A 56,481-nucleotide genomic window follows, 5' to 3' on the forward strand; every position below is an offset into this window, starting at 1 on the left:
ACCGAACCCAGCAGGGCAGCGTCCACACCATCACCGGCTTCGAACTCACCTACCAGCGGAGGCCAGAAGCCGGCGCACTCGTCGTAACAGACACTTTCACCCTGCGCATCAGGAGTGAACAGATAGAGCACATTGCCGTCACCATCAACCAGGATGGACCCCAACGACGAATCAGCCAACTCCACCAGCCCGCCGGATGTCTCGGATTCGGTGGTGGTGGTCGTGGGTGCCTGAGTGGTGGTGGTCGAAGGAGCAGCCGTTGTCGGCGGATTGGTCGTTGCCTGTTCGTCGGCGCCACCGGCCGAGCACGCCGCCGTCACCATGGCCAGGATTGCGAGAGTGGTTCCCAGTCGCCGCATTGTCTCTCCTCATGTATGGGGTTTCCCGTCAGTACGTAAGCAAGGGTCATTCGGTTCTCGGTGGTGCCGATCCGCTGCCCTCGCGAGAACCAGGAGGCAGGTCTGACGGGTGACTTCATCGCGACTCATAAGACGACCTCGTGTCGGCCGTGCCATCGGGGGCGATTGGCTTGGCTACGAAGGGGTCGGACTGTCGAATCGAACAATTCTGGTGAGAAACCCCTGATGTCGACGACGTTCTAAGCCATTCCTTTGCCCGTTCAGGGACGAGTTCAGGCGACCTGGTCTGCCGAATCTATGCCGGGCCCGAAACCGGCACAATCCGTCACATGAAGAAGCCCCTGCAAATGCAAGGGCTTCTCTGGTCGGGCTGGCGGGATTTGAACCCGCGACCTCTTGACCCCCAGTCAAGCGCGCTGCCAAGCTGCGCCACAGCCCGTAGATCAGGGATCTTAGCCTTCGTGATGACCGTCGCAGGCGCCGTCGAGGTCGCCGGCGATCACCATGGACAAGTCCCAAGACCGAAGACCCAGTCACCAACGCACCTCACCCCTTCAACGAGGCGTATCGACAGGTAGAGGCCGACCACGGTCAGTGTGAGGATGTATCCAATTGGTGGGCGCTTGCGGTCGGCCTCAGGTGCCATCTTTGCGACCGCGCCGGCGGGCGACCACTTTGACCGGGGTGCCGATGAAGTCCTCGACACCACGGATGCGGTTCTCGAGGAAACGCAGGTAGTCCTCGCCCAGCACTCCCCCACCCACGAACACGACAATGGTCGGGGGCTCTACTCCTGCCTGGACGGCATACACGATGTGCGGGCGGCGGCCCTTTCTCACCGGTGGCGGGTGGGCCGCGTGCCACTCTCTGACCAGACGGTTCAGCCTGGGGGTCTGTATGCGCCGTGACCGATTATGGATAACCAGCTCCAGCGTCTTGTCGAGGCGGTGAAGTCGGGCACCCGTCTTGGCCGAGATGCGGAGAACCGGAGCCCACGAGATGAATCCGAGCCGTCTGGCGACCGCGGCTTCCGTCGCTTCCCGCTGTTCGAGGTCGGCGATGTCCCACTTGTTCAACATGACGATGAGTCCGGCGCCACCATCGGCGGCTTCTTCCGCGATCCGCTGGTCTTGCTGAGTCACCCCTTCTACCGAGTCGATGAGGAGGAGCGCAACGTCGGCGGCGGCCAGAGCCTCGCGCGCCCTGAGCACGGAGTAGAACTCGGTGTCCTCCTTGACCTTGGGGGCGCGCCTGATTCCTGCCGTGTCGACGATGTTGTACTGGACCCCGCCCAGCGCGACCACTGCATCGATGGGATCCCTGGTCGTGCCGGGCACCGGCGACACGAGGACCCGTTCATCCTTCAACAGCTGGTTCAAGAGTGTGGACTTGCCGACGTTGGGACGTCCGACGATTGCCAACCTGGGCAGCGGGTCCGTCTCAGGCACCCTGTCCAGGGCGGGAAGCCTCTCGACGAGGCGGTCGAGTAGATCACCCGTACCGCGACCGTGCAATGCGGAAATGGGAATCGGCTCACCGAGCCCAAGGCTCCACAGTTCGGCGATGTCCAACTCGCGTGCTGCGTCGTCCACCTTGTTGGCGACGACCACTACCCGATCAGGAGTGGACCGGAGCAACGCCGCCACGCCGAGATCGTCGTCTGCGATCGAAGTCGAAGCATCGAGCACGAAGAGGACGACATCGGCACTTGCGAGCGCCGCCTCCGCCTGCCCGGAGATATCCGTCGCCAGTTCATCACCCGCCACCTGCCATCCCCCGGTGTCTATCAAAAGGAACCGACGTCCGCTCCAGTCGGCTACGAACTCGCGCCTATCTCGCGTTACACCGGGGCGTTCCTCGACGACTGCAGAACGACGGCCGATGATCCGGTTGATGAGAGTCGATTTGCCGACATTGGGGCGCCCGACGACGGCGACAATTGGAAGACGGGACATAAGTGAGGTAGATGGTACTCCGACCGAACCCGCCCGCGGCTGCCCGGCCTCCCGGCGCGGCGACCCCGTCGGACGCATTTCGGCGAGGGACAGAACACACAGCTTCCGCGCATCGCCATGCCGCCTCTCGAGCCGTGCCACAGCTATAGACCGGAATCACCTAGCCTTTGCCCCATGCCCCCATCGATAGTGCTCCTTGCCGAACCGCGTGGCTTCTGTGCCGGTGTCGAGATGGCCATCAAAGCGCTCACCTGGATGGTGCGCGTGTTCGAAGCACCGGTCTATTGCTTCCACGAGATCGTGCACAATCGATGGGTGGTGAAAGCCTTCGAAGACGTCGGCGTTGTCTTCGTTGATGACATCGATGAGGTTCCCATCGGATCACCTGTCATGCTGTCGGCCCACGGTTCGGCCCCGGAGGTCGTTTCCGGGGCCGAGTCCCGAGCCGGCATAGTGGTCGATGCGGTCTGTCCCCTGGTCACCAAAGTCCATCACGAAGTCCGACGGATGGCAGAGCGCGGATTCGAAATCATCTACGTTGGCCACGAGGGCCACGACGAAGCGGTCGGAACCGTCGCCGAGGCCCCTGAAGCGATCACACTCGTGGAACCGGAGACCGGGTTGAGCACTTTCGATCCGGCAGATCCGGCGAAGGTTGCCCTGCTCGCGCAGACCACGCTCGGCGTTCACGAATGGCAAGCGGTACTCGATGATGCCCGCCGCAAGTTCCCTTCGATCTCAACAGCCAGGAAGAGCGACCTCTGCTACGCCACGACGAACAGACAGGATGCAGTGCGTTCGCTCACCGATGAGGCCGACCTCATTCTCGTCGTCGGGTCGGCGTCATCGTCCAACACTCGCGCGCTCGTGCGTGTCGCTCGGGAGGCCGGTGTGAATGCACACCGTATCGATGACGCCTCGGCGATCGATCCCGCCTGGCTGGACGCAGCGCAGGTCGTGGGAGTGACGGCCGGTGCGTCTGCTCCGGACCACCTCGTTCAAGAAGTGATAGACAGAGTCAACCCCAGCGAAGGGGTGCGTTTGCTTCAGATCACGGAGGAGGGTGAGTATTTTCCTCTTCCACCCCAGCTTCGAACTCTCCTACGGGTGCTTCAGCTCACTGTTGAAGCCGGATTCGGCGCTCAACGGCAGGCCGAGCCGGGACCGCTGGATCGAGACCCGGAATGGGATGCGACGGAGGCGCTCGCAGCTATAAGCCGCTGAACTGCGGTTCAACCCGTCTGCCGCTCTCTGGCGGTCACCACGATGCGGTCGACTACTTCTTCGATCGTCAGATCGGAGGTGTCGAGTATCACTGCGTCCGGTGCGGCGGTCAGCGGCGAATCCGCCCGCGTCGAGTCGATCGTGTCCCGACGGTGAAGATCGCTTGCGACCCGCTCCACATCCTCGTGACCCTGCTCAGAGGCGCGTCTGGTGGCTCGTACCTCCGGTCGTGCCGTCAGGAAGACCTTCAAGCCCGCTTCCGGGAAGACGACCGTTCCGATGTCCCGGCCTTCGACAACCGCACTGCCCCCCTGCCCGGCAACCCACTCATGCTGCTGTGCGACCATAAGTCGGCGGACCTCAGGGATGGCGGATACCGGGCTCGATGCTCTTGTCACGGCCTCCGTGCGAATCTCCGACCCCACATCACGCCCGTCGATCAGCATCCTGCCGCCCGCATACCCGAACCTGTGCCGGGAGACTTCTGCGATCACCGCAGATGTGTCGTCGAGATCAAGCGATGCTTCCAAGGCTACGAGTGTCGCCGCCCGATAGAAGGCACCGGTGTCGAGGTGTGGCAACTCGAGCCTCTCCCCCACTGCACGACTCACGGTCGTCTTGCCCGACCCGCCGGGTCCGTCGATCGCGACAATGATTCCCATATCGGGGCGGACCATAGCCGCCGGAACTGTGACCGATTCGAGTGCGTTGAAGAATCCCGGCCACGTCTTCGCAACACATTCCGGATCCACGATCCCGACGCCCGGGGTGGCCACGCCGGCGACTGCGAATGCCATGGCGATGCGGTGGTCGTCGTACGTGGCTATTTCCCCCCCATGTGGTGAACCCCCCTCCACCACGATCGAATCAGCCGTTGTGTGTGCTGTGATGCCGATCACCGCCAGTTGCTCCCGGAGGGCCGTCAACCGGTCGGATTCCTTGATGCGGAGGTTGCCGATGTTCGAAACCGTCGACACCCCGGCGGCAAACGCACAGACAACCGCCAGCATGAGGGCGGCGTCCGGGGCGGAGTTCATGTCTCGCGACACCGCAGCCAACCGCCCAGGTCCCGAGACACGCACCCCCGTTTTAGTCCACTCGACCGAACAACCCATATCGGCCAGGACCTCGAAGAACAACAGATCCGGTTGTCTAGAGCGAACGTCGACCCCCACGATCTCGATCGTTCCATTGCTCACTGCGGCTGCCGCGGCGGGATAAACCGCAGCCGAGACGTCCGGTTCGATCGAATAGCCCGTCCCTCGATAACCGGTAGATCCGCGAACGTGAATCATCGGTCCCGGCCGCATCTCGGCTGCGGCCCCGAATGCGGCCATGACGTCGAGCGTCATCTCAACATATGGTCGGGAGACGAGGACGTCGTTGAGGAAACGAATCTCCGTGTCGCCGTCGAGGAGAGGAGCGATCATGGCCACCGCTGAGACGTACTGACTCGACCTCGTGGCGTCGATCGTGATCGACCGTCCCACCGGGTTCTTGGCGCCGACGGCCAGGGGCGGACCTTCGCCATCACCGAGCATCTCGACTTGCGCTCCGAGGGCGCGCAGAGCAGCTACGAGATCGGTGATCGGCCGGAGGCGCATGCGGGCACTGCCGTCTATCACGACCCGACCGGGTACGAGCGTGCTCACTGCTGTGATGAATCGAGCCGTCGTGCCGGAGTTTCCGACTTCCAGAGGTGCGCCGGGAACCGAAAGGAGACCGGCCGAGCCTTCCACTATCCACGCCTCCGGGTCATCGTCCGCGATAGCTACCCCGAGGGCCCGCAGGCAGGAGCGCATAGCCTCCGTGTCCTCGGCCTCCAGCGGGTGCAGCAGCGAACTGGGTCCACTAGCCAGGGCGGCGATCACCAGTGCGCGGTTTGTGATACTGCGCGAGCCCGGTATCTCCAGGGATCCGGTCACCCGTCCGTGACGAACTTCGTAGGCGGTCACGGCGCGGTCGATCCGTACAGGGAACGAACTTCGTCGATCGTCAACGGACGCCACTCCCCGCTCTTCAGGTTCCCATCACGCAACGGGCCGATTGCGGAACGAAAGAGAGTGATGACGGGCGAACCGATCGCGCTGCACATGCGCCGAACTTCACGCTTGCGCCCTTCGCCCATCACGATTTCCAGCATCGTGTTCTCACCCTGTGCGTCCACGATCCTGGCGGACACGGCACGAGCCGGGCCGTCGTCGAGTTCGACACCGTCGGTCAACCTGCGGACGTCTGCCGGCTTGGGAGTCCCGTGAACGAGGGCGGTGTAGGTCTTGGTGACGCGGTTGCTGGGATGCGTTATGTGTTGTGCAAGGTCACCGTCGTTGGTCAACAGGATGAGACCTTCGGAGTCCAGGTCCAGACGTCCAACCGGAAACACCCTCGAGCCCTCCGGAACCAGGTCGACGACCGTCTTGCGACCGTGTGTGTCCTCGGCGGTGCTGACCACGCCCGCCGGTTTGTTCAACAGGTAGTACACGAGACCGGGGGCAACCGGGAGCGCTACTTCATCGACTTCCACACGCTCGACTTCGGGATCGATCTTCTGCCCCAGGTGGGCGACCGACCCGTCGACCTTGATGCGGCCGGCCCTGATCAGCTCCTCGGCAGCGCGCCGGGAGCACAGTCCGGACCGGGCTACCACCTTCTGCAACCGTTCGTTCAAGGCTTGAAGGTTTCTTCGAGCGACTCGACCACCGAAGCCGCCGGCACATGGTCGGCAAGGGGAGGCAGCTCAGAGAGTGATCGGAGTCCCATCTTCTCGAGGAAGAGGTCGGTGGTTCCGTAGACCGCCGGAGTACCCGGCAGCGCCAGGCGGCCGGTCTCTACTATCAGGCCGCGCCGTTCCAGCGTCCGCAGCGCCGAATCCGAATCGACACCGCGTATCTCGGACACTTGCGACCTGGAGACCGGCTGCTGGTAGGCGACAACTGCCAATGTCTCGAGCGCAGCTTGCGACAACCGGGTCGCGGTGGCCGTGGTCGCAAAGCGGTCCAGGTACGGGAAGGCGTCGGGCGCGGTATACAGCCTCCAGCCACCCCCCACGTTGCGGAGCTCCAGTCCCCGCCCGGACAAACGATCGGCCAGAGCATCGAGTGCGGACCGCACGTCGTCTGCCGGCAACTCCAGAACCTCCGAAAGTTCCTCGAGCGGAACGGGCGTCTCGGCCACGAACAGGATCGCTTCGATGATCGACGGGTTGTCCATCATCTGCTCCATTCACTGACGAGAACGTTTCCGTCACCGGTGTGGCGAATCTCAATCGGAGCGAGCCAGTGATCTTGAGCGACGTTGACCAAACCCCACCTGGCGAGTTCGAGGAGAGCCAGGAAGTACGCGACCACCTCTACTTTGCGGGTGCAGTGTTCAACGACCTCGTCGAACGTAGACTCGGCCAGCGAAGCGAACCTGACCCGCAGCTCGTCGATGGCCTGCTCGACGGAGGGAAGGTCGAGATCCAGATGATCCAGGTCGGGCTCTCCTGAGCGCTCCGTGAAGACACGGTGTGCAAGGGCGGCGAAGCCGTCGAGGTCGAGCGGGATTCGGACTTCGGGCGGCGTCTTTACGACCATCGGGTCCAGACCGGCTCTCCGCTCCATATAGCGGTTGTTCGCCTGGAACCGGTGTCCGAGCACCGCAGCCACATCCTTGAAAGTCACGCACTGCAGCAACCGGGTGATCAACCGGTCGCGCTCTTCCATTAGGGCCAGTTCTTCGTCGAGATCGATATCGATGTCGTCCGGGAGCAGGTGGCGAGCTTTCAACTGGATGAGGGTGGCGGCGATCAACAGGAACTCGCTGGTCAGGTCGAGGTCCAGTCGCCGGATCTCATCGATGTAGGAGACATATTCGGAAACGATGTCGATGAGGCTCAACCCGGCGATATCGACCTGATGGCGCGAGACCAGTTGGAGGAGCAAGTCGAGTGGTCCCTCGAACACGGCTGTCTTGACTTCATAGGTCATGGTCGATCCTCATCGTATTGCAGGCGGCTGAGGGTGCGGTGGCTTTCCCGGGTGATCGGCCATCTCGAGCAGACGCCAATCCCCGACGCTGATCTCGTTCGGGCGGCCGTCGTGATGATGGCGTGCAAACTCGACCACCACCCGCTCGCAACCCAGCGCTTCGAGTTCCCCGGCGCCCAGGCGGCCGTGATCGACGTAGGCGGCGCTCTTGCCCCGCAGCGGCAGGCCGAGTTTCATCATGGCGCTGGCGATCGAACGTCTGAATATCCCCAGGCCGGAGTGCCGCTTGCCGACATCATGGAAGAGCGCCGCCCTGATCAGATCGAGGCGGTCCGGGGCGAGACCGTGAATCCGGCCGGCCGCTCTGTAGGCATGTCGTTGATCGGCGATCGGCTGTTCGCAGAAGAGGGCTCTTTCCTCGGTTGACCTCAGCCACGAAGCAACCTGTGCCCCCTCTGAATCGTCGAGAGGTCCGGCGGTTGCCACCTCGAAGAACCTGCGGGCTAGGTGCCACCACGAACCGATAGCGCGGCCCCGCATCCGAATCGCCCCGCTCTCAGGAACGGCGGGACTTGCAGTCCATGCAGAGAACGGAGGTCGGGCGAGCTTCCATCCTTGCCGCGCCGATCTCCTTGTCGCATTTCGCGCACCGGCCGTACGTACCGGCATCGAGTTTGGCCAGAGCGGCGTCCACCGAGTCGAGTTGCCGCTTCAGGCTCTCGACGAGGCCCAGGACTTCGGTACGCTCCGCGGTCGCTGCTCCGGCATCCGCGAAGCCGTCGCCGAACTGCACGTCGGAGCGCAGATCACCCGTCTCGGTAGCGCCGAGTTCCTCGAGTTGATGGACGAGCTTCAGACGCTCTTCGTTGAGCAGGGTCTTGGCGGCGTCGTAGTTGATGACAATCGGCTCCGTGGGTGAGACTCGACGTACACCTCGATCAGATGACGAGGCGACACTTTCGTATAGATCTGGGTTGTGGAGATACTAGCGTGGCCGAGCATCTCCTGGACCGACCGCAGGTCTGCGCCTCCCTGGACCATGTGCGTCGCCGCCGAATGACGCAAGACATGAGGCGAAACAGCCGCCTGTGACATCCCGGCCCTGGCCGCTGCTTTCCGGACGATTCCCCACACACCCTGCCGGGTCAGGCGCCCTCCCCTGGCGTTGAGGAAGACCGCGCCGGGGTCGGGCCTTCCGCCCAACGCGGCCCGACGATCAGGCAGGTAGTACTCGATGGCCAGGACGGCATGAGCTCCGATCGGTACCAAACGCTGCTTTCCGCCTTTGCCCGTGACGAGTGCCGTCCTGTCCTCGAGATCCAGGTCGATCACATCGAGACCGACGGCTTCTGCGACTCTGGAGCCGGAGGCGTACATGAATTCGAGAATGGCCCGGTCGCGCCGTCCCAAGGAAGTCCGCACGTCGGGAGCCGTGATCAGTTGCTCGACTTCGTCGATCTCTAGTGCCTTGGGTAGTCGCAGGCCGGGTTGTGGTGCCTGGACCATGGTCGTCGGGTCCGCGCTTTCGGTTCCCTCGATCACCAGGAACCGGTGTAATCCGCGTAGTGCCGCGACCTTGCGAGAGATCGTCGTCGCGCGCAGACCCCGTCTGTTCAAGGAGGCCACGAAGTCATCGACCAGCCCGGCCGATGGCGTTCGACCATCGAGAAACCCTAGATAGTCGGTGAGATCTCGACGGTAGGCCTTGATGGTGGCCGGAGCCAGGCCGCGCTCGACGGTCAGCGACGCGAGGTACTCGGCTATTCCGTTCTCCAGGCTCACGCCGGCCGCCTCGCCGCGCTCATTCGACGTTGTACCGAGCCAGCACGTCGTTCAAAGCGAGCAATGTCTTCGCGTCGGTGATCGATCCGGCGGCCATCGCCGATCGGAGCTCGGCAAACGTCATGTGGATTATCTCGGCGTGCTGTTCCTCGGCTCCCTGCGGCCGGGCTCCGACCTCGACCAGTTCGGTCGCCAGAAACAACTCGATCCGCTCGTCGGTGAAACCCGGGGTCGTGTGGATCGTGCGTAGGTATTCGATCCTGCCCGGCCGGTAGCCCGTTTCTTCCTCACATTCCCGAGCAGCCGCCCGGCTCGGGGGTTCGCCGTCGACGTCCAGCTTGCCGGCCGGGATTTCCAAGACCATGGTGCGCAGCGGTGCTCGAAACTGGCGCATCAGGACGACACCATCATCGAGTACGGGAACCACCGCGACGGCACCGGGGTGCCGAATCACTATCCGTTCGAACTCGTCACCCTCGTCGAAACGGTAGGTCTCGACCTCAACAGACAGGAACCCGAACCGCGCCGCCTTTCGGCTCCCGACAAGAGCCGCCGGGATCGACTGCACCTCAGGGGAGCTCTGCTCGGGCCGGTTCAGCAGTCGCCGGAGCGGGCTTCAAACGCTTGGCGCGATGCTCCAACGCAGCCTCGATGAAACCCAGGAACATCGGATGCGGGTCGTCCGGTCGAGATTTGAACTCGGGATGGAATTGAGAGGCGAGGAAGAATGGATGTCCAGGCAACTCGACGACCTCGACCAGAAGACCGTCCGGCGATACCCCGGATAGCTTCATGCCGGCAGCCTCGAGATCTTTGCGATAACGGTTGTTCACCTCGTAGCGATGCCGGTGCCGTTCGTATATCAGTTCGTCGCCGTAGAGCTTGCGAACCAGGGAGCCTTCCTCCAGCTTGGCTGCGTAGAGCCCCAGCCGCATCGTGCCCCCCATGTCGTTCACATCTTGCTGGCTGTCCATCAGATCGATGACACGATGCGGGCTCGTGGGGTCGAATTCTCCGGAGTGAGCCTCACTCAACCCAACGACGTTGCGGGCGAACTCAATGACCGCACACTGGAGGCCGAGACACAGGCCCAGGAACGGGACTCCCTGCTCGCGTGCATGACGAACCGCGAACACCTTGCCTTCTATACCTCGCCCGCCGAAGCCTCCGGGCACGAGGATCCCATCCAGGTCTTCGAGATACGAGGATCCGAGAAGGCCGGGAAGGTCGTCGCTCGGGACCCAGCGAAGGTCGAGGCGTACGCCGTGGGCCAGAGATGAATGACGGAGTGACTCGACAACCGAGAGGTAGGCATCCGGAAGGTCGACGTATTTGCCCACCACACCGATCGTCACTTCGTCTTCGACGGACGCCGCCCGCGCGACGAGGGCTTCCCAGGAGCGCAGGTCCGGCTCGTCGGTCTCGAGGTGGAGTCGACCGGTCACGACGTCGTCGAGTCCGGCGGAGCGCAGCATCAGGGGGACCTCGTATATATCCCGAGCGTCCGGAACGTTGATGACTGCATTCGGCTCGACATCGCAGAACAGACTGATCTTGCGACGGACCTGTTCGTCGATGCCCCGATCCGAGCGCACCACGATCACATCCGGTTGAATCCCTCGGGAGCGGAGTTCGGCGACCGAGTGCTGGGTCGGTTTGGACTTGAGCTCGTCGCTCGATGCAATGAACGGAACGAGGGTCACGTGTATGTAGAGGGTGTTGTCGCGACCGACGTCCTTGCGAAGCTGCCTGATCGCCTCGAGGTATGGCAGCCCTTCGATGTCCCCGACCGTGCCGCCGATCTCGGTGATCACGATGTCGACGTCGTCCCTCTCGCCGAGGCGCCGTACCCGTGCTTTGATCTCGTTGGTGATGTGCGGGATGACCTGAACCGTGTCGCCGAGGTAATCGCCGCGCCGCTCCTTCTGAATGACGGTCTGATAGATCGACCCCGTCGTCACGTTCGAATCGCGTCTCAGGTGCTCCCCGGTGAATCGCTCGTAGTGACCGAGGTCGAGATCGGTCTCGCCGCCGTCGTCGGTGACGAACACCTCGCCGTGCTGGAAGGGGTTCATGGTGCCCGGATCGACGTTGATGTACGGATCGAGCTTCTGGAGAACGACCTTGAGGCCCCGTGCCTTGAGGAGTCGACCGAGCGAGGCTGCCGTGATGCCTTTACCGAGGCTGGATACGACGCCCCCGGTGACGAATACATACTTGGTCACGGACGCGAAGCGTAGCACCCCCTCTGGGAACCCCAAGTTTTTCGCGACGAAACCACCGGTCAACTCCGGCTGGCCAGCGCGGTTTGCCTCAGTTCCTCAGCGTGCTCCCGGCCTCGCTCGGATTCTGAGAGTCCGGCGAGCATTCGGGAGAGCTCTTCGATCTGGTCGGCATCGTCTACCCGACGAACGGACGCCGACGCCCCGACCCGCTCGACGACGAAATGGACGTCGGCAAAAGCGGCAACCTGAGGCAGGTGCGTTACACACAACACCTGGCGGTGCCGGGCCAGGTCGGCCAGTTTCCGGCCCATCGCCAGAGCCGTCCGTCCCCCGAGTCCGGCGTCGACCTCGTCGAACACCACTATCGGAGCTTCGCCGGCGGAACCCGCCAGACGGAGAGCCAGAACCAGGCGGCTGAGCTCACCTCCCGAGGCGACTTTGGCGACCGGACCGGGTTGTACTCTCTCATCGGATGCGAACTGCAGATCGATGCGATCTCCGCCGGTGGGGCCAGGGTCGGTTGCTCCGATGGTGAAACGAATCGAGGGGGTCGTGAAACCCAGGTCGCGGAGATGGCGTTCGGCATCTTGTTCGACAAGGGCGGCAGCCTGCTGTCGCGCCCGGCGCAGCTCTGCTGCAGCCGCGTCGAGGCGGTCTTCGGCCAGTGCAAGCTCGGTGTCGAGCAGCTCGCTTCTTGTGATCAGGCTGTCCAGTTCCCCCAGCCGGACGGATGCCTGTCTCCCGAATTCGAGGACTTCCTCAAGGTCCGTTCCGTATTTGCGGCGAAGGTCTGCCAGCAAGGCGACCCTCTGCTCCTTCTCCTCGAGTAGCTCCGGGTCGTGGAGCACGCCCTCGGCTGCGACACGCGCTTCGGTGCCGAGTTCCGCCAGGTCGGCTGCGACGGCCTGCGCCAGCTCGTGCAGGGGCGAGAGGTCCGGATCGAGCTCGAGCGCTCGTCCGGTGGCGGAGTGGGCACGGCCGGCAGCCTCTTCTGCGTCTTCAACCAGAGAACGCACACTGCTGAGCAGTTCGAGGAGTTCGCCGGCGTGGCGCATACGTCGAACCTCACGGAAGAGCACCTCGTCGTCGCCGCGGTCGAATCCGGCGGAGGAAATCTCCTCGACCTGAAAAGCCACCAGCGAACGCTCCCGTTCGAGAGCTCGTACATCGCCGCCGATGCGAGTCTGATCCTTGCGGAGTTCCACGATCCGGGACCAGGCGGCCCGATACTCCTCCAGAAAACCGAGGCCGTCGCCGTCCAACGCGGCATCGATCAAGCGGCGCAACTCGGCCGAAGATCGAAGGGCGAAGTGATCACCCTGCGCAACCACCTCAACGATCCCGGCAACGCGCTCGGCCACCACCTTCAGCGGCACCATCGACCCGTTCAGGTACGCCCGGCTCTTCCCTCCGCGTGCCAGCCGGCGAGTCACAGTCACCTCCTCGCCGTCCAAGATGAACCTGCCCTCAACCGTCGCCTCATCGCTGCCGGCCGTTATCAGGCCGCTGCGCGCCGGCAAACCGAGCATCAGCTCTACCGCTCCCAGCAGCAGGGTCTTCCCGGCTCCAGTCTCCCCGGTCACTACAACAAGACCGCCGGTGGGTTCGATTCGGGCGCGGTCGATCACGCCCAGGTTCGTGATGGCCAGTTCGTCGAGCAGGCCCGTCATTCGAGCTTCAGCTTCTCGGTGAGTAGACGTGGATACGACCGGCGTGAGAAATCGATGAATCGAACCTTCCTCTCGGCCCGGTGAATGATTATCTGCTCGCCTTGGGCGGCGCTACCCAACTCGTGTCCGTCGACGTTGACGCCCACCGGCCATTCTCTCGCGACGGTGCAACGCAGCTCGACATCCGCAGGCAGCACGATGGCACTCGAGAAGAGCGAATGGTTGGCAACCGGGGTGAGGATGATCGATTCGACGTCGGGGTGAACGAGTGGACCTCCCGCTGAGAGGTTGTAGGCGGTCGAGCCGAGCGGTGTCGAGAACACGAGGCCGTCGGCGTGGAAGGTGAGGAACGGATCTCCATCGATGGCGACATCGATCGAGACGAGCCTTTGGTTCAGGACCTTCTCGACGACGACATCGTTCACTCCTACCAGTGATCCCACTCCCGGGATCGAAGCCTCGAGTGTCATCCGTTGCACTTCCGTCCAGGTCCCGGCCGCCAGCTGCTCTATGACGTGGCCCACCTGAGCCGGCTCCACGTCCGCCAGGAAACCTATGCGACCCAGGTTGATCCCGAAGACGGGAACGTCGTTCGACAGGGCATGCTGGACGGCCCGCAATACCGTTCCATCGCCACCGATGGCGGCCACCACATCGAACGGCCCTCCGGATTCGAGGTTCACCGTTTCAACTCCGAGAAGATCGGCAATCCCCTCGTCGGCTACCACTTGAAGGCCGGCGGCGCGCGCGTGCCCGGTGAGCATTCGAGCCACTTCGTCGGCTCGTTCCAGCTTGTTGTGCACAACTAAGGCGATCTTCACGGTTTCGTCGTCTCCACGATGTCCTGTTCCTCAACGAGTACCGGTCCATGCCGGAGGTGAGCGAAGAACTCCCGGTTTCCCTTTGCTCCACGGATCGGCGATTGGATGACACCGCACGTTCCGAGTCCCTGGGCCGCCAGGCAACCCACCACCTGCCGTATTGCCCGGCTGTGGCCTTCAGCCTCGCGCACGATACCTCCCTTGCCAACCTCTCCCTTTCCCAGTTCGAACTGCGGCTTGATGAGAAGCAGCAAATCGGCGGCCGGGGCGGACAGCCTCGCCAGCACCTCACCCACGGTACACAGCGAAATGAACGACAGGTCGGCGACGATGAGATCGAACGGGCCGCCGAGGTCTGCCGGCGAGCTGTGCCGGATATTGGTTCGATCCCTCACGTCGACACGCGGGTCCTGGCGGATCGACCAGTTCAGTTGACCGTAACCGACATCGACGGCGCAAACGCTCGCGGCTCCGTGTTGGAGCAGACAATCGGTGAATCCTCCGGTCGATGCACCCGCATCGAGACAGCGTTTACCCGCCGGGTCGACTGCGAAAGCGTCCAGCGCTGCTTCGAGCTTCAGACCACCCCGTGAGACGAACCGGCTCGAGCCTCCCGGATCCAGTTCTATGGGAACATCCGCTCCGACCAGGGAAGACGCCTTCGGTATAGCCACACCGCCGACCGACACTCGACCCTCCTCGATCGCCGATTGCGCTTCGGATCTGCTCGCGACCAGACCGCGCCGCAGCATCTCTTGATCCAACCGGCGACGCGTCAGTCCGAGGCCTCCCGGTCGGGATCCAGAATCCGGGCAAGTGCCTCGGCGAGTTCATCGGCCAAATCTGGCGCTTCGGCAGGCTCCGAATTCTCCAGGTCCTCGATGCGTTTCGAAATCAACGTAAGATCCATGCATCCATTATCGCCGTCCGGAACACGGATCTCACGCCTTTCAAAGACAATGATTCCACTACGCGACACGAACCCAACGGTCATCAGACCTTTCGTCAACTGGATGATCATCGCGGCCGGGTTGGCCGTCTTCTTCCTGCTGCAGCCACAGACCAACCCCGAGAGCACAGTGTTCGTCTACGAGTGGGCTGCCATACCGTGCGAGTTGACGACGATGGACGCTCTCGACATTCGAGAACTCGAGACCGGGTTGTGCATCCGATCGGACGCAGGCGGTTCCCACTTGTTCCCGGACAAGTCCATCTGGCTGAGCGTGGTCGTCTCGATGTTCCTGCACGGTGGGATAGGTCATCTCCTCGGCAACATGTGGATTCTGTGGATCTTCGGGAACAACGCCGAGGAAGCGTTCGGGTCGGGCGGGTTCCTGCTCTTCTACCTCGCGTCCGGGGCTTTGGCGACCGCCGGCTACGTTTTCCTCAATCCCGACAGCACGATTCCGCTCGTCGGCGCCTCGGGAGCCATAGCCGGCGTCATGGGCGCCTACCTGGTGCTCTTTCCGAGAGCACGCGTAACCTCGATCGTTCCGTTTCTGTTCTTCATGCCGTTCGACGTGCCCGCCTGGATCTACCTGATCCTGTGGTTCTGGGGCCAGTTTGCCCTCGTCGGTCAGGCCGGCCAGATCGCCTGGGAGGCCCACGTCGCCGGATTCGTGTTCGGGTTGGTGGTCGCGGTGGCTCTCCGCAGTCGCCTGCTCCGGCGTGTCACCGCACTGCACCGTCGAGCCCTGCCCCGCCGGCTCAGAAGGCGCTGAGTGCGTCCGGGAGGTCGGCGAGCGATGCAACGACGATGTCGGCTTCGTGACCGTCTGCAGCCCAGGGAGGGGTGATCCCCGACAGCGTCAGCACGGTGGACCATCCCGCCGAACGGCCCAGTTCGAGGTCGGTCTCGGGTCGATCTCCCACCACCCACACAGGACCGGGCGCCAGACGGGTGGAGATGAGTTTCTGCATGGGACCGAACGGCTTGCCGGCCGCCTCTGCCTTTCTCCCGGAAGCGGCTTCGAGCGCGGCGACGATGGATCCGGCACCCGGCCAGATGTCATTCTCCGCGGCGGGGAAAGTCGTGTCGAGATTGCTGGCGATGAACCGCGCCCCGGCACGCAACGCGCTGGTCGCTTCTCTCAGCTTGTCGTAGCTGAGGTCCAGGTCGAATCCGACTGCTACGGCGCTGGCGTCCCTACCCGACGCGACCAGTTCGTGACCGGAGTCGGTCATGGCAACCCGCAGCCCCTCGCCCCCCACCACGTACACCCGTTCGCCTGCGCCGTCGAGGAGCACGGCGGCCGCCCTGGCCGAAGTGACGATCTGGTCGGTGCTCGCCGGATATCCGGACAGACGTGTGATCTTCGCCGCCACCTGTTCGTCGGTCTTGGATGAGTTGTTGGTCGCGAAGATGATTCGGTATCCCCGGGCATCGAGGGCGGCCAGTGCCTCCCCGCCTCCGGGGATCTCATTGTCGCCCCGGTATACGACACCGTCGAGGTCGCATACGACGTTTCCCGGCACCTCTAGCCGATCCCCTCAAAGAAGTTCTCAACAGTCCGGTCGAGCAGTTGATAGGTGCGGTGAAGAGACTCGACGCTCACCCTCTCGTTCCTTCCGTGGAACATGGCGAGGAACTCGGGAAACTCGATGCGATCGTCGTACCAGCCGACCCCGTAGCCAACGACACCTCTATCGCGGAAGAACCGGAGGTCGGTGGTGACGGGGGTCAGGGTCGGCACGACGCGCCGGGACCCGGCCAACGACTCGAACGAGGCAACGATCGCATCCCAGAGCGGCCCCTGCGCCGGACTCGATGATGCCTGGTGATCCATGACGGGGTCTATCCGGATTCTGTCGCGATCCGTTCCGAGAACCTTGGCGAGATGATTATCGACCGTTGAGCCATCCTGCCCGGGCAGGGCGCGAAAATCCACCTCTGCTCTTGCGGTCTCCGGAACGACGTTCGACTTGATCCCGGCGTTCATGACGTTGGGGCTGACGGTCAGGTGAGTACAGGCGTGAACGTAGCGGGCGAGTCCCATGGATTCGGCAGCGAGATCCTCGATGACCTGATCGATCTGGTCCGGGTCCAACAAACCGGCGGCGGTCTCCTCCGGCAGCCGGAGGCCGTCAACGAAGGCCCGCCATTCATCCGAGATGACCACCGGTGATGGTGCCTCCGCCAGGCTCGCCATGGCTCTGGCCAGAGGGACGAGAGCGTTGTCCGTCCCGTACGGCTGACTTCCGTGACCGGGCGTGCCCGACGATTCGAGCGTGCGCCAAAACGGCCCTTTCTCCCCGACGTTGACGGGGTACGCCGGTGTGTCGGACAGAGGAAGCACCGGATATGCGACCTCATTGAGGACGTAGTCACAGGCGAGCTCTTCCCAGTGATTCTCAGTCAGGTAGTGCGCCCCGAGTTTCGCACCTGCCTCTTCATCGGCGACCCCGAGGAAGAGCAGATCCCCGGGCGGCTGGGGTGCCTCCCCGGTCAGATATCGCTTGAAGACCGCGGCCATCGCGGTGGTGACGTTGAGCATGTCAACGGCACCGCGTCCCCACACGAAGCCGTCGTGAATCTCGCCCGAGAAGGGATCGTGGGCCCAGCCGGACGCGTCCGCAGGAACCACATCGAGATGTCCCATCAGCATCAACCTCGGCGCGGACCGATCCCGGCCGGCCACCCGGTAGAGCACGCTGCGGCGGCCGGGATGCGGTTCGAAGATCCTTCCCGGTCCGCCCAGAAACCGGGCGAGGGTGTCGACGGATCGATGTTCGTGGCCACCGTCCGGTGTTCCGTCGTTGACGCACTCATTCCGGATCAGAGTTCCCAGCAAGTCGGCCAGAGCGTCAGCCTGCATCAGACCGGCTCCGCAGGACGGCGATCAACTCGAGCATGGACGATGTGACGGGCAACGCTTCGATCTGCTGCAGAGGGACCCAGGCGACGGCGGCGGCGTCGTCACCTGCCGAGAGTTCCCCGGCCACGACGCTGGCTTCGAAATCGAGCAGAACGAAGTGCCAGTCGGGTCCGACGGTCTGGCCACTCCACAGCAGGTCGCCAACTTCAACGATCAGACCTGTCTCTTCGAGGACCTCCCTGGCGACGGCATCTTCAAGCTGTTCACCCCAGCGCACCTTGCCGCCGGGGATTGCCCACTCGCCGGCCCTCGGTGGGCGCCCTCGTTCGACCATCAGCAAAGCTCCGTCGCGGACGATGACGGCGCCGACCCCCACCCGGGGAACCCGGTCCGGCCATTCGTCGATCAACGCTTTCTCCGGTGCATGGTTATCGAACGGGCGGAGAATCCGGCCCGTTCGAAGAAGTTTTTCGCGAGGCGATGGCCGGGCAACACCGGCGCGTCGAATCGCTCCGCGCCCGCCCGCGCGAGGTCCGCCAGGGCGACGTCGAGCAGTGCCTCTGCGATCCCGACCTCTCTCGCTTCCGGTTCGGTGAACAAGAGGTCGATCACTCCGACTCGCTCTCCTTGAGCCTGCTCGAGAAGCGACCGGAGGTGTGCAAACAGGAATCCGAGGGGTACCGAGTCGATGGTTGCAACATAAACGAACCACTCGCCTGATTCGATTCTGGCGCCGATCGACAGATCAATTGGTTCGTCGATACCGTCCGCTAGTGGCCACATCTCGTGGAGGTCGACCATTTCCCGCTCCAGGCGGCGATACATGCGGATGATCTCGGGGAGATCAGCCGGCCCGGCCGTTCGTACTTCTATCACCTGTGCGAGCGTAGTCGACCGAAGCGGCGTTGCAGACCCCAGCGCGTCACCAGCCACATCGCCTCGAGGACGATGCCACCGCTCATCTTCGAAGTGCCCGCCATGCGGTCCTTGAAGCTGATCGGTACTTCCACGATCGAACACCCGGTGTCGACGGCTCGAAGCGCCATCTCCACCTGGAATCCGTAGCCCGACGCGCCACAGGTATCTGCGTCGAGCTGCCTCAGACAGTTCGCGCGGTAGGCACGGAACCCGCCCGTGGCGTCGTGAATCGAGATTCCCAACGCGACGCGGGCGTAGAGGTTGCCTCCCCTCGAGAGGAGGCGACGATGCCACGGCCAGTCCGGGGTGGATCCACCCGGTACGTATCTGCTTCCGAGAGCCAGGTCGGCTCCCCCATCGAGCGCTTCGATCAATCTGGGCAGGTCGGTCGGATCATGAGAGAAGTCGGCATCCATCTCACAAACGACGTCGGCTCCCGATGCGAGCGCGACGCGGAAACCGTGCGCGTATGCAGGTCCGAGGCCCTGTTTCTCCGCTCGATGGACGACCTCCAGACGCGGTTCGGATGCTGCAAGACGGTCTGCAAGGGCACCCGTACCGTCGGGAGAGGAATCATCGACTATGAGAAGCCGGTATCCGTGATCGAGTACCGCCGGAACGAGGCTGGGAAGGTTCGCGATCTCGTTGAAAGTTGGAACTACGACCGTGACGGTGTCAGGACGCACAGTCCGTGCAGATCATCTTGCGCCGGTTCGCCAGCTGGCTCGTTCGCTTCACGAGGAAGCAGGAAGAGCATACGAACTCATCCCTCTGCGCCTGCTGGGCGTCGAGGTTCATGGTCAACTCCTCGCGCTGGATGGCACGCAGCTCGGCTACCTCATCCACCAGCAGGGCCTCGGCGGCTTCCTCGTCGAGAAGCTCGAGTTCCTCTGCTTCTAGTTCTTCGAGGGCTTCCGTCTCGGTCTCCGAGTCGATGTCGTCATCTTCCTCTTCGTCATCGGATACGTCGTCCACATCGTCGATCTCCGCGACGAGGTCGTCGTCGAGGTCGTCGTCGAGGTCGTCGTCCAGGATGTCGTCGTCGAGTTCCGCCTCGAGTTCTTCGTCATCGAGGACGTCATCCGGGTCTGTCAGAACGTCATCTGAAGGCATGTTCTTCTCCGTCGAGCGGCAGGAGTATAGGTCTCCGACTCGGTTGTCCGGTTTCTATCGCAAAAGCCTATCCCCACGGGGCGAGGACTTCATCGGCGCTTGCATACTAGATCTTGAAATCGATGCCGTTTGGGATGATGCGCGCCTTCAGAGGAGTCACTCCGAGAGGCTCACCGTCGGCCTCAACAGGCCAGGGAAGCTCGCACTCGACGGACACTTCTTCGGCTGCCATGCGATGCACGCCCGGGTGGCTGCCGTGCATTCCGACCTTGATCTTCTGAAAGACGGGAACAGCATTTCGCCTCCGGATGTTGAATGCCTGCACATCGAGTTTGCCGTCGCGCAACGATGCTTTCGGGGCGATGTTGAGACCGCCACCGAAGAACTGGCCGTTGGCGGCAACCACGGCGAGAGCGGCACCTTCATAAGAACGCCGCCCCGCTTGCACTCTCACCTGTGCGGCGGCGAACCTCGGCAGGGTTGCCCAAAAGGCAATCTGATACTTGGCGGCCCCGATGCGGCGCGGCAACCGTTCCGAAATCCCGGCGGTGGCGGCCCCGAGGCCGGCCTGCACCTCGTTCACGAACGCCCGCGTTCCCCAGGATCCCTCCGCGATACCCACGTCTACCGGGTATGTACGCTCACCGACGAGATGGGCGGAGGCCTCCTCCAGACGTTGCGGCAGCGCGAAGGTCCTGGCGAAATCGGACCCTGTCCCCGACGGAAGCAGGGCGACGACCGGCGGGCTGCTCCACTCCTTCTTCATCAGTGCGTCGACGACGACGTTGAGGGTGCCGTCTCCGCCCACGACTGCGAAGTGGGTCCAGCCGTCCCCGGCTGCATTCAGCGTGCGGTCTTGCATCGCTCCCGCGCCGTCCGGCGACTCTATGTCGCAGTCGATTCCGAACGCCGTCAAGGCGTCACGAGTCCGGTCTTCGAGTCGGTGCCGGTCACCGGCTCGAGGGTTGACCAGCACCTTCCAGGTGGTCACTCCTGTCCTCCTGCCGCCACGACTCCCCGATCCGTGTCCCGAATCGCCAGGCGCGCGAGATCCGCCAGGGCGGGAAACCCGTCGCGAATCTGTCGCAGCAAGTCGAGCACCTGCCTGAGATTACGCACAAAATCACCGGCTGCAACGCCCTCGTCCTCGAGAACCTCTTCGAGTGTGGAACCCGACGCCCACAGGAACACCGTTTCGGCATATCCAGCTTCGGGTTGCCGGGTGGGCTTCAGGCCTCTCGCGTGTTCCTCTTCGACGAGAAGACGCCACTTGGCTTCGATGAACTTCCAGCGTTCCTCGAAGGAACGCGTCGGAGAGATGAACCCCTCACCCGAGCCGCGCGGGTCGTACACGAAGATCGAGGCGAGAGCGGCGAGTTCTGCGGCCGAAACGCCTACGAACGCTCCGCCGCGAATCGATTCGGCGACCAGCAGGTCGAGTTCGTTGTAGACGAGCCGCAACTGCTCACCCTCTTCGGTCAGGTTCCAGCCGTCCACGTAGCCCAATACGCCGAGCAGATCCAGGATGGCGTCGAACTCCTCGACCAGGTCCGACTCGTCGCCGCCGACGTTTCGGCGACGGCGAGCTATGTCCTTCTCGAGTCGAAGTGCTTTCTGGGCTGTCCGAACGTGATCGGTCACGTCGGGACAGCTACCGACGGGGTGTCCACCGGATCTCTCAGATATCGTCCAACCCAGAATCTCCTCGGTCTCCGGCTCGAAAGCCTTCAGCAAGCGTCCTACCCGGTGATGAAACCGTTGGTCTTTGGGACGATAGGGCTGAGGAAGCTCGACTCTGCCGAGGCGAGTTGACCCGGGGGCGAGCTCACGAACCCTGATTCGACGCACTTTCCCCGTCGGCCCCACTACGACGAGTCGCGGGTCGGACGATCGCCACCGGTCGCGTTGCAACACCACCATTCGATCACCTTCGCGTCCACCGCCCGGTTCGATCACATCGCCCGATTCGAGTTCGAGGACCCCGCGTCCCGAACGGGCAACGTCCGCACCCGACATCTCGAGAAACGCGAATACGTCCCCGCGCTCACATACGGCCGATGCCCGCAGCCTGGAAAGCTCCTTCTCGAGATTCACGATTGCGTCCAGCGCCGCCTGCGCCGCGCTCCGGCGCTGGAACTGAGCAAACGAGGACTCGAGGAGGCGTTGGGCCTCCTCCTGCTCGTAGTTGGCAACCAGGTTGGCGGCCATGTTGTAGGTGGGCCGGAAGCTGGATCGAAGGGGATGAGCTCCGGCCGCGGCAATCGAAGCGACACGATCGAAACCAACGAACGGCGAGTACAAGGCGACGCCGAAGCCGTGATCGTCGATACCGCGCCTTCCCGCCCTCCCGGTCAGCTGTGTGTAGTCACCGGGCGCGAGGAGTTCGTGAGTCTCGCCGTTGAACTTCGTCATGCTCTCCAGCACCACCGTCCGGGCAGGCATGTTTATCCCCAGCGCCAGTGTTTCGGTCGCGAAGACAACCTTCACGAGGCCGGCCGTGAACGCCTCTTCAACGGCTTCCTTGAACGCCGGAACCATCCCGGCATGGTGGGCGGCAACACCGGATTCGAGTTGACCGAGCCACCGGTCGAAACCGAGGGCGCGCATGTCCCGGGTGGCGAGATGAGCCGTTCGCCGATCGACGATCTCCCTCAACCTCTCGCGATCGTCCCGATCGACCAGCCCGAGCCCGGCTGAAGCCAGCGTGGCCGCCGCCCCGTCGCACCCCGCCCGGCTGAAGATGAAGTAGATGGCGGGAAGCATCTCCGCCCGCGCCAGGTGCTCGACTACGTCTAGCCGGCGTGGCGTGACGAATCTTCTGCGCCGGCCCTTCTGCTGACTCAGAAGGCGGTCAACTGCCGGGTTCGGGCGCGGTCTCTTCTCACCGACAAACGTAGGGAACAGCTTGAGCGGGTCTTCGGCCCACAGATCCTTCACGGAATAGAGGCTCTCGAGCGGCACCGGCCGCTTCGTTTCCACGACCAGAGATGTGGAACCTCTTCTCTCCCGCACCCAGTCGGCCAGTTCGCCGGCGTTGGCGATGGTCGCCGACAGACAGACGAGACGTATGTGGTCCGGCGCATGAATGATGATTTCTTCCCAGACGGGCCCCCTCACCGGATCCTGCAGGTAATGGACCTCGTCGAGAACGACCGTCTCGACGGAAGACAGAGCGTCGGACTGAAGATAGATCATGTTTCTCAGAACTTCGGTGGTCATGACGACAACCGGCGCCTCACCGTTGATCGAGTTGTCCCCGGTCAGCAATCCGACCCGTTCCTGCCCGTATACGAGAGACAAATCCGCGAACTTCTGGTTGCTGAGCGCCTTGATCGGGGTCGTGTAGAAGGCTCGGCCGCCGCCCTCGACGGATCTGTGAACCGCTGCCTCGGCGATGAGGGTCTTTCCCGCTCCCGTCGGAGCGGATACCACAATTGACTCGTTCCGCTCCAGAATCTCGAATGCCCGTCTCTGGAACTCATCCGGCTCGAATGCGAGTTGCGAGACGTACCGGTCGAGGCTCATTTCCTCAGGGTCCACCTGATCAGCCAGATGGTTATCTCGTAGAGGAGGTAGAGCGGACCGCTCAACAAGAGCAGCGTATAGGGATCCCCCGTCGGCGTGACCACGGCTGCGACGACCACGATGATCGTCACAGCCCATCGGCGGTTGTCGGCCAGCTTCTTGGACGAAACCAAGCCGGCTGCCGCCGTCGCGAACAGGAAGACCGGGAACTCGAACGAGAGACCGAATACGAGGAGAAAGAGAGTTACGAACTTCAGGTACTCGGTTATCTGCAGCCGGAACTCCACGTCCAGCACAGAAGCGAAGAACTCCAGACCGCGCGGCAGGACCGAGTAGGCGAAGACGACACCGCCCGCGAACAAGACGACGAGGGCCGCCACGATCGGGATGGTCCACTTGCGTTCTCTCTTGCTCAGCGCCGGATTTATGAAGGCCCACAACTGGTACAAGAGAACGGGGCTGGCGAGGAGCAAACCTCCGAAGAAGGCCAACCGCATGGCCGATCCGAAGGCCTCGGTCGGCTTGAGTGCGATCAGCTCGTTGTCGCCGCCTATGTCACGGTAGGGCTGAACCAGGATGTCGAGAATCCAGTCGCGAAACACGAACGCGACAATCGACGTGACCACCAGGGCCAATGAGGACTTGACGACGCGCCAGCGGAACTCCTCGAGATGCTGGAGAATGGTCTGGCGACGCTCGTCGTTCAATCGGGATCCCCATCGAGCAGGTCCTCACCGGCATCTATCCGGTTGAGGTCTTCAAGAGCCTCTTCCGGGGTCGGGCCGGTCGGGGCCACCGGACCAACCCACTCAGCTTTAGCGTCCCGGCCGAGATTCTTGACGTCACCCTCGATATCCGCGAGCGGCTTTTTGAAATCCTTCTTCAGGTCATCGAGAGGGCCCTTGAGGTCCTTCTTGATCTGCTCGACCGGGCCGGTCAGTTCCTTCTTGATCTCCTGAATGGGCTCGTTGATGACGGCGACTTCCCGCTCGATCCCCCGCCGGAAGTCGCGCGAGATCGTTCGCAACTCGCGCGCCCACTGGCCCGCCTTGCGGCTGATCTCGGGCAGCCTGTGCGGGCCGAAGACGATCAGAACGACGAGACCGATGATCGCGAACTCAGTGAGAGAAACATCTGGCATGTGCTCGACATGCTAGGAGGATTCGCAGGGTTGTCGCCTCAGGAGTCCGGCCGGCGAGTCTGAATGCGTAACGGCCGTCGCCGGCACCGCCCTTGGAGGGTCACCAAACGCCCGAAAGCGGTCGTCGATCAGGTGGCGATGAGGCGAACGAGATCTTCTTCACCCTGCATAGCCAGCGCAAAGGCGGCGATCTCGTCTTCTGTTATCGGGTCCGTCGGGAGCACGTCGTATGCAACGCCGGTGGCGAGCAGCACACTCACAACACGGGCATTGGCCGGTCGACGCTGGATGTGGTCGCATTCAGGGCAAGTGAATCGGTAGTTGCCTGCGTCCTTCATCGGGTCGAGTTCGAGTCGCAAGTCCTTGGGGTGCAACTCGATGTCTCCGCACATCCGACAGGTGGTTTTGATGGTGGTCATCTTCTCGGTTCTCCGCGACCGTCTACTTGTCACAGGTATCGGTGGCGCGAGGCGCGAACTGAAGAGGTTTCGCGACGGCAGGGGCAGATTCGTGGTGCTAGTCCCCGGACCCGTACCGCGTCAGGATCCTGGCACGAAGGTCGGAGAGCGCTTCGGCAACGCCCGGGCCTTCGACGAGCTCCGCTTCGTTGCCGAGCCTCAGCAGAAGGCGAGCTATCACCGCGACGTCGCCGGCAGAGAACCTGATGACCAGACCGGTCGTGTCGTCTTCCACGATCTCGATCGGGTAATACTCGGCGACCCACCTCGCCCGGTTGGTCAGCCGGATCGTGGCCCGTACGTCATCTTCGCCCGGCAGATACCTGACCTCGACCGCCGGCGGATGCTCGGGTTTGGCGAAGGCCTCGTCGGTGAAGTTCGCCTCTCTGATGCGATCCACCCGGAAGATTCGCTCACCTCCTGCGGATCGGCAATAGGCCGACAAATACCAGTTGCCGAGGGCGGACGCGACACTCCAAGGCTCGACCGATCGCTCTTTTGTCTCGCCTTTGCCGAGCGACGCGTAGACGATGTCTACGACGTGACCCTCGGCTGCAGCCTTGCGGAGCAGGCCCACGAGCTGCGGTTCACCTGCCAGGTCCACGGTGAGTACCTCTGCGCCGTCCGGCGTCAGTGCCGCACTGAGCTTCTCAACCGCACGCTCGAGAGAAGGAGGTGCTTGACCGCTGCTGATAACCGCCAGGCCGGAAGCCAGCAGACCCAGACCCTCGGCAGGTGTGAGCCGCAACGGTCTGGCGAAATAGTCGGCCATGTCGACGACGACCTCATCGTCTTCCACATAGGCGACCATCAGATCACCGGGACCGTAGCCGGGGAGCCCGCAGACGAAGACGAGATCGAGATCCGCTATCAACTCTTTGCCGGAATAGCCGAAGCGCTCGCACACCTCGTCCACGGTCGCTCCCGGGTTGGCTATTACCCACGGCAACATCGACAGGATCCGATTCAAGCGTTGGGCGGTCCGGTTCATGCGACCCCTCCGACGCGTTGCACGAGACGGGTCCGCAGCGCCGCCGGAGCCAGTACCTCCGCCTTGTCCTCGAAGACCAGCAACCAGCCGATGAATGCGTCTTCGTTGGCGACATCCATCTGTGCCGTGATCGATCCGTCAGCGTGGTGTTCTCTCACTGCGTTGGACGGGAGTTGCCGCTCGGCCCACCATGAAACTTCCGCATCGAAACGAACCTCCGCCCGGACATCCTCCTCACCGGCCTCCCACGGTGCGCGTGGGATGGCATCCGAAGCCTTGAAGCCGGGAGGACGGTCGAATGCGCGGGGCTCGGAGGTCACGATCATGTGCGACGTCTTGTCGACCCGGAATGCCCTGACGCCTTGCCCCGGCGCATGTCCGACCAAGTACCAGTGGCCGCGCTGGTGAACCAGGCCATACGGGTGCAAGCGACGGCCGCTGCCTCGGTAGGTGAACTCGAGGACGGAACGATCTGCGACCGCTTGAAATGCCGTCGCCAGCCCGGCGGAGCCGAGGCCCAGTTCGGCTGCGAGAGGCTCGCCGCCTCCTGAGAACGGAATCCCACCCAGCTTCAGGAGAGCATCGGGACCCTGAGGTTGCCCGCCGAGCCGAACGATCTGCGCGGCGAGCCAGAGTGCTGTGCGTTCTTCATCGGTCAGGCCCGGATCGTCGAGCTGATACTCGTCCGGAGGGAGGAAGTAGCCGAACTCCACCTCCCAGATGTCCGTCGGCCGGAGTTCCAGCGGGATGCCCATCTCGCGCAGGAGATCCTTGTCCCGCTCGAACATGCGATGGAACGCCTCGTCGCTCTTGTCCTCGTAGCCGGCAACGGTGTGCCGAATCTCATCGGCGGTGACCGGCCGTCCCGCCGTGAGTAGACAGGCGAGAAGGTTCAACAGGCGTTCTAGAACGTTCTTCATTCCCGCGACAGGGTACGTCCCGTCGGCCGCAGGGGGAAGGACCTCGGCCGCCGGATCGGGATCGATTGAAGGGCCGGCGGTGCCTCCCCTCGCGTTGCCGGCACCCGGCGGCGACTAGAGGCTCGAAATGAGCTTGTCGACGCGTTCATCCTGCGATTTGAACGGGTCTTTGCACAATACGGTTCGCTGTGCCTGGTCGTTCAGCTTGAGGTGCACCCAGTCCACCGTGTAATCCCGCTGCTTCTGCTTGGCGGCGCGAATGAAATCACCCCGCAGGCGGGCCCGGGTGGTCTGCGGCGCCCTCTCGATCGCATCTTCGATCGCACGGTCGGTGACCACCCGATCAACGAACCCCTTCCGATCCAGCATGTAGAAGAGGCTGCGCCTGCGGGTCACGTCGTGATAGCTGAGGTCGATCATGGCGAGCCGGGCACTCGACATGGACAACCGGTGGCGTTCGCGATAGCGCTCGATGAGGTGGTATTTCATCACCCAGTCGACCTCACGATCGAGCCGGAGCGGATCTTTCTCGAGGTTGGTCAGGAGGTGTTCCCACATCTCGACGGCACGCTGAACCGGCGCCGGGAATCCGACCGTGCGGGAGTAGCGGAGGGCCCGGTCGAAGTACTCCCATTGAATGTCGAGGGCATTCAGTTCTCTCCCGTTCTGGAGCTTGATGGGCCGCCGGCAAGTGATGTCGTGGCTGATCTCCCTGATCGCTCGGATCGGATTCTCGAGAGCCAGGTCCCGGAACACGACGTCGTCTTCGAGCATCTGCAGGATCGCCGCCACCGTTCCAACCTTCACAAACGTGGCGTACTCGGACATGTTGGAATCGCCTGCGATGACGTGCAGCCTTCGATAACGCTCTGCGTCGGCGTGAGGCTCGTCCCTGGTGTTGATGATCGGGCGACTCCTGGTGGTTGCGGACGACACCCCCTCCCAGATGTGTTCGGCGCGCTGAGCGATGCTGAAGGTCGTCCCGCGGGCGGTCTGGAGCAGCTTGCCGGCGCCTGTGAATATCTGCCGGGACACGAGAAACGGAAGCAAGGTGTCGACGGTTCGCTGGAAGTCGCTGTGACGGCTGAGCAGGTAGTTCTCATGGCATCCGTAGGAGTTGCCTGCAGAATCCGTGTTGTTCTTGAAGAGATAGATCTCACCCTTGATCCCCTCCTCTTCCAGCTGCTCCTCGGCTGCGCTCACCAGGTCTTCGAGTATCCGCTCGCCCGCCTTGTCGTGGGCGACGAGGTCGTAGAGGCTGTCGCATTCAGGGGTGGCGTATTCAGGATGAGATCCCACGTCCAGATACAGGCGTGAACCGTTCTCGAGGAAGACGTTCGAAGAGCGTCCCCAACTCACGACCCGGCGAAAGAGATAGCGAGCCACCTCATCGGGGCTGAGACGTCGCTGCCCGCGCAAGGTGCAGGTGACCCCGTATTCGTTTTCGAGCCCGAAGATGCGACGCTCCATGAAGCCAGCGTACTGCTACGGCTGCGAAAGAGGACCGCGCCGCCCTGACGATGGGCCGGACCGCTGCCGCTTCAATCCCGTTCCAGGAACCCGCTCAGCCGGCCAGTTCGGCCTCCGAGAGGCGACGGAATGTCCGCCGGCCGCGGGTCCGGTCCAAGACGGCACCTTCCCATCCTTCGATACCAGGATCGCTGTTCAGCGACCGGAACGCTTCCTTGGCGATCTCCAGTGCTCGTTCGTAGGACTGACCTGTTTCGAAGTGACTGCGGAGATACGCGACCAGTTCCTCTGCCTGACCCCCGATTGCCCCCACTTCGTGCTCGTCGGACAGGGTGCCGTCGTAGAGAATCTTGAACATGTCCGAGCCGGTCTCGGATATGCCGACCACGAGGATCTCGACCTCATACGGCTTGACCTCATGCGTGAAGATGTTTCCCAGGGTCTGTGCGAATGCATTCGCCAGCCCTTTCACGTCGACATCGGGGCGGCCGTACATGTATCCCTTGATGTCTGCGTGTCGGATGCCGGCCACCCTGAGGCTCTCGAACTCGTTGTAACGGCCGACGCCGGCAAAGGCGATCCGGTCGTAGATCTCGGAGAGCTTGTGCAGCGTCCGGCTGGGGTTCTCGGCCAGCAGAAGCGCGCCCTGGTCGAACTCGACGGCTGCGATGCTCCTGCCGCGGGCAATGCCCTTCCTCGCATATTCGGCGCGATCTTTGATGAGTTGTTCCGGTGGAACGTAGAAAGGCATGCTCATCGCACGGCCTCCAACGCGGCAATCGCAACAGGTTGTATCCGAGCCTCGTCCAGTTCGTCGTACCCGGACGATCCGACGGTCACAACGGTCGGAAAGATACCGCGGCGCGGGTCGGGCCCGGCCGTGGCCACATCCTGCTCGGCGGCTGCAACCAGGGCCTCCATGGCCAGAGAGAGGGCTTCGGGCTCCTCCAGATCGGGGCGGTAGCGATTACGCAGGTAGGACCGGGCCTCACGAGATCCGGAACCCGTCGCACCAAAGTCTTCTTCTTCGTAGCGTCCGCCGATCACATCGAAGGTGAACAGGCGCCCAACTTCCTCGAGTTCGTCGTATCCGGCAAAGAGAGGAACGACCACGAGGCCCTGAAATACCATCGGCAGCTGTTGGCGGACCATACGGGCCAGGTGGGTCGCCTTGCCCTCGAGGCTCAACCGGGAGCCCTCGAGCTTCTCGTAGTGCTCTAGTTCGGTTTGAAACAATCTGACCATGTCCACCGCCAGGCCGGCTGTGCCGGAGATCGCCACGACGCTGAACTGGTCGGTGGGGAAGACCTTCTGCATGCGCCGGTGGGCTACCGAGTAGCCCTCGGTGGCCTGCCGGTCGCCGATCATTACGACTCCGTCCCTGTAGCGAGCCGCCAGTACCGTCGTCGCTTCGGGAGTTTCCAGGGAGCCCAGGTTGGCGGCGTTCACCGGCCAGGTTGGCTCGAGCTGCAGAGATCTGAGCAGCTGTGTGAAACCGGGTCCGTCGGAGAAATCGAGGCCCTTGGGCATGAGTCGATGGATCACTCGCCGCCTTTCTGAACGTAGTTCTTGACGAACTCCTCGGCGTTTTCCTCGAGCACCGAGTCGATTTCGTCGAGAAGTTCGTCGATCTTCTCGGTAGCCTCCGACACCTTCGTGTCGACGGCGATCTCTTCGGATTCAGACGTCTTCGCGGCCGGTGTCTGTTGCTTCTTCTGTTCCTGCTCGGCCATCACTACCTCCAAGCGCTGCGAGGAGGCCGGCTGCGTTTGGTGAGCCGTCGAGCAACTCTTCCACGCGTTCCCTGCCTCCTCTCAAGGGTTCCATCATAGGCACCCGCTTGAGTGAACTTTCGCCGGTGTCGAACACCAGGGAGTCCCAGTTGGCGGCAACGAGCGCCTCGGGATACCGGGACACGCATTCGCCGCGAAAATAGGCTCTCGTCCCTTCGGGCGGCCGGCGCGTTGCCGTATCTACCTCTTCATCTGTGAATAGCCGTCTCAGAGCACCCCGCCGGACGAGGCGGTGGTAGATACCTCGATCCGGATCGATGTCGTGGAACTGGAGGTCGAGTGCCCGGAGTTTGGCGTCGCTCCAGTTGAGGCCGTCGCGTTCCCGCATCGCGTCGAGCACGCGGTACTTGGCCGACCAGTCGAGACGATCTGCCGTGGAGAGCGGGTCGCGTTCCAGGTCGTCCAGGATGCCACCCCACTCCGCCAGCAGGCGGTCGTGCTCTGTGCCGGACTGTTCGGCGTATTTGGTGAGCCATTCGCTGTACTGCCGCTGCAACTCGAGCGCCGTCGCCGTGGTGCCGTCGGCCAGTTTCAACGGGAGCCGCATCTCCAGGTCGTGACTGACCTGCCAGCAGGCGTCGACGGGATCCTGCAGAGTGATGAAGTCCGGCAGCGCTCCATCCTCGACTGCTGCCAGGAACAAGGCCGTTGTGCCGACCTTGAGGAAGGTCTGCACTTCCGACATCGTCGCATCGCCGATGATCACGTGCAGGCGCCGGTACTTCGAGGGTGTTCCGTGCGGTTCGTCGCGCGTGTTGATGATGGGCCGCTTCAGGGTCGTTTCGAGGCCGACCTCCTCTTCGAAGAAGTCGGCCCTCTGCGTGACCTGGAAATCTGTGTGCGGCCGGCCGTTCTCGGATCCCAGTTTGCCGGAGCCGGTGAAGACCTGGCGGGTCACCAGAAAGGTGGTCAGATGTTTGATCACCTCGCCGAACGGCAGTTGCCTGGCAAGGAGGTAGTTCTCGTGCGCTCCGTAGGAGTTGCCTTTGCCGTCAGAGTTGTTCTTGTAGAGCGCAACGACCTGTCCGGCGGGAACCAACGCCTGGGCACTGCGCCCGGCTCTCGCCATGACGACCTCACCGGCCTTGTCGTGTAGCGCAGCCTGGAGCGGGTCGAGGCATTCGGGCGTTGAATACTCGGGGTGGGCATGGTCCACATACAGGCGCGCACCGTTTGTCAGAACCACGTTGGGAATGCCGGCGTCGAGATCCGCCGGAGCTCGCGACTCGAACCCGAAGCCGCGTGCATCCCGGCCCGGCGACTCTTCCTCGAAAGACCACTTCACCCGTGCGGAACGGCCCTGATAGGCGTTTATGACGAGGCCTGATGCGACGGCAGGATTGAAGTTGGGCTGGTTCCTGACCGTTATCCCGAACTCGGTTTCGGTCCCTATGACCTTTGGTAACGCCACTACAGATACTGGCCGGTGGTGGTCGTCTCGATCGTCTTCGACTGGGACTCACCTTCGATCAAGGTCCGCACATAGACGATCCGCTCGCCCTTCTTGCCGGAGATCTTCGCCCAGTCGTCGGGGTTCGTCGTATTCGGGAGATCCTCGTGCTCCCGGAACTCCTGTTTGATCGCAGCCAGCAAATCGGTGGTTCGAATACCCACCTCGCCGGTCTCGATCTCTCGCTTGATTGCGTCCTTCTTCGCCCGCCTCACGATGTTCTCGATCATTGCGCCGCTGGAGAAGTCCTTGAAGAAGAGGATCTCACGGTCACCGTTGGCATAGGTGACCTCGAGGAACCGGTTCTCATCACCCTCGCCGTACATGCGCTCAACGGTCTGTTTGATCATGTCCCCGATCATCTCCGCCGCTTCATCCTCGTGCGCAATGAGTTCACCGGGATCGAGGGGCAAAGCGGGGGTGAGGTATATCCGGAAGATCTCCCTGGCTGCCTCTTCGTCTGGTCGATTGATCTTGATCTTCACGTCGAGCCGACCGGGTCGCAGGATGGCCGGATCGATCAAGTCCTCCCGATTCGAGGCTCCGATGACTATCACGTTCTTCAGGCTCTCCACACCGTCGAGTTCGGAGAGCAGTTGGGGAACGATCGTGGACTCCACGTCCGACGAGACGCCCGTGCCGCGTGTTCGAAACAGTGAGTCCATCTCATCGAAGAAGACGATGACGGGTACCCCCTCGTCCGACTTCTCCTTGGCCCGCTGGAAAATCAGCCGGATCTGGCGTTCGGTCTCGCCGACGTACTTGTTGAGCAGTTCGGGGCCCTTGATGTTCAGGAAGTACGACCTCGCGTCGTCCCGGCCCATCCGTTTCGCAACGGCCTTGGCGAGGCTGTTGGCCACAGCTTTCGCTATCAGCGTCTTGCCGCAGCCGGGTGGGCCGTAGAGCAGAACGCCTTTCGGCGCCTCGAGATCGTATTTGTCGAAGAGACTCTTGTGGACGTAGGGAAGCTCGACGGCATCCCGTATCGTCTCGATTTGATCTCTCAGTCCCCCGACCATCTCGTAGGTGATGTCGGGCACTTCTTCGAGGACGAGCTCCTCGACCTCCGGCCGAGCCAGTTTCTCGTGCACGAGGCCGGCCTTGCCGTCTATGCGCACATGATCGCCCGCACGCAGAAACTGGTCGCGCATCGGTTCGGCGATCTCCACCACTCTCTCCTCATCGCCATGACCCACGACGATCACCCGGTGCTCGTCGAGCCGCTCCTTGACGGTGGCGATTTCACCGGTCGGGTCGAAATGCCTGACGTCGACCACGTTGAACGACTCGTTGAGGAGCACTTCCTGGCCACGCTGAAGTTGCTTGACCTCGATCGCCGGCTGGGCATTCACCCGCATCTTGCGTCCGGCGGTCAGCAAGTCAACCGTGCCGTCGTCATTCACATTGAGGACCGTTCCGAAAGGGTTAGGAGGTGTAGTCAGCTTCTCGACCTCGTCCCGCAACAGCGACAATTGCTCGCGAGCTTCTTCGAGCACGGCGGTGAGGCGTTCGTTCTGTTCGGCAGCTCTGCGGATCTGTGCCTTCTGCTCGACCAGCCGCTCTTCGAGAATTCGGACGTGCTTGGGAGCATCCAGGAGTCGAGCGCGAAGGGTTCCTATCTCAGCTTCGAGCTCTGCGACTTTGTCGAGAAGATCTCTGATGTGACCCGGGTCCCGGGGTTCTTGCGTCATCGTCCACCTCTCTTTGCAGTATACGGATGCCCCCACTTTGTAAAAGGGACTGGTTGGTGTTCCGCTACTGGGGAGCCGTGTTGTAGGATGACGCTTCGCAAAACACCGAACCAGGAGTTCGACATGAAGGTGTGGATCGATCAGGATCTCTGCACAGGAGACGGTCTCTGCGAGGAGATCGCCCCCGATGTATTCGTAATGCTCGATGACGGCCTCGCCTATGTGCGCGAGGGCGAGAAGATTTTTGCTGCCGAAGCCGGAAACCCGCAAGGAGCCGACGGGCTCGCTGTGGTGCCGGAAGGCCAGGAGGATGTGACCGTTGAGTCCGCCGAGGAGTGCCCCGGCGAATGTATCTTCATCGAGCCGTAGGCTCTTGACCTTCTGCCGAGCCTGATACCGAATCGGAGTCCTCGGACTCCGATTCTTCTCGGTTTCTCCCGGGCGCGACCTTTCTCGCCACACAGATGAAGCCGGTATGCCCGACCATTTGATGGTCCGGGCGAACGGACCTTCCCTGAACGTTCCATGTGCGAAGTAGGGCTTCGAACGCCAGCACATCCTCGAAGCAGCCACTCATCCGAAGCGATTCAACCGTCTGCTGGAGCTGCGGGACCGTCGGCACATAGGCGCAGAACACCCCTCCCCCGCCCAGTCCACGCGTAGCCGGCTCGACACTGTGCCACGGTTCCGGAACATCCAGCACGATGCGATCCGGTCGAACCTCGAGTATCTGCTCCTCAACCTCCCCGACCCGTAAGTCCAGGTTGTCTGGGATTCCCCCGAGCCAGCGGCTGATGGTCTTCTTGGCGTGGTCGGCGTGGTCATCACGTCGCTCGACGCTCACGACCCTGCCGGTCGAGCCAACCGCTCTCAGAAGCCCCAGAGTCAGGGCTCCAGAACCGGTCCCCGCCTCGAGAACGACCGAACCGGGTGCAATGTCCGCATAGACCAGGATCGGGCCCAGGTCCTTCGGGTAAACCACCTGGGCGCCCCTTCGCATCTTGAGGACGTAGTCCGACAGTCGCGGCCGAAGCACGACGAACTCCGCGCCGCCGGTCGACGAGACACGCGATCCGTCTTCGATCCCGATCAGGTCGTTGTGGTCGATGACGCCGTGATGGGTGTGAAAGGCTCCGCCTTCTTGCAGACGCAACAGAAAGCGGCGCTTCTTACCATCGATCAGGAGACACTGATCGCCGGCCCTGAATAGTTCCGTCATTGGCCCTCTCCGGTCGGCCTCGCCGCACGGTCCTGGAGTTTGCAGAACGCGCACACGTCACCGGTGGTCGGTGATCCGCACACGCTACAGGCTGTGAGCTCCGGCCGTGGGCCTTCATTGAAGATCGGTGAGCCGCGCTCGAGGAAGCCGAATAGAAACCGCTGTTTGAATCCCGGGGTGTGCTGCTCCATGGCATTCAACTCTTCCTTGATCCGGTTCAGGGTGTTCCCGTGGGCCATCGGGCACTCGTCTATCTCATAGTCGATGCCGCGAATCACCGCATAGGCGGCCGTCTCCCGTTCGGCGACTCTGATCAGCGGCTTCACTTTGCGAGCCAGTCCCGAGTCGGTCTCGACCAGCACCGGGTGCTGACGGGCCAGGTAGTCGATGTTCCAAACGGCGACGTTGCTGAAGAGGGTGGCCGCTTCATCGTCCAGGTTGTGGCCCATGACCAGGACGTTGTATCCGTCCCTGCGTGCGATGGAGTTCAACACGTACCTCTTGGAAAGACCGCAGGCGGAACAAGCCGTGCGACTGGACGAAGCGGTCGCGGCCGGAATGTCGAAGCCGAACTCCTCTCGAAGATCGATCTCGGCCAGGTTGAGGCCACGCTGATCGGCAAACCTCCTGGAATAGTTGGCCGATTCGGCGCTGTAGGCCCCGATTCCCAGTTCCAGGTTCACGCCGTCCACCGCGTACCCGAGGTCGGTGAGGATCTCCCACAGCGCCAGGCTGTCTTTCCCGCCCGATACGCCGAGCAGAAGCCGATCTTCGGCGCCGAACATCTCGAAGTCGTCGATGGTCCGCTGCACCTGGCGGTGCACGTGCTCCACGAAATGCTCACCGCAGAACGCTGCATTGTGGCGGCGGACTTCTATCGCTGCCCGACCCCGACAAACTCGGCAGCGCATGCCTCAGCCGCCGGAGATGACGGGCCGAAGCTCGATCTCATCGGCATCATCGAGACGATCGGTTGACAACAGGAGTTCGCTCTGGCGGATCACCAGAACCGACTCGGGAAGAATGGACAGCTTCTCGAGCAACTGCCCGACGGTCAGCGGTCCCTGAAGCTCTTCTTCTCGCCGGGGGTGGCGAAGAAGCACCTTCATGACAAGACGGAGAGAGCGGCCACCACCATTGTGAGAACCATGCCGATCACCACGACGATGACGACTGTTCTGATGAATCGTTGATTTCGCATGGACGGGTGAGTTTAGGTCGTATGCGGTCGTTCGTCGTCTGCGGATTGCGATTTGGGTCCGGCAGATTGCTAGCTTCAGGATCGATGAACCCGTTCACTTCCTTGAATCCACTGTCTGCAGGATTGACCAGGGCGTTTCGCGGTCTTCGTACGGGTGACCCGCAACTGATCCTGATGGGCGCCGCTTTGCTGGCGTATGCGTGGCTGCACAACCGGCCAACCGGCAAAGAGTTGATCTACAGGCGCAAGCTGAAGGCTGGAGAAGGAGTGCAGGTCAGGTTGAGGCAACCGGATGGAACTCAGACCCGGTAGACCTCAACGACGGCCTTGCCTTCTTTGCCCTTGCGGCGGCCGAATATGAAGGCGAACGCGACGATCGCGACAACGCCGACTGCCAGCCAGACGGCACTCGTCTTGGCGGCTTGCTTGGTCTCCTGAAGAGCGTCCTCGATCTGTTTCGCTTTCGCTTCGATGTCTGCGCGCGTAACCATCAGCGTGTAGCCCTCCAGATGATCAGACCGGCACTTCCTGCCAGGAGCAGGGTGGAAATGAAATAGGCGAGCGATTTCCACAGATCGCCCTCGGGCAGGATCATCACGAGCACCAATGCGAGTGCGACGCCGAGAAAGACGGCACCGAAGGCAAACAGTATCCCGGCCCCGATGCCCATGCCGGCCACGCGTCCGAGTCGTTTAGCCGGCTCGACGGTCTCCTGCATGATGTACTGCTTGGACAGATCTGTCAGTTCGGTGACCAGTTGTGGTAGTTCTTTTGCGCTGCTCATCTCGAGATCAGGCTACTCCTTCGATCGGGCCTGAGGGGAATCCGCAGAGTCTCCACGGTTCGGGCGGCGGGAAGGCGCCCACAAGCCGGACCCGGACCGTCTACCCTGCCACCTCGCATGCGCGGAGAGATCTGGCTTCAACGACCTCGCCCGGGCCGGGGTCGGCATCGGGCCGTTACCGGTCTCGGTGCGCGATTTCACCTGGTGTGGGCAGGTCAGGCGATCTCGCAGCTCGGAGATTACGTCGCCTACTTCACCATCCCGGCCTTCGTCAGGTACGTCATCACCGACCAGCCGTCCGACTTCGGACTGATCTATGCGGCCGAGAGCCTGCCGACGTTCCTGGTGGGAGTATTCGCCGGGGTGCTCCTCGATCGCCTGCGGCTCCGCCCGGTGATGATCGTGGCGGACCTGGTCAGAGCGGGAGCGTTCCTCGTGCTTGCCCGGATCGCCGCCGGCGCTTCGCCCGGCCTGTCGGCGGTTCTGGCCATCTCGTTTCTGGTCGGCACCTTCGCCGCAACCTTCACGAGTGCCCTGTTCTCCTTTCTCCCCGTGATCGTCAAGCCGGAACAGCTGGGTATCGCCAATGCCAGGGTCGCGCTGGTTCAGCAAGTCGCTTTCGTCGTGGGTCCGGCAGTCGGCGGCTTGATCGTCAGTTTCTGGGACTACACGACGGCTTTTGCCCTGAACTCGCTTACCTTCCTCGTCTCTGCCGTTTCGATCCTGGCCGTTGGTCCTGCCGCACGGGAGAGGAAGGCCGGCCGCGCCGGTTACCTGGCCGAGGCACGGGAAGGCTTCACGTACCTGTGGGAGGAGCGCCGGTTGCGTCTGCTGACGGCTGCGGGCGCGATATCCAACTTCGTGGTCGGTTTTCTCGAGTCCACCATCGTGTTGATCGGTGCAGACATCTTCGGAATCGTCGAGACAGACGAGCTGAGTCTCCTATACGTGGCCAGCGGTGTCGGAGGGATTCTGGGGGCGGTCTCGGCAGGCAGCGTCGGCAAACTGTTGGGCCTCGGTCGAACGCTCGTCGTCGGAATGATCGTCTTTGGATCCGGATTCACGCTCTTGACCTTCATGGACGCGCAGTGGCAGGTCCTGACGGTCATGACTGTGACGTTTCTCGGGCTCACGTGGATCAATGTTCCGCTAATCACCATGCGGCAGCTCTATACCCCCGACCGGCTGCTCGGACGCGTCACCTCAGCCTCTCGAGCGTTGATGTGGAGCACCCTGCCGATCGGCTCGCTCATCGGTACCCGGATTGCCGACTTCTTCGGGATCGAGACCATCGCCAGAATCGAACCCCTGTTCATCATCGCTTTCGGCCTCTACCTGATCTGGACGCCGATCTGGACCGCCACTGCAGAAAGAGCCGCTGCCGACTCCTGAAGGGTTCCGACCCTCGGGTAGCCTGGACCTGGAACTCGAGGAGGCCTGCCTTGACCCACGAAGTGTTCAATCAACCTCCGCCCCTGGTCGACTACAACCTCTTCCTGAGCGACCGGACCGTCGTCGACCATCTGCACCGATATCCGGTCGGATGGGCTTCAGAGCTCTTCGCCGAGTTCGGTGGGAGAATCGGATCGTCGGAGGTGCTCACGTGGGGATTCGACTCGAACCGCTATCCGCCGGTGCTGCAGACGCACGACCCGAACGGACATCGAATCGACGAAGTCGATTTCCACCCCTCGTATCACTCGTTGATGACTCTCTCCATGCAGTACGGATTGCATTCGTTGCCCTGGGAAAACGAGGCAGGTGCATACGTGGCCAGGGCGGCGCTCTTCTTCCTGATGGCCCAGGTGGAAGCCGGTCATGGATGCCCGATATCGATGACGACGTCCGTCGTGCCCAGTCTTCGCAGACAGCCGGACCTCGCGGCCGTCTGGGAGCGGCGGATCACCAGGACGTACGATCCGTCCGTTCGTCCCGCCGAGCTCAAGACCGGCGTGACGTTCGGAATGGCCCTGACCGAGAAACAGGGCGGCTCCGACGTCAGGTCCAACACCTCGCGCGCCGCCGAGATGTCGGACGGGAGCTACAACGTCACCGGCCACAAATGGTTCTGTTCGGCCCCGATGTCGGATGCCTTTCTCGTGCTGGCGCAGGCACCCGGTGGACTCACCTGCTTTCTCATGCCTCGCTGGAAGCCGGACGGCAGCCGCAACGAGATCGCCATTCAGCGCCTCAAGGACAAACTGGGCAATCGCTCGAACGCCTCCAGTGAAATAGAGTTCCGCGACGCCTTCGCGCAACGGGTTGGAGACGAAGGCGACGGAGTGAGGGTCATCGTGGAGATGATCAACCACACTCGACTCGATTGTGTGCTCGGGTCTGCGGGCCTCATGCGCCAGGCAGTGGCCCAGGCGACGCACCACGCCACCCATCGGACCGCGTTCGGAAACGTCCTCGCCGACCAACCCGCCATGCAGAACGTCCTGTCCGATCTGGCACTCGAATCGGAAGCAGCGACGGCTTTGATGCTGCGCATCGCCCATTCGTTCGATTCGAAGAACGACGCCGGTGAGGAGTTGTTCCGGCGCCTGGCCACACCCGTCGCCAAATACTGGGTGACCAAACGCACACCGGGTCTCGTCTACGAGGCTCTCGAATGTCTGGGTGGCAACGGCTACGTCGAGGAATCCATGATGCCGCGCCTGTTCCGGGAGAGCCCGGTCAACGCCGTCTGGGAAGGTTCGGGCAACGTCATAGCTCTCGATGTCCTGCGAGCGCTGGAAAAGAGCCCGGAAACGGCCGAGGTGTTTCTCCTCGAGGTGGGCCGGGCACGGGGAGCAGATGCCGGACTCGACCGTGCACTCGACGACCTCGGGACGGCGCTGCGAACCACTCCGTCTGAGTCCCGTGCCAGGTACTTGGTGGAGTCGATGGCACTTGCCCTGCAGGCGTCTCTCCTGGCAAGGCACGCTCCCAATGAGGTCGCAGACGCATTCATAGGGTCGAGACTGGCCGGTGGACTCAGCGGACTCTACGGCAGTCTTCCGGCCGCCGCCGCTTTCCGGCCCATCATCGACAGGGCCCGCCCGAGCGTCTGAGTCATCTCTTCCGCCGGCCGATGGCGAAGCCCAGCAGCAGCCCGAACGCGCCGGCAAGACCGGAACCGAGCGGCGCCCTGCCCTCACCCGCAGTGCCGCCCCCCGCGGCGCGAGTCGGCCGGCCTTGGCGTGCCCCTTCGTCGGAGTCGAGAGCGTCGACGTAGACCTTGGTCAACTCGGCGCCGAAGAGATAGACCTGCCACATCAGATTGAAGAAGAACAGAAGGACGGCAATGCCTCCCAGGGCGCCGAGCGTTCCCGAGTTCCCAACCCTGCCGAGAAACGTCCCGACCAGGTACGCCGCCGGTAGGCCGATCACGGCGGTCGCTGCTCCACCGCGCCGCGCCGCTCGCCACGGAATGAGAACCGCAGTCATCGTCTGAAACGTCAGACCGACGACGGCCATGAGCAGAATCACCGACGCGACCGGCACGGTCCAGGACAGCAGGACTCGCAACCACGTCTGATCGTCCGGCACCAGCGCTGCGGTGACGTACTGGATCGCACCAACGGCAACCACCGGGGTTACGGCCAGGATCGCCAAAGCCAGAGCAGAGACGAAGGCGACACTCCTCTTCCACAGAATCGCCGGTATCCCCTTCGTCCGCTCCGTCGGTACATCGAAGATGCGATTGAGAACACCCTGAACCTGGAGGAAGATGCCGGAGGCGGAGAAGATGGTGAGCGCGATACCGATTCCGAGTGATGCTCCCGCTTGGCGTTTGGCGATCTCCAGGAGGTCTGCCAGCTGATCCGCCACGATTTCCCCGGCCGCCGCCTCGACCTGGTCGACTACCGAGTTCAACCGGTCGACGTCTCCGAACAGGAAGCCGGCAACCGCGACGATCAGGAACATCAGCGGCACGAGCGAGAAGAGCGTGTAGAACGAGAGGGCGGCGGCGGCAGGGCCGGCCGCGTCGGCAGCATAGGAACGTGCGGCCGCTTTGACGGCAGACGCAGCCTTACTGAGGGCGGCGGACTGGGACCTCATATGAGAAGCAGCGTACCGCCTCTGCCCCTCCTTCATCTGGGTGGCGCTCCGGCGCGGTCACCCCGCTGCCCGGGAACCTTGCTCTACCGGTCGATGGCCGCCAATGGCCCGGACTCTGTGCGGACCTCTCGGAATGGGTCGCGTGATCCTCGCCCTGCCGGTCGTGCCCGGATAATGCCGGGTGCCCTCAGTCCGGTTCATGAACGACGTGCCCACAGCCGAACCCCGAGAGTCCACGAGCCGACGGTCACGGCGGCTGCAGGCATGAGTGCCACTGCGCCCGCCGTCACGAATCCGTTGAGCGCAAGCGAGGAGAATCCCCACATCACCGTCGGAAAGCCGACGCCCACCGCGAGCTTGGCCACCGGACGAGACGTACGGTTCTGCTCCTGGCGTCCGAACAGTGCGATGAGACCGGCGAGCGGAAGCAACAGGACGCCGAACCAGACGGGCCGGGACCACCACCAGCCTCCACTGAGCGGTTCGATTCCCAATCCGACGCCGCCCAGGAGCAGCCCGAGGCTGATGACGGCCACCATCGCAGTCATGTGCCACAGGTAGATCGTCATGATCCGGCCGTTGCCGAGGATCACGGCGGACCAGACGGTCGGGCGCTCGAGCCATCGAGCGACGGCGGAACGCAGCGCCAGGATCAGGCCCATCTGGAACACGGCGAGCATCATGAGGGCAACGGTCGGCGGCAGGTTGTTGGTCGGTTCCGCTCCGGGTACCCCCACCATGCTCACCGGATAGCGACCGGAGACGGTGAGGGCCAGGAGGGCTGCCAGCCCGACCAGTGCCACAACCGAAGCGCCGATACGCCCCCCACCGACGGCACCGCGCTGCCACCTCACTCCGAGTTGATGGATCCCCAGCCACACGAAGAGGAAGTTCACCCAGCCCACAACCGGAACGCCCAATCCGTGGTGCAGCCAGTCGACCATGCCGGCCGCTCCGAGCAGGCCGATCGGGATCGCCCACCCGAACCTCCTATCGAGACCGACCATGAGCGGAGCGAGCGCAACGACCCCCATATAGACCGCCAGGAACCACAAGGGGCCGGCAACTACCTGTGTTCCGGGGCGCAGGAGTTCGCGATCGATGCCGGTGCCGTTCAACACGAGCGCTGCTGCCGCCCACACGGCCGCGAACACCGCCGTCGGCCGGAGCAGTCTGGCGGTGCGCGCCTGGAGCCAACTCGAATAGGAACTGCCGCGTTCCCTCGATGCGGCCCAGGAGACCGAGTTGGCAAACCCGCCCACTATGAAGAAGATCGGCATGACCTGCAATATCCAGGTCGAGTACTGAATGCGGGGTTCTACGACGAGAAGATGGTCGACGACCAGTTCACCGTCGCGAACGACGATCACTGCCATCAGCCAGTGGCCGATGACCACGATCGCGATCGAGAACAGGCGGAGGAAGTCGATGTACCGATCTCGCTCCGGAGGCGTCGCCTCGGCCAGGTTTCTGGCTTGCTTCCACATAGTCCGCATCGCGACCTCCATGTCCTCGTGTAGATCAGGAGACCAGACGGAGGGCGGGAGCACATCGGGGGGCCACCCCGGTTGCATGTCCGGGGCACCCTCGTGGGGTTCAGGGTGCCCCATCTTGCGGCTAGCGTCAGTATCGAAATACGAAAGGATCCTCGTGCGGTTCCGGCTGGCCACTGCGGTTCTATTGATACTCATGTTCTCTCCCGGCGCGGCATCGGCACAGAGCACCGAATGTCCCGTTTTCGAGGGGATCACCTGCGACGGCGCGGTCACCGATACGACCGGGGTCATCGACGACGATGCGGCTCTCGAGGAAGCGGTTGGAAGGCTGGTCGCGACCTACGGCCACGAAACGGCCGTAGTGATCATCGAGGGCACGGGAAGTCGATCCGTCGAGGACTTCGCCATCGATCTCGGAAACGCCTGGGGCGTGGGTGATCCCGAGCTCAATGACGGCATCATCGTGGCCGTGGACCTCGATTCACGGGTCACGACCGTTCAACATGGTGAGGGTTTGAACGGGGTGCCGCGGGATTTCGATTCCATCGCAGCAGTGGGAAACAGTTTCTTCGCAAACGGAGACTTCGACGGTGGGCTGCTCGCCATCATTGGATCGCTGGACGAAGCCCTCGCCGCGTTTGCATCCGGGGAAACGGGATCCGGACGAACCGTGGACGATGTTATGGACGGCTTCACGCCCGACGATTCCGGTTCCGGCGATGGCCCGAACCTGGGCATCATCGGCGGAGCCATCGGAGTCGTTTTACTGGGTGGGTTGGGTGTCACCGGCGTTGCCGTCCGCGGCCAGCGCCGGACCCGAACGCGACGCACTCGGCGGGAGCTGATCGACGGCGAACTGTCGCGGCTCGATGTTGCAGGCCACGAGTTGCCGCTACTGAGGGACTTCCTGATAGAAAGCAGCGCCGGATCGGCGAGTGCTCCACTCCCGGACGTGCTCAAGGCTCTCGCCGACATCGCCGAGACGAAACGGCCGGACGGCGAAGCAGCGGTACAGGCCGCTCATCACCATCGCCTCATCAACATCGTCGACCGGTCCCGGATGATGGAGGCCGCCGAGATGCCGCTCGAGCTGCAGGTCACCGGTGAGAGGGACGTCCTGGAGGGAGGCGTGCAATCGGCCGCCAAGGATGCCCTGGAAGTGGACCTGGACGACGACTTGACCTTCAACGTGCGTCGTGAGGAACTGACCCGGCTGGTCGACGGTTTACGTCCCTACCGGGTGGCCGAAGCTCGTGCGCGAGTGGCAGCCTCCGTTGACCAGCGACTCGTCGATACCGGCGCCGGCCACGCAATCCTGACCGACCTGGGAGAACGCTTCCTGAAAGCTGCACCGGTTCTCACCGACCACAAGGACGTCGAAACGGCTGTGGAGAAGCTGGAAGCGGCCTATGCGGTCGCCAGGACGAAGACCGACACCCTCGAGTCTCTGTACGCTCAGCTCCCCTCGTCGTCCGCGCGTCCCGCCGTCGCGGCGGCCCTGGCGGACGTTGATCCGGATGCCGATCGCGCCTTCACCCGCTACGAGCGTGTGCGTCGAGAACTCGACGAAAAGGCAACAGATCTCAAGCAGGATGGTCTGGACATCGCCGCCGTGGCGGCGCTCCTCTTGCTGAACCGTGACGAGGAATCGGTTCCCGAGTTCCTGGCCGCCTACAACCGCAATCGCCAGGAGGATCTGACTCCCTCCGAGGCTGTTGAATACGCACTGGCCGGTCTGTCCAACCCGCGACGCGTGGCAGCAGTCCGTGAGCAATCGAAACGGCTCGGTCTGCCGGTGGCCATCACCGCCGCCCTACTCGAACGGCGCTTGGACGGAGTCGCCGTATACACAGAACTACTCGACCAACTGGCCGAAACCGGGGTGACCGGCGATGCCCGGCGGACCATCGCCGGAATTCTCGCTGTTTCGCTGGAACCGGCGCAGGCACTTCGTCGCTGGACTGAATCGAGAGCCGAACTGGCCGCCCTCGGGTTGGAAGGTTCCTATGCCGACATCGCCGCAGCGTTCGGGGCGTCCGATCCGCGCGGTTCCCGGGAGTTCGCGCTCGCCTACGCGGCACAACGCCAGGCCCTCGCCCGATCTTCGATCGACGATGCCGACCGATTCGCTCCTGAACTCGCCCATGCCGGCACGTCACGGCAAACGGACACGTGGACGGGAGAACCGATATCCGGTCGCTTCGGATCATTCGACCCGTTCACTTTGCTGTTCTACCACTGGGTTATCACCGGCGGCCACTCCGGCAGCTACGGGTGGGAGGCCGTCTACGCGGATTCTTCCTGGTCGAATGACTCCAACTCGTGGTTCGGCGGATTCTCGGGCGGCGGATTCGGAGGTGGAAGCGGCGGCAGCTCCGGCTGGGGCGGCGGCGGCTGGAGTTCGGGAAGCTTCGGCGGCTTCAGCGGAGGAGGCTTTTCGGGTGGCGGCGGCGGATCAAGCGGCTGGTAGCTCGGCATAGGGCCCGATGATTCGATACTCTTGCCACATTCGTTCTTGACTGGAGGTAGGCAATGGCGACCATTGGCGATGTTGTAGCCGAGAAGGGCGCGGTGGTGAATCAGATCGCGCCGGGCGATACCGTGTTCGACGCAGTGCGCACCATGGTCGAGGCCAACTGTGGATCCCTCCTCGTCATCAAAGACGGCGAAATCGTCGGGATCATCACCGAGCGGGACTACCTGCGCCGCATCGCGATCGAGGGTAGGACCTCGAAGGACACGCTCGTCCAGGAGATCATGACGGCGCCGGTGATCTACGTCGAACCCTACTGCGAAGTCGAGGAAGCCCTGGCCCTCATGACGGACCGGCACATCCGCCACCTTCCCGTGGTTTCCGGAGGCAAATTGCTGGGACTGATCTCCATCGGCGATCTCGTCTGGTATCAGACGAAAGAGCAGAGCTTCCAGATCCGCTACCTCGAGGAATACATCTCGGGTCGTTAGGCCGTCGATCTCGATGGAAGGTTCCGACGGTTCTCCATCGACACGGCGCACTCGATCAATTCAGGACTGCGCAAATCCCGACAACCCCGGCGGGCTTCTGAGCGTTGGCAGTCAACCTCTCGATCTCTCAGGCCCGCAGTGGTGGCCTCCAGGACACCGGAGGTCCACGGGCGCCCGAATGCGGAAACGACACCGGCGCCATGGCCGCCGGCCGGCACGGCGAAACCCAGAGGAGCAAGCGGAACGAGACCGGGTCCTGAGGAGCTGTGCGACACCACCATGGCGACGAGCACCGAAGATTCCGAGGCCACGACCGGTCGCCGCCCGGACCGATCTCGCAGCAGGGAAGCGACTGCGTTCGGTTGACCCTCACGAGGTATTGTCGGATCGACAGGAGGTTTCGTGAAGCTGATCGAGTGCGTTCCGAATTTCAGTGAAGGCCGTGACCTTCGAATCATCGACGAGATCACATCCGTCATACGGGGCGTCGACGGCGTACGGTTGCTCGGCGTCGACCCCGGGGCGGCGACCAACCGGACCGTGGTGACCTTCGCCGGTTCCCAGGAAGTGGTCGAGGAGGCGGCATTCCGCTCGATCAGCCGCGCCGCACAGCTGATCGACATGAGCCGCCACCGCGGTGAGCACCCCCGGATGGGCGCCACCGATGTATGTCCGTTCGTGCCTCTCGCCGGAGCATCCATCGAGGACTGCATCGAGAGCGCCCGCAGAGTCGGCCGGCGGGTCGGCGATGAACTCGGAGTGCCGGTCTACCTATACGAACATGCCGCCCCGGGAGGCCGGCGCTCTCTCGCAGAGGTGCGACGCGGCGAGTACGAGGGACTGGCCGGGCGGTCCGACGCCCCCGATTTCGGCCCCGCATACAACCCCTCGGCCGGAGCCACCGCGATCGGCGCCAGGCAGTTTCTGGTTGCTTTCAACGTCAATTTGAACACGAAAGACCGGCGCCTGGCTCATCAGATAGCCCAGGCAGTCCGCGAGACCGGCAGGCCCCGTCGCAGCGAAGACGGATCGATCCTCAAGGATGCCGACGGCAAGACCATCTTCGAACCCGGTCGATTCAGGGAGGTCAAAGGTGTCGGCTGGTTCATTGACGAGTACCAGCGGGCACAGGTATCGCTGAACCTCACCGACCACACCGTCGCTTCCGTCCACTCGGTGTTCGATGCCTGCCGGGAGGAAGCCGGAAGGCTGGGCCTGCGGGTGACGGGCAGCGAACTCGTCGGTCTCGTGCCGCGCGCCGCACTGCTGGCGGCCGGGGACCATTACCTGCAGGCGCAGGGAGCTACGATCGGAGTCCCCGAACGCGAGCGGATTCATGCCGCAATTCTTTCGCTTGGTCTCGATGAACTGACTCCCTTCGATCCGGACGCAAAGATCATCGAGTACGCCATCGGCGGTGAAAGCGGGGCCCTGGCCGGCCTGCCTGTCGTCCGGTTCCTCGATGAGCTCTCCGGCGACCTTCCGGCCCCGGGCGGTGGCAGTGTCGCCGCCCTCGCCGGTTCCCTCGCTGCTGCACTGGCGGCCATGGTGGCTGCGCTCACCTGGGCCAAGAAAGGGATGGAGGCCGAACGCCCCGAAATGGAATCGGTGGGCGTCCGGGCCCAGGAGTTGAAAGACTGGTTTGCCGCCGCAATCGATCGCGATACGGCCGCCTTCAACGCGGTGCTGCTGGCCAGGCGGATGCCCCGCGCTACTGCCTCCGAAGTCGAAGCGAGAGAAGCTGCAATCAGAGCCGCGGATCTAGGCGCAACACTGGTCCCGCTGGAAGTCCTCGAGCGCAGCGTCGAGGCACTCGAAGTCGTCCTGGCCGTCGCAAGACGCGGAAACCCGACGTCCGTCACAGATGCAGGAGTCGGCGGATGGTGCGGGTTGGCAGCCGCCGAGGGAGCATCTTTCAACGTTCGAATCAACCTCAGGGAACTAGCCGGTGACAACTCTGAACTCGTGAGGCGTCATGATGAGGCGCTCCGCCGGGCCAGGGAGGTCGCCGCTGAGGTCGGACGTGCAGTCGAGGAGCACCTGTGAGGGTCCTCGTGCCCGGCCTCGAGGGCTCTCATCGGGCAGTCGTCGACGAAACCGATACCGCCATCGCGATGGGGAGCGGTTCCGTCCCGGTTCTTGCCACCCCGCGCCTGGCCGCCTGGTTGGAAGCGGCAGCAGTCGCCGCTCTCGAAGGTCTGGTGCCCGCCGGTTCGACAACGGTGGGCACACGGATCGACATCCGGCATATTGCCGCCACGCCGGTTGGAAAGACGGTCGAGGCGAAAGCAACCGTGACGGCCGCGGAGGGCCGCACGGTTGAGTTCGACCTGCTCGCAACCGAAGGTGAGGCCACGATCGCAACCGGTCGACATGTGCGGGTCGTGGTCGATGAGGAGCGGTTCATCTCCTCTCTGGGACCGGCCTAGCCGGGCCAGGCGGCGACGGGATACACCGAGACCGGAACCACCACTGCCCCTGCCAGTTTGTCGTGCCACGTCTGCTTCTCAGGGTCCCAAAGCATCCACAGAAAACCGAGCAGGCACGGAATGGCGGATACGATCTTGCCGATCACCCGGATGAACGCCCCCGCGTATCCGATCGTATATCCGGTCTGTAGGCCGACCACCCTGATCGACATAGCTCGCTTCCCAACGGTCTGGCCAGACGGACTTCCCTCCAGGTACACGTAGTAGCCGTAGCCGGCGACGAAACCGACCACCGAGCCGAGAAACCCCATCCTTCCCAGTAGCGCGGTGGCCAGTCCGACAACGATCGAATCGATGACGGCGGCGATGAAACGCTCCCCGAAGCTTGCTCTCGGGCCCGATGGACCTGCAGATGTCGTCACGTGATCCTCCCCTTTCAGATGATCGCGAATCGATTGAGCTCGAACACCCACATCCCGACCAGCGCTATCGAGGCCAGCGGCATCGAGACGACGAGCCGATCCGGTCTTCCGACCAGCAAATAGAGTGCGAAGCCGACGGCCACCACACCCATAGGGTTGGCCGCCAAAGAACCTGCGAGATCCAGATGGGCGGCTGCGACAACGCTCGTAGTCATGCCGCACAGCGGACACGGAACCCCGGTGGCCGCTCGCAATGGGCAGAGAATCCCCGACCCCAAGGGCAGAAAGGGATGGAGGTAGGCCAGCAGCAGCATGATTCCGCCTGCGATCCGGAGATCAACCGGGTCAATACTGCGGGTTGCCGACCACCCGTTTCTCCCGGAAGGTCGGTGTTTCTCACAAGCGACGGCCACGGACCGAGCCTACCGATTCGGGACGAACCGGTCTTGGATTTACCTTCACAGGCCCGCCAGCCGGATGCCCGCCTCCACCGCCGCCGCATTGGACTCACCGAACGGGCCCTCGGCCGCCGCCGCACGGAGGGCGTCGACCGGAAAAACCCCGCTGTGCCGGACGGCTGCGGCGAGGGCCAGGAGACCGAGGTCCGCTTTGGGAACCCGGTCGGGCAGGGAGGCAGGGTCGACGACCCTGACTTCGGCACCGGACTCGATGTCGGCGAACTCGGGAACCGTGAGGATGATGGAATCGCTCGACAACCCGGCTGCTCTGGACCGGACCTTGCCGAGTCCGTCGGCGGTCAAGATCACGAGCATGTCGGGTCGGTCCGATCCTGCATAGTCGATCGGCCGGTCGGACAGCAGCAGCTTCGCCAGGCTGTGGCCCGTCTTGACCGTGACCGGGTAATCGTCTCGCTGAGACGCATAGAGTCCGCTCCTGATGGCGGCCAGCGCGCCTATCCGCGCCGCGGATCGCACCCGGCCGCCGGCTGAACCGGCCAGCTCGATCATGAACGGCCGTTCGAGGCTCGCCGACCAGTTCTGCTCCACCGGCACGGGCCCGCCGGGCACCGTGCCCGGGATGCGGGCGGACTCTCGCAGGGCGCGACTGTATTCCGGTCGCCCCTCTCTGTAGAGGACTCCGGTTTGGAAGCCGAGAGTCTCGAGCGTCGATTCGAGGGCGCGTCGGCTGAACTGATTCGACTTGACGAAGTAGGCGGTGCACAGCTCCCAGATATCCAGCAGAGCGAAGGAGTCGGAGGTCACGGCTTCGCAGATGCGTTGCGTGAGGTCGGCGTCGAAGCTCGTGCCCCGCCAGACGTATCCGGCGCCGTTTACCCCGACCGATCCGCAGATGTCGAGCGGGCGTTCCGGATTGCCGCCCGGCGTGGTGGTCGTGAACGCACCTTCCGGAGTGGTTGCCGAATGCTGGCCACCAGTCATGCCGTAGTTGAAGTTGTTGAACACCAGCACCGTGACCCCGATGTTGCGTCTGGCGGCGTTGAGGAGGTGAGTCCCCCCGATGCCCGTGCCACCGTCGCCCATCACCACGATGACGGTCAGATCCGGCTGAGCCAGCTTTATTCCCGTTGCGTAGGTGACCGATCGGCCGTGCAAGCCGTGGAAGGCGCTGGTCGCGAAATACTGATCAGAGAGCCCGGCGCATCCGATGTCGGTGACTATCACCGTCTTCATCGGGTCGGCTTGAAGTTCGACCAGCGCTTCGTTGAGATGATCGAGGATCGACTTGTGCCCGCAGCCGGGACAGAACGGGTACGGACTGTCGTTCCGGTAGCTGCCGAGGGTCGTAACCGTGGTCGGGTTCATGACAAAGCCTCCAGGAAGTCCTGGGGTGTGATCAACGTGCCGTCGGTTCGATGTACGCCTACCACGTCGGTCTTCCTTGCAGCCAGGCGCTCGATTTCGCGCCGGTATTGACCGTGGTTCAGTTCACCGACGATCACGCGCTCGTGACTCTCGAGCAGACCCAGTATGGCCGGTTCGGGTACCGGCCACAGGCTCTGGATGGTCAGCGCTGAGACCGGCCGGCCGCCGGCCCGGGCGACACGGACTGCTTCCCGCATCGAACCTGCGGTGATTCCGTAGGACAGCAGAGCAGTGTCTGCTCCGGGGTCGATGTCGGCCACCACCATGTCGATCTCGTCCTGATGATTCTCGATCTTCGCAACGAGGTGTTCGTTCAGAGCACCAACCGTCTGAGGATCCTTCGTAATGAACGCCCGTTCATCGTGAGTCGACCCGGTGAACCTAACGGGCGTATCGTCTCCGTAGGTGGCGATTGGTCCAACAGCATCCGGAGGTTGATACGAGTAGGGAGCGCCTGCGGACTCTCCCGGCGCCATACGCGATCGGGGTCGAACCGGGACCTTCTCGTATGCGTCGATATCCACCGTTGTGGCGGTGAGGTTCAACTCCTTGTCGGTGAGTACGAATACGGGGCAGCGAAACCGTTCGGCCAGATCAAAGGCTTTCATCGTCAGGGTGTAGCACTCAGGAACTGAGGAAGGGGCGAGGGCAATGATCGGATACCCTCCACCGGTTCCCCAGCGAACGAACTGGACATCGCCCTGTGCTGCAGTGGTGGCGCCGCCGGTGCTGGGGCCGAGTCGCTGCACGTCGATGATGACCAGAGGAACCTCACCGATGATTGCCATTCCGATGTTCTCCGAATAGAGGCTGATGCCGGGTCCGCTGGTGGCGGTCATCGCTCTCGCCCCGGCCATGGTCGCACCGATGCACATTCCTATGGACGAGATCTCGTCTTCACCCTGGATTGCCACTCCACCCACCAGAGGCATTTCACGGCTCATCCCGGTGAGGATCTGGGACGCCGGTGTTATCGGATAGCCGGCGAAGAAGTCGCAACCGGCGTCGACCGCACCTCGTACGATTGCTGTGGATCCATCTGTGAGTTCTCGCACGATCCCATTGTCGCCGGACGCAGTCGCCCGCGCGTAGGGGCTAAGGGCCCGTCTGACTATCCAGCGGCCAACTGCAGGAGCCGGTCGAGAAAGGCGTGTTGGGCGGGATTCATCTTCAGGCGGGCGGAGTCGACATCGAACCATTCAGCGCGGTCGACCTCCGGGAACTCCACCATGCGACCCGTGCGGGGCGGCCACTCAACTCTGACGGTGTTCGAGCGAATCTCGGCCGGGTCGAGATCACCTTCGACCGCCCACGCGTGCACCACCTTGCCGGCTCTCTGCCGGATGCGTCCGATGCTCTCGGTTCCGTCCGGGTCGAGCCGCGTGCCGGTTTCCTCGGCGAACTCCCGCAAGGCCGCATCGAGAAGAGGCTCTCCTTCGACGACCTCGCCCTTGGGGATGCTCCAGGCGCCACGGTCCTTCTTGGCCCAGAGCGGACCACCGGGGTGGACCAGCAGCACCTCTATGTCAACTCCCCTGGAGCGATAGAGCAGCACGCCGGCGCTCTCATTCACTGGGCCGTCTCTTCCTCCGCCAGCCTGACGGGGGTCTCGTTTCCCGGCTTGACTCCTTGAACTCCCCTGTAGAACGCCCTCAACAGGTCCATATCAGCAGCTATGTCGCCGCCGGCCCACAGTGGTGGCCCGATGGTTGCCACCCGATCGACCCCGTTGACGGACGCCGGAACGATCGGCACATGAGCCGCCAGAGCGATCCGATAGAAACCCGACTTCCACATGGTGCCTTTCGACCGGGTTCCCTCAGGAGCGACGACGAGAATCATCTCGTCGGCCGCCGCAAACGCCGCAGCCGTCTGTTCGACGAGGCCTTCGGGCCGGTCCCGGCGCACCGGAATACCCCCGAGTTTCCGCATCAACCAGCCGAGCGGTCCCCAGAACAGGCTGTTCTTGCCGATATATCGCGCTCGTTTGTCGAAATGGCCGAGGACACCGAGAAAGACGATGAAGTCGAAGTTGGAGGTATGGGGGGCGCCGATTGCCAGAAACTTGGGATCCTCGGGGAAGGCTCCGTCGATCCGCCAACCACGCAGTCGCAAGTAGTGCTTCGCAAGCCAGTACATCAAGGCAATGATCGCAGGAAACAACCGCAATTGACGAAGTGCCCCGCGTAGGGCGGGGCACTTCGGATAGGGGTTGGTTGAGTGCTATTCGGCGACGCGGTCCCGAAGGCCCTTCGCCGGCTTGAATGTCGCGTAGGTCTTGGCTGCGATTGTGATCGTCTCGCCGGTGGCCGGGTTGCGGCCCTGGCGTGCTGAACGCGATTTGGTGCCGAATGAGCCGAAACCGGCAATGGCAACCTTGCGCCCGGCGTCGAGCTCAACTGCAATAATTCCCTCGCCGGGTTCCGACGAAAAGATCGCGTCGACTACCTCAGCAGCCTTGGCCTGGGTCAGGTCCGCCTTCTTGGCGAGTTTCTTCGCCATCTCCGTTTTGTTCATCCACCCCTCCTAGAGGCTCGAAACTGTCGACGGTCCATCGCCGTCACGAAGAACGATAACCAAGAACGTCAATGAATTGGGGGATATCGCGATATCTCCGTGTAGGGACCCGGGCGCCGGAAAGCCTCGTCCCGGTGCGCGGAGCGAGACCATCCGGCGACGCTGATACTCCGCCGGATGCAACAGTCTGTCGTTGGCCTCTCGGCGGACGCCGAACGGACTCCGCATCGATCGCTGATGGCCGGGGGGTGGAGGCCAATTGCACGAGACGTCTTCGGATCCGCCGTCGCCGGAGGGCCCCGCTCCGGGGACCGCGCGGCAGTCGAAGAGTCCGGTTCTGCACGGCGGATCAGGGGCGGTCGAGGAGACCGCACACCAGGCTCACGGTGGATCCGTGACGGGCCGGAAAGGGAGCCCTTCCGCCTTCTAGGATCGGACCGAAAGGACGCTCACATAGCGGAACTTCGAAAGGAGTCGTGCATGAGACGGAACTTGGCGCTCTATCTGGCCAACCGGATGTGGCGTTTGCATCCCGGCGTGCGGAGCGACGACCAGTTGACTCCGGGAGAGCGCGCCGCAGACCGGCTTCGCAACGGCATGGGCTCGTGGGCATTCGTGTTCGTCGCGCTGGTGTTCCTGGCGGTCTGGATGGGGTACAACCGCAATACCGGATTCGACCCTTATCCGTTCATTCTTCTCAACCTGGTTCTGTCCTGTATCGCCGCTCTCCAGGGGGCCGTGCTGCTGATCGCGGCCCGCCGGGCCGATCAGATTTCAGCCGAACTTGCTCTGCACGACTACAAGACCGACAGCGAAGCTCTCGATCTAATCCGCCAACTCCAGGCAGCCACTGCTGAAATCCAGCAGCAGCTCGCAACAAGCGGGCCTTCCGGCCATCGAAGCCGTTGAAACCCCGGCGCCTACCCGACCCATCCGAGCGTGTCTGGCGGTAGCCGACCGTTGTTGATTGCTGCCACAATGAATCCATGATCATCGACTGCGCCGTCTACGACAAGGGGTTGAGAAGGCCGGGCGACAGACCGACCAAGGGTGCACGGCAAGCGGCCTCGGATCCCGAATCGTTTGTCTGGATCGGTCTCTACGAGCCCACGGCAGAGGAGTTCGCCTCCGTACGCGACGAGTTCGATCTTCACGAGCTCGCCGTCGAGGACGCCATGAAGGCGCATCAGCGGCCGAAACTCGAGGTGTACGACAACACCATCTTCGTCGTACTCAAAACCGCCAGGTATGTGGACATTGAAGAGGAAATCGAGTTCGGCGAGATTCTCCTCTTCATCGGAGACAACTTCGCGGTCGTCGTTCGGCACGGCGAAGCCAGCGGATTGACCGAAGCGCGGCATAGTCTCGAGCGTGACCCGGACCTCTTGAGCCTCGGACCGTGCGCAGTCCTTCACCGGGTGATGGACCGGGTCGTGGACGACTACGTCCCGGTTGTCGACGGACTGGGCAAAGACATACAGGAGGTCGAGAAAGAGGTGTTCTCGACCGAGTGGAGCAATCCCGCAGAACGGATCTACTTCCTGAAGCGAGAGGTTCTCGAGTTCCAACAGGCGGTCGCATCGCTCATCGATCCGCTCAATCGGCTCGGCCGTGGTTTCTTCGATGTGATCCCGGGCGAAATGCGCGAGTACTTCCGTGACATCTACGACCACGTCCTGCGTCTGTCGGATCAGGTGTCGGCATATCGGGATCTTCTCACCAGCGTGCTCGAAGCGAACCTCACTCAAGTGAGCGTCCGCCAGAACGAAGACATGAGAAAGATCTCCGCCTGGGTGGCCGTTGCGGTAGTTCCGACGTTGATCGCCGGCGTGTTCGGCATGAACTTTCAGCGGATGCCGGGCGTTGACGCCAACTGGGGGTTTCCTACCGTCGTCGGTTTGATGGTGCTGGTGGCCGCCACGCTCTACGGCCTCTTTCGCCGCAGCGACTGGTTATAGACGGCCACCCAGATCATCCGCCGCCAAAGGTCGCTCGAAGCCCACCGACGAACTGCCGGCGTTCAGCCTCCGTGAGACGCGCCGACGAGTGGACCCATCCGTAGTAGACCGGTGGCATCTCGCCCTCCTCCACCGATTCGACGATGTCATCCGTTTCGTGTTCGCCTCTTCCCCATTCCGAGAAGTTGAGCTTGCGGCGTCCTTCGTCGACGTCGCGCTCGACCATCCAGGAAAAGGGAGCGATGTTGGTGTACCAGGGCCACTCTGTCTCGTTGCTGTGACAGTCGAAGCAGGCGCCGACCGTCAGATCTCGAGTCGCCGCCGTATCCCAGAGGGGCTCGGCGGTCACCGGCGGGTTGGTGTGCGCCCTTCCGTAAGGGATCAACTGGATGAAGCTCAGCCCCCCGAGCAGGAACACCGAGCCCCACTTCAACCACTTCCGGCGGCTCATGATGAAACCCTTCGATATCGCCCGGCGGCGTGCTCCTCAGACATCACCAAATCTAGGCCGGAACTCACTCGGCAGGAGGCCGGGTGGTGAAGGGTCGGCCGGATAGGGCCTGAGGTTCTCGACCCTCCCGGTCACGCTCGGAACAGGGCACATCGGCTCTCCCGGCTAGATGATGGCGCTGCCGAACATGAAGACGAGGATCGCGGCGCCGGTGGTGATGATGATCAGAGGTGCCACGAGGTAGGCAGATCGCGATCGGTTCATCCACCGGTTGACGGCCCAGAGGAGAAGAGCGGTCGCCCCCAGCAAGTAGCCGACCAGGACCGAGTATGCCATCAGCCGGATGCGAGCAAAGGCGGCGTTGTAGAGGACGTCGTCGGTACCGAGGGCGAACAACACGCCGAGGAAGAACGCTATGACCGCGGCACCCGCAAGTGTGATCTCACTGTAGAAACCGATCCGAGCCACCCGGCCCGGCCCGGAGCCGGAGATGTCCTCAGCGGCGGTCGCCAGCCGCCACCGATGGCTGCCAACGGCGATTGCCCCGATCACGAAGGCGGTCACGAGCACCGAAACAAGCGCGAATGAAACAGGGGCGAACAACGGGTTGCGGTACCGGGGCAGATATGCGTCCATGAGACTGAAGAACTCGTTCTCGAAGTCGTCCAAGCTAAGGCCCACTTTGCTTTCGAAAGCCGCCTCGAAAGTCGCACCCTGGGCGACATCGATCAGTATGCCGGTCATGTCCTCTGGAGACTTGCCCTTTCCGTCTTCGTCCATCAGGTACTCGACCGCAACATGGAACATCGGGTAGTGGAAATGCTCGCCGGCCTCTGCGCTGGTGATCTGGGAGTAACTCTCGATCGATATCGGGCTGGTGGTTCCGTACTTCGCGGTCAGCCGGGCCAATTGGTCGAGTCCTCTGATGGGCGTGGTGTCGCCGGCCAGCACCAACGGCAGCCCCTCGATGAACCACGTATCGACGGGCCTGCTTTCGCCGCCCGTGATCATCCACTGGATGACATGAACCAGCTCATGCTTCACTACCGGCGCCAGAGAGTTGTTGCCGGTCTGTCTTTGATCGTGATCCGGGGACCACACGAGCAGACCGCCGAAGTACGCCCGACCGCCCCAATCCTGAGGGTCGTAGTCGTGGTACGCATAGATATCGATCTTGTTCCGTCCCTCGGGATACCGAAGCAGGCCGGGTTCGATTGACAGTTCGTCGAGCAGTTCTGCCCACACGTCCTCGGCAACGGTCGCTACCTCACGGCGAGCTTCCAGACTGGCGGCATCGCTGTAAACAACGAAGTTCGTGCTCTCGATCGGGTTCCCGTCATGAGGCCAGGCGTTTCGCGCATACCATGACCCCTCATCCACCATTGCTCCAGAACCGGCGGCGGCGCCATCGTCTGAAGACGGAGCGCAACCGGAGGAAACGACGCCGATAAACACAACGAGAGTTGCCTCGAGCAAGATCCGCATGGTTCACCAAAACAGCATCCCCGCCCCAATCGCCAGAGGCCTTCGGCCCTTTGATCAACCGTTGCCCGGGTACGGACCTGTAACCGCGCCGGAGAACCGGCCCGGCTAACGGGCGGCATCCGTCGCGATGACACTGGGTCGGCCCGGGTTTCGGCTGTCCCCTCGCGCAGGTTCCGCCCGACCCGTCGCCGGAGGCGGAGCTCCGCCGGAACCCGGCCGGCGAAGCTCCATTCCCGGTTGTGGCTAGGGGACGTATTGCTCGCGGATGAGAACGATGACGCCGTCATCCACAGTGAGCCACACGCCGGGCTGGAAATCGCGGGATGCTCGTTCCGCCAGCCAATCTGAATAAGGGACCGTCTCCTCGGTTGAGGG

The 56,481-nt window shown here is 63.1% G+C and carries 63 protein-coding genes and 1 tRNA gene (1 of these 64 only partly in view); 12 read left to right on the forward strand and 52 right to left on the reverse strand.

Annotated elements, in window-relative coordinates; translation table 11 throughout:
• The 3 genes from VLT15_04015 to der form a co-directional block, all read right to left on the reverse strand.
• Positions 1-359 (reverse strand): hypothetical protein (locus VLT15_04015; GenBank protein ID HSR44382.1); only part of this gene is annotated, 359 nt, incomplete at its 3' end.
• Between the two features lie 362 nt (positions 360-721).
• A tRNA-Pro gene (locus VLT15_04020) sits at positions 722-798 on the reverse strand.
• A 196-nt stretch (positions 799-994) separates the two neighbouring features.
• Positions 995-2,314, reverse strand: a complete 1,320-nt coding sequence (gene der / locus VLT15_04025; GenBank protein HSR44383.1) for a ribosome biogenesis GTPase Der — start codon at positions 2,312-2,314, stop codon at positions 995-997.
• 174 nt (positions 2,315-2,488) lie between these two features.
• Between der and ispH the strand changes: the two genes are divergently transcribed.
• Positions 2,489-3,538 carry a 4-hydroxy-3-methylbut-2-enyl diphosphate reductase gene (gene ispH / locus VLT15_04030; GenBank protein ID HSR44384.1) on the forward strand — a complete coding sequence of 350 codons (1,050 nt, stop codon included), beginning with the start codon at positions 2,489-2,491 and terminating at the stop codon, positions 3,536-3,538.
• 8 nt (positions 3,539-3,546) lie between these two features.
• Here the strand turns inward: ispH and aroA are convergent, their stop codons facing one another.
• From aroA to VLT15_04095, 13 genes are all read right to left on the reverse strand, one after another.
• Positions 3,547-5,493: a 3-phosphoshikimate 1-carboxyvinyltransferase gene (gene aroA / locus VLT15_04035; protein HSR44385.1), complete on the reverse strand. Its 1,947-nt coding sequence runs from the start codon at positions 5,491-5,493 to the stop codon at positions 3,547-3,549.
• The gene (locus VLT15_04040) at positions 5,490-6,206 is read right to left on the reverse strand and encodes a pseudouridine synthase (protein ID HSR44386.1); all 717 of its coding nucleotides are present in this window, start codon (positions 6,204-6,206) and stop codon (positions 5,490-5,492) included. Before VLT15_04040 ends, aroA begins: the two co-directional genes overlap by 4 nt.
• The gene (gene scpB / locus VLT15_04045; GenBank protein HSR44387.1) at positions 6,203-6,760 is read right to left on the reverse strand and encodes an SMC-Scp complex subunit ScpB; all 558 of its coding nucleotides are present in this window, start codon (positions 6,758-6,760) and stop codon (positions 6,203-6,205) included. The genes VLT15_04040 and scpB overlap by 4 nt, the downstream gene beginning before the upstream one ends.
• A complete protein-coding gene (locus VLT15_04050) occupies positions 6,748-7,506 on the reverse strand; it encodes a segregation/condensation protein A (GenBank protein ID HSR44388.1) in 759 nt (252 codons plus the stop codon). Before VLT15_04050 ends, scpB begins: the two co-directional genes overlap by 13 nt.
• 9 nt (positions 7,507-7,515) lie before the next feature.
• Positions 7,516-7,992, reverse strand: a complete 477-nt coding sequence (locus tag VLT15_04055; protein HSR44389.1) for an HDIG domain-containing protein — start codon at positions 7,990-7,992, stop codon at positions 7,516-7,518.
• 70 nt (positions 7,993-8,062) lie between these two features.
• Positions 8,063-8,299, reverse strand: coding sequence for a TraR/DksA C4-type zinc finger protein (locus VLT15_04060; protein ID HSR44390.1), 237 nt, complete (start codon positions 8,297-8,299; stop codon positions 8,063-8,065).
• 59 nt (positions 8,300-8,358) lie between these two features.
• Positions 8,359-9,288, reverse strand: coding sequence for a site-specific tyrosine recombinase (locus VLT15_04065; protein ID HSR44391.1), 930 nt, complete (start codon positions 9,286-9,288; stop codon positions 8,359-8,361).
• Between the two features lie 19 nt (positions 9,289-9,307).
• A complete protein-coding gene (locus VLT15_04070) occupies positions 9,308-9,856 on the reverse strand; it encodes an NUDIX hydrolase (GenBank protein ID HSR44392.1) in 549 nt (182 codons plus the stop codon).
• A 1-nt stretch (position 9,857) separates the two neighbouring features.
• Positions 9,858-11,513, reverse strand: a complete 1,656-nt coding sequence (locus VLT15_04075; GenBank protein ID HSR44393.1) for a CTP synthase — start codon at positions 11,511-11,513, stop codon at positions 9,858-9,860.
• A gap of 59 nt (positions 11,514-11,572) precedes the next feature.
• Positions 11,573-13,183, reverse strand: a complete 1,611-nt coding sequence (locus VLT15_04080) for an AAA family ATPase (protein HSR44394.1) — start codon at positions 13,181-13,183, stop codon at positions 11,573-11,575.
• Positions 13,180-14,004 (reverse strand): NAD(+)/NADH kinase, encoded by an 825-nt coding sequence (locus VLT15_04085; protein ID HSR44395.1) that lies wholly within the window; start codon positions 14,002-14,004, stop codon positions 13,180-13,182. The genes VLT15_04080 and VLT15_04085 overlap by 4 nt, the downstream gene beginning before the upstream one ends.
• Positions 14,001-14,768 (reverse strand): TlyA family RNA methyltransferase, encoded by a 768-nt coding sequence (locus tag VLT15_04090; protein ID HSR44396.1) that lies wholly within the window; start codon positions 14,766-14,768, stop codon positions 14,001-14,003. Before VLT15_04090 ends, VLT15_04085 begins: the two co-directional genes overlap by 4 nt.
• Positions 14,769-14,779: 11 nt before the next feature.
• Entirely contained in the window at positions 14,780-14,914 is a 135-nt protein-coding gene (locus VLT15_04095; protein ID HSR44397.1) for a hypothetical protein, read from the reverse strand.
• A gap of 49 nt (positions 14,915-14,963) precedes the next feature.
• Here VLT15_04095 and VLT15_04100 point away from each other — a divergent pair, with 49 nt between their 5' ends.
• Positions 14,964-15,725, forward strand: coding sequence for a rhomboid family intramembrane serine protease (locus VLT15_04100; GenBank protein ID HSR44398.1), 762 nt, complete (start codon positions 14,964-14,966; stop codon positions 15,723-15,725).
• Here VLT15_04100 and VLT15_04105 read toward each other — a convergent pair.
• From VLT15_04105 to arc, 19 genes are all read right to left on the reverse strand, one after another.
• Positions 15,712-16,479 carry an HAD-IIA family hydrolase gene (locus VLT15_04105; GenBank protein HSR44399.1) on the reverse strand — a complete coding sequence of 256 codons (768 nt, stop codon included), beginning with the start codon at positions 16,477-16,479 and terminating at the stop codon, positions 15,712-15,714. The two genes, VLT15_04100 and VLT15_04105, sit on opposite strands and share 14 nt — an antisense overlap.
• 2 nt (positions 16,480-16,481) lie before the next feature.
• Entirely contained in the window at positions 16,482-17,819 is a 1,338-nt protein-coding gene (locus VLT15_04110; GenBank protein ID HSR44400.1) for a M20/M25/M40 family metallo-hydrolase, read from the reverse strand.
• Positions 17,809-18,228: an NUDIX hydrolase gene (locus VLT15_04115; protein HSR44401.1), complete on the reverse strand. Its 420-nt coding sequence runs from the start codon at positions 18,226-18,228 to the stop codon at positions 17,809-17,811. The genes VLT15_04110 and VLT15_04115 overlap by 11 nt, the downstream gene beginning before the upstream one ends.
• On the reverse strand, positions 18,225-18,695 hold the full coding sequence (locus VLT15_04120) for a GNAT family N-acetyltransferase (GenBank protein HSR44402.1): 471 nt from the start codon (positions 18,693-18,695) through the stop codon (positions 18,225-18,227). The genes VLT15_04115 and VLT15_04120 overlap by 4 nt, the downstream gene beginning before the upstream one ends.
• Positions 18,692-19,423 (reverse strand): polyprenol monophosphomannose synthase, encoded by a 732-nt coding sequence (locus VLT15_04125; GenBank protein ID HSR44403.1) that lies wholly within the window; start codon positions 19,421-19,423, stop codon positions 18,692-18,694. Before VLT15_04125 ends, VLT15_04120 begins: the two co-directional genes overlap by 4 nt.
• Positions 19,413-19,850 carry a DUF4193 family protein gene (locus VLT15_04130; GenBank protein HSR44404.1) on the reverse strand — a complete coding sequence of 146 codons (438 nt, stop codon included), beginning with the start codon at positions 19,848-19,850 and terminating at the stop codon, positions 19,413-19,415. Before VLT15_04130 ends, VLT15_04125 begins: the two co-directional genes overlap by 11 nt.
• A gap of 106 nt (positions 19,851-19,956) precedes the next feature.
• Complete coding sequence (locus VLT15_04135; GenBank protein ID HSR44405.1) at positions 19,957-20,841, reverse strand: diacylglycerol kinase family protein; 885 nt, start codon at positions 20,839-20,841, stop codon at positions 19,957-19,959.
• Positions 20,838-23,375, reverse strand: a complete 2,538-nt coding sequence (locus VLT15_04140) for a DEAD/DEAH box helicase (GenBank protein HSR44406.1) — start codon at positions 23,373-23,375, stop codon at positions 20,838-20,840. Before VLT15_04140 ends, VLT15_04135 begins: the two co-directional genes overlap by 4 nt.
• Entirely contained in the window at positions 23,372-24,082 is a 711-nt protein-coding gene (tatC, locus tag VLT15_04145) for a twin-arginine translocase subunit TatC (protein HSR44407.1), read from the reverse strand. The genes VLT15_04140 and tatC overlap by 4 nt, the downstream gene beginning before the upstream one ends.
• Positions 24,079-24,516 carry a twin-arginine translocase TatA/TatE family subunit gene (locus VLT15_04150; GenBank protein ID HSR44408.1) on the reverse strand — a complete coding sequence of 146 codons (438 nt, stop codon included), beginning with the start codon at positions 24,514-24,516 and terminating at the stop codon, positions 24,079-24,081. The genes tatC and VLT15_04150 overlap by 4 nt, the downstream gene beginning before the upstream one ends.
• A 128-nt stretch (positions 24,517-24,644) precedes the next feature.
• Complete coding sequence (locus VLT15_04155; GenBank protein ID HSR44409.1) at positions 24,645-24,935, reverse strand: hypothetical protein; 291 nt, start codon at positions 24,933-24,935, stop codon at positions 24,645-24,647.
• 97 nt (positions 24,936-25,032) lie between these two features.
• A complete protein-coding gene (locus VLT15_04160; protein HSR44410.1) occupies positions 25,033-25,965 on the reverse strand; it encodes a WYL domain-containing protein in 933 nt (310 codons plus the stop codon).
• Positions 25,962-26,885, reverse strand: coding sequence for a WYL domain-containing protein (locus VLT15_04165; GenBank protein ID HSR44411.1), 924 nt, complete (start codon positions 26,883-26,885; stop codon positions 25,962-25,964). The genes VLT15_04160 and VLT15_04165 overlap by 4 nt, the downstream gene beginning before the upstream one ends.
• Before the next feature lie 114 nt (positions 26,886-26,999).
• Positions 27,000-28,355, reverse strand: a complete 1,356-nt coding sequence (pafA, locus tag VLT15_04170) for a Pup--protein ligase (GenBank protein ID HSR44412.1) — start codon at positions 28,353-28,355, stop codon at positions 27,000-27,002.
• A 94-nt stretch (positions 28,356-28,449) separates the two neighbouring features.
• Complete coding sequence (gene prcA / locus VLT15_04175) at positions 28,450-29,112, reverse strand: proteasome subunit alpha (protein ID HSR44413.1); 663 nt, start codon at positions 29,110-29,112, stop codon at positions 28,450-28,452.
• Positions 29,109-29,900: a proteasome subunit beta gene (gene prcB / locus VLT15_04180; protein HSR44414.1), complete on the reverse strand. Its 792-nt coding sequence runs from the start codon at positions 29,898-29,900 to the stop codon at positions 29,109-29,111. The genes prcA and prcB overlap by 4 nt, the downstream gene beginning before the upstream one ends.
• The gene (locus tag VLT15_04185) at positions 29,897-30,088 is read right to left on the reverse strand and encodes a ubiquitin-like protein Pup (GenBank protein HSR44415.1); all 192 of its coding nucleotides are present in this window, start codon (positions 30,086-30,088) and stop codon (positions 29,897-29,899) included. Before VLT15_04185 ends, prcB begins: the two co-directional genes overlap by 4 nt.
• Positions 30,036-31,559 carry a depupylase/deamidase Dop gene (gene dop, locus VLT15_04190; protein ID HSR44416.1) on the reverse strand — a complete coding sequence of 508 codons (1,524 nt, stop codon included), beginning with the start codon at positions 31,557-31,559 and terminating at the stop codon, positions 30,036-30,038. The genes VLT15_04185 and dop overlap by 53 nt, the downstream gene beginning before the upstream one ends.
• A complete protein-coding gene (arc, locus tag VLT15_04195; GenBank protein HSR44417.1) occupies positions 31,559-33,289 on the reverse strand; it encodes a proteasome ATPase in 1,731 nt (576 codons plus the stop codon). The genes dop and arc overlap by 1 nt, the downstream gene beginning before the upstream one ends.
• A 123-nt stretch (positions 33,290-33,412) precedes the next feature.
• Between arc and VLT15_04200 the strand changes: the two genes are divergently transcribed.
• Positions 33,413-33,658 (forward strand): ferredoxin, encoded by a 246-nt coding sequence (locus VLT15_04200; GenBank protein HSR44418.1) that lies wholly within the window; start codon positions 33,413-33,415, stop codon positions 33,656-33,658.
• On the opposite strand, the gene VLT15_04205 is transcribed toward VLT15_04200, so the two are convergent.
• From VLT15_04205 to VLT15_04215, 3 genes are all read right to left on the reverse strand, one after another.
• On the reverse strand, positions 33,645-34,508 hold the full coding sequence (locus tag VLT15_04205; protein ID HSR44419.1) for a tRNA (adenine-N1)-methyltransferase: 864 nt from the start codon (positions 34,506-34,508) through the stop codon (positions 33,645-33,647). The genes VLT15_04200 and VLT15_04205 overlap by 14 nt on opposite strands.
• Positions 34,505-35,341 (reverse strand): TIGR00269 family protein, encoded by an 837-nt coding sequence (locus tag VLT15_04210; protein ID HSR44420.1) that lies wholly within the window; start codon positions 35,339-35,341, stop codon positions 34,505-34,507. Before VLT15_04210 ends, VLT15_04205 begins: the two co-directional genes overlap by 4 nt.
• An 81-nt stretch (positions 35,342-35,422) precedes the next feature.
• Positions 35,423-35,617 carry a MoaD/ThiS family protein gene (locus tag VLT15_04215; protein HSR44421.1) on the reverse strand — a complete coding sequence of 65 codons (195 nt, stop codon included), beginning with the start codon at positions 35,615-35,617 and terminating at the stop codon, positions 35,423-35,425.
• Between the two features lie 176 nt (positions 35,618-35,793).
• Between VLT15_04215 and VLT15_04220 the strand changes: the two genes are divergently transcribed.
• Complete coding sequence (locus VLT15_04220) at positions 35,794-36,021, forward strand: hypothetical protein (GenBank protein HSR44422.1); 228 nt, start codon at positions 35,794-35,796, stop codon at positions 36,019-36,021.
• Here VLT15_04220 and VLT15_04225 read toward each other — a convergent pair.
• Both VLT15_04225 and VLT15_04230 read right to left on the reverse strand, forming a co-directional pair.
• The gene (locus VLT15_04225) at positions 36,009-36,200 is read right to left on the reverse strand and encodes a hypothetical protein (protein HSR44423.1); all 192 of its coding nucleotides are present in this window, start codon (positions 36,198-36,200) and stop codon (positions 36,009-36,011) included. The genes VLT15_04220 and VLT15_04225 overlap by 13 nt on opposite strands.
• Entirely contained in the window at positions 36,200-36,493 is a 294-nt protein-coding gene (locus VLT15_04230; GenBank protein HSR44424.1) for a phage holin family protein, read from the reverse strand. The genes VLT15_04225 and VLT15_04230 overlap by 1 nt, the downstream gene beginning before the upstream one ends.
• Positions 36,494-36,697: 204 nt before the next feature.
• Here VLT15_04230 and VLT15_04235 point away from each other — a divergent pair, with 204 nt between their 5' ends.
• Both VLT15_04235 and VLT15_04240 read left to right on the forward strand, forming a co-directional pair.
• A complete protein-coding gene (locus VLT15_04235; GenBank protein ID HSR44425.1) occupies positions 36,698-37,885 on the forward strand; it encodes an MFS transporter in 1,188 nt (395 codons plus the stop codon).
• A gap of 50 nt (positions 37,886-37,935) precedes the next feature.
• Positions 37,936-39,549 carry an isovaleryl-CoA dehydrogenase gene (locus VLT15_04240; GenBank protein ID HSR44426.1) on the forward strand — a complete coding sequence of 538 codons (1,614 nt, stop codon included), beginning with the start codon at positions 37,936-37,938 and terminating at the stop codon, positions 39,547-39,549.
• A gap of 1 nt (position 39,550) precedes the next feature.
• Here VLT15_04240 and VLT15_04245 read toward each other — a convergent pair whose 3' ends face one another.
• Positions 39,551-40,540 carry a YihY/virulence factor BrkB family protein gene (locus tag VLT15_04245; protein HSR44427.1) on the reverse strand — a complete coding sequence of 330 codons (990 nt, stop codon included), beginning with the start codon at positions 40,538-40,540 and terminating at the stop codon, positions 39,551-39,553.
• 197 nt (positions 40,541-40,737) lie between these two features.
• Positions 40,738-42,036 (reverse strand): acyltransferase, encoded by a 1,299-nt coding sequence (locus VLT15_04250; GenBank protein ID HSR44428.1) that lies wholly within the window; start codon positions 42,034-42,036, stop codon positions 40,738-40,740.
• A 154-nt stretch (positions 42,037-42,190) separates the two neighbouring features.
• On the opposite strand from VLT15_04250, the gene VLT15_04255 reads away from it, so the two are divergent.
• The 4 genes from VLT15_04255 to VLT15_04270 all read left to right on the forward strand — a co-directional run bounded on the left by VLT15_04255 (position 42,191) and on the right by VLT15_04270 (position 47,429).
• Positions 42,191-44,506: a TPM domain-containing protein gene (locus VLT15_04255; protein HSR44429.1), complete on the forward strand. Its 2,316-nt coding sequence runs from the start codon at positions 42,191-42,193 to the stop codon at positions 44,504-44,506.
• A 62-nt stretch (positions 44,507-44,568) separates the two neighbouring features.
• Positions 44,569-45,000, forward strand: a complete 432-nt coding sequence (locus VLT15_04260; GenBank protein ID HSR44430.1) for a CBS domain-containing protein — start codon at positions 44,569-44,571, stop codon at positions 44,998-45,000.
• A 402-nt stretch (positions 45,001-45,402) separates the two neighbouring features.
• Positions 45,403-47,046: a glutamate formimidoyltransferase gene (gene ftcD / locus VLT15_04265; GenBank protein ID HSR44431.1), complete on the forward strand. Its 1,644-nt coding sequence runs from the start codon at positions 45,403-45,405 to the stop codon at positions 47,044-47,046.
• Positions 47,043-47,429, forward strand: a complete 387-nt coding sequence (locus tag VLT15_04270; GenBank protein HSR44432.1) for a hotdog domain-containing protein — start codon at positions 47,043-47,045, stop codon at positions 47,427-47,429. The genes ftcD and VLT15_04270 overlap by 4 nt, the downstream gene beginning before the upstream one ends.
• On the opposite strand, the gene VLT15_04275 is transcribed toward VLT15_04270, so the two are convergent.
• The 7 genes from VLT15_04275 to VLT15_04305 form a co-directional block, all read right to left on the reverse strand.
• The gene (locus tag VLT15_04275; GenBank protein HSR44433.1) at positions 47,426-47,851 is read right to left on the reverse strand and encodes an RDD family protein; all 426 of its coding nucleotides are present in this window, start codon (positions 47,849-47,851) and stop codon (positions 47,426-47,428) included. The two genes, VLT15_04270 and VLT15_04275, sit on opposite strands and share 4 nt — an antisense overlap.
• Before the next feature lie 14 nt (positions 47,852-47,865).
• Positions 47,866-48,264: a DUF2752 domain-containing protein gene (locus tag VLT15_04280; GenBank protein ID HSR44434.1), complete on the reverse strand. Its 399-nt coding sequence runs from the start codon at positions 48,262-48,264 to the stop codon at positions 47,866-47,868.
• 45 nt (positions 48,265-48,309) lie between these two features.
• Positions 48,310-49,635, reverse strand: coding sequence for a thiamine pyrophosphate-dependent enzyme (locus tag VLT15_04285; GenBank protein ID HSR44435.1), 1,326 nt, complete (start codon positions 49,633-49,635; stop codon positions 48,310-48,312).
• Positions 49,632-50,750 carry a pyruvate flavodoxin/ferredoxin oxidoreductase gene (locus VLT15_04290; protein HSR44436.1) on the reverse strand — a complete coding sequence of 373 codons (1,119 nt, stop codon included), beginning with the start codon at positions 50,748-50,750 and terminating at the stop codon, positions 49,632-49,634. Before VLT15_04290 ends, VLT15_04285 begins: the two co-directional genes overlap by 4 nt.
• 56 nt (positions 50,751-50,806) lie before the next feature.
• Positions 50,807-51,268: an NUDIX domain-containing protein gene (locus VLT15_04295; protein HSR44437.1), complete on the reverse strand. Its 462-nt coding sequence runs from the start codon at positions 51,266-51,268 to the stop codon at positions 50,807-50,809.
• The gene (locus tag VLT15_04300) at positions 51,265-51,834 is read right to left on the reverse strand and encodes a 1-acyl-sn-glycerol-3-phosphate acyltransferase (protein HSR44438.1); all 570 of its coding nucleotides are present in this window, start codon (positions 51,832-51,834) and stop codon (positions 51,265-51,267) included. The genes VLT15_04295 and VLT15_04300 overlap by 4 nt, the downstream gene beginning before the upstream one ends.
• A gap of 84 nt (positions 51,835-51,918) precedes the next feature.
• Positions 51,919-52,212 (reverse strand): HU family DNA-binding protein, encoded by a 294-nt coding sequence (locus VLT15_04305; GenBank protein ID HSR44439.1) that lies wholly within the window; start codon positions 52,210-52,212, stop codon positions 51,919-51,921.
• A 480-nt stretch (positions 52,213-52,692) separates the two neighbouring features.
• Between VLT15_04305 and VLT15_04310 the strand changes: the two genes are divergently transcribed.
• Together VLT15_04310 and corA are read left to right on the forward strand one after the other, a co-directional pair.
• Positions 52,693-53,121, forward strand: coding sequence for a DUF1003 domain-containing protein (locus VLT15_04310; GenBank protein HSR44440.1), 429 nt, complete (start codon positions 52,693-52,695; stop codon positions 53,119-53,121).
• 77 nt (positions 53,122-53,198) lie between these two features.
• Positions 53,199-54,170 carry a magnesium/cobalt transporter CorA gene (gene corA / locus VLT15_04315; GenBank protein HSR44441.1) on the forward strand — a complete coding sequence of 324 codons (972 nt, stop codon included), beginning with the start codon at positions 53,199-53,201 and terminating at the stop codon, positions 54,168-54,170.
• A 13-nt stretch (positions 54,171-54,183) separates the two neighbouring features.
• On the opposite strand, the gene VLT15_04320 is transcribed toward corA, so the two are convergent.
• The 3 genes from VLT15_04320 to VLT15_04330 all read right to left on the reverse strand — a co-directional run.
• The gene (locus tag VLT15_04320; GenBank protein HSR44442.1) at positions 54,184-54,621 is read right to left on the reverse strand and encodes a heme-binding domain-containing protein; all 438 of its coding nucleotides are present in this window, start codon (positions 54,619-54,621) and stop codon (positions 54,184-54,186) included.
• A gap of 165 nt (positions 54,622-54,786) precedes the next feature.
• On the reverse strand, positions 54,787-56,001 hold the full coding sequence (locus tag VLT15_04325) for a hypothetical protein (protein HSR44443.1): 1,215 nt from the start codon (positions 55,999-56,001) through the stop codon (positions 54,787-54,789).
• Between the two features lie 348 nt (positions 56,002-56,349).
• Positions 56,350-56,481, reverse strand: the end of a protein-coding gene (locus VLT15_04330) for a hypothetical protein (GenBank protein ID HSR44444.1). Its footprint extends 540 nt past the window's final position; 132 of the gene's 672 nt are visible here — the last part of the coding sequence; its start codon lies beyond the right edge, outside the window; its stop codon occupies positions 56,350-56,352.

The organism is Acidimicrobiia bacterium, assembly GCA_035471805.1.
Lineage (GTDB): Bacteria > Actinomycetota > Acidimicrobiia > Spongiisociales > JAHEDJ01 > JAHEDJ01.

What these genes read in the sequence shown, in the direction of transcription:
- VLT15_04200 (HSR44418.1), top strand. Translation starts at nt 33,413, where the DNA reads ATGAAGGTGTGGATCGATCAGGATCTCTGCACAGGAGACGGTCTCTGC.
- VLT15_04080 (HSR44394.1), bottom strand. Translation starts at nt 13,183, where the DNA reads ATGACGGGCCTGCTCGACGAACTGGCCATCACGAACCTGGGCGTGATC.
- VLT15_04110 (HSR44400.1), bottom strand. Translation starts at nt 17,819, where the DNA reads ATGCAGGCTGACGCTCTGGCCGACTTGCTGGGAACTCTGATCCGGAAT.
- VLT15_04305 (HSR44439.1), bottom strand. Translation starts at nt 52,212, where the DNA reads ATGAACAAAACGGAGATGGCGAAGAAACTCGCCAAGAAGGCGGACCTG.
- VLT15_04220 (HSR44422.1), top strand. Translation starts at nt 35,794, where the DNA reads ATGAACCCGTTCACTTCCTTGAATCCACTGTCTGCAGGATTGACCAGG.
- VLT15_04250 (HSR44428.1), bottom strand. Translation starts at nt 42,036, where the DNA reads ATGCGGACTATGTGGAAGCAAGCCAGAAACCTGGCCGAGGCGACGCCT.
- scpB (HSR44387.1), bottom strand. Translation starts at nt 6,760, where the DNA reads ATGGAGCAGATGATGGACAACCCGTCGATCATCGAAGCGATCCTGTTC.
- prcA (HSR44413.1), bottom strand. Translation starts at nt 29,112, where the DNA reads ATGAGCATGCCTTTCTACGTTCCACCGGAACAACTCATCAAAGATCGC.
- VLT15_04050 (HSR44388.1), bottom strand. Translation starts at nt 7,506, where the DNA reads ATGACCTATGAAGTCAAGACAGCCGTGTTCGAGGGACCACTCGACTTG.
- VLT15_04140 (HSR44406.1), bottom strand. Translation starts at nt 23,375, where the DNA reads ATGAGCCTCGACCGGTACGTCTCGCAACTCGCATTCGAGCCGGATGAG.
- VLT15_04310 (HSR44440.1), top strand. Translation starts at nt 52,693, where the DNA reads ATGAGACGGAACTTGGCGCTCTATCTGGCCAACCGGATGTGGCGTTTG.
- arc (HSR44417.1), bottom strand. Translation starts at nt 33,289, where the DNA reads ATGACGCAAGAACCCCGGGACCCGGGTCACATCAGAGATCTTCTCGAC.
- VLT15_04150 (HSR44408.1), bottom strand. Translation starts at nt 24,516, where the DNA reads ATGCCAGATGTTTCTCTCACTGAGTTCGCGATCATCGGTCTCGTCGTT.
- VLT15_04100 (HSR44398.1), top strand. Translation starts at nt 14,964, where the DNA reads ATGATTCCACTACGCGACACGAACCCAACGGTCATCAGACCTTTCGTC.
- VLT15_04095 (HSR44397.1), bottom strand. Translation starts at nt 14,914, where the DNA reads ATGGATCTTACGTTGATTTCGAAACGCATCGAGGACCTGGAGAATTCG.
- VLT15_04130 (HSR44404.1), bottom strand. Translation starts at nt 19,850, where the DNA reads ATGCCTTCAGATGACGTTCTGACAGACCCGGATGACGTCCTCGATGAC.
- VLT15_04300 (HSR44438.1), bottom strand. Translation starts at nt 51,834, where the DNA reads ATGTACTGGCTTGCGAAGCACTACTTGCGACTGCGTGGTTGGCGGATC.
- VLT15_04320 (HSR44442.1), bottom strand. Translation starts at nt 54,621, where the DNA reads ATGAGCCGCCGGAAGTGGTTGAAGTGGGGCTCGGTGTTCCTGCTCGGG.
- VLT15_04285 (HSR44435.1), bottom strand. Translation starts at nt 49,635, where the DNA reads ATGAACCCGACCACGGTTACGACCCTCGGCAGCTACCGGAACGACAGT.
- VLT15_04155 (HSR44409.1), bottom strand. Translation starts at nt 24,935, where the DNA reads ATGACCACCATCAAAACCACCTGTCGGATGTGCGGAGACATCGAGTTG.
- VLT15_04160 (HSR44410.1), bottom strand. Translation starts at nt 25,965, where the DNA reads ATGAACCGGACCGCCCAACGCTTGAATCGGATCCTGTCGATGTTGCCG.
- VLT15_04260 (HSR44430.1), top strand. Translation starts at nt 44,569, where the DNA reads ATGGCGACCATTGGCGATGTTGTAGCCGAGAAGGGCGCGGTGGTGAAT.
- pafA (HSR44412.1), bottom strand. Translation starts at nt 28,355, where the DNA reads ATGGAGCGTCGCATCTTCGGGCTCGAAAACGAATACGGGGTCACCTGC.
- der (HSR44383.1), bottom strand. Translation starts at nt 2,314, where the DNA reads ATGTCCCGTCTTCCAATTGTCGCCGTCGTCGGGCGCCCCAATGTCGGC.
- VLT15_04165 (HSR44411.1), bottom strand. Translation starts at nt 26,885, where the DNA reads ATGAAGAACGTTCTAGAACGCCTGTTGAACCTTCTCGCCTGTCTACTC.
- VLT15_04185 (HSR44415.1), bottom strand. Translation starts at nt 30,088, where the DNA reads ATGGCCGAGCAGGAACAGAAGAAGCAACAGACACCGGCCGCGAAGACG.
- VLT15_04225 (HSR44423.1), bottom strand. Translation starts at nt 36,200, where the DNA reads ATGGTTACGCGCGCAGACATCGAAGCGAAAGCGAAACAGATCGAGGAC.
- VLT15_04205 (HSR44419.1), bottom strand. Translation starts at nt 34,508, where the DNA reads ATGACGGAACTATTCAGGGCCGGCGATCAGTGTCTCCTGATCGATGGT.
- VLT15_04230 (HSR44424.1), bottom strand. Translation starts at nt 36,493, where the DNA reads ATGAGCAGCGCAAAAGAACTACCACAACTGGTCACCGAACTGACAGAT.
- ispH (HSR44384.1), top strand. Translation starts at nt 2,489, where the DNA reads ATGCCCCCATCGATAGTGCTCCTTGCCGAACCGCGTGGCTTCTGTGCC.
- VLT15_04215 (HSR44421.1), bottom strand. Translation starts at nt 35,617, where the DNA reads ATGAAGGTGCTTCTTCGCCACCCCCGGCGAGAAGAAGAGCTTCAGGGA.
- VLT15_04245 (HSR44427.1), bottom strand. Translation starts at nt 40,540, where the DNA reads ATGAGGTCCCAGTCCGCCGCCCTCAGTAAGGCTGCGTCTGCCGTCAAA.
- corA (HSR44441.1), top strand. Translation starts at nt 53,199, where the DNA reads ATGATCATCGACTGCGCCGTCTACGACAAGGGGTTGAGAAGGCCGGGC.